Source organism: Streptomyces aureocirculatus (genome assembly GCF_000720475.1).
Classification (GTDB): domain Bacteria; phylum Actinomycetota; class Actinomycetes; order Streptomycetales; family Streptomycetaceae; genus Streptomyces; species Streptomyces aureocirculatus.
Map to the genome: position 1 here is coordinate 56641 of NZ_JOAP01000002.1, position 57671 is coordinate 114311.

The 57671-nt window shown below is 72.0% G+C and carries 52 protein-coding genes (2 of these 52 only partly in view); 32 read left to right on the forward strand and 20 right to left on the reverse strand.

Features of this window, described 5'->3' with window-relative positions:
- The 6 genes from IG78_RS0102225 to IG78_RS0102255 all read right to left on the reverse strand — a co-directional run.
- A protein-coding gene (locus tag IG78_RS0102225) for an amidohydrolase (RefSeq protein WP_030559307.1) crosses the window boundary here: on the reverse strand, window positions 1–536 show its 5' end (the start). It extends 1360 nt beyond the left edge of the window; 536 of the gene's 1896 nt are visible here — the first part of the coding sequence; it begins with the start codon at window positions 534–536; the stop codon falls past the left edge of the window.
- Window positions 533–1486 (reverse strand): alpha/beta hydrolase, encoded by a 954-nt coding sequence (locus IG78_RS0102230; RefSeq protein ID WP_030559308.1) that lies wholly within the window; start codon window positions 1484–1486, stop codon window positions 533–535. The genes IG78_RS0102225 and IG78_RS0102230 overlap by 4 nt, the downstream gene beginning before the upstream one ends.
- Before the next feature lie 196 nt (window positions 1487–1682).
- Entirely contained in the window at window positions 1683–2261 is a 579-nt protein-coding gene (locus IG78_RS0102240; RefSeq protein ID WP_030559309.1) for a Dps family protein, read from the reverse strand.
- Between the two features lie 116 nt (window positions 2262–2377).
- Window positions 2378–2884, reverse strand: coding sequence for a DoxX family protein (locus IG78_RS0102245; protein ID WP_030559310.1), 507 nt, complete (start codon window positions 2882–2884; stop codon window positions 2378–2380).
- A gap of 6 nt (window positions 2885–2890) precedes the next feature.
- A complete protein-coding gene (locus tag IG78_RS0102250; RefSeq protein ID WP_030559312.1) occupies window positions 2891–3553 on the reverse strand; it encodes a hydrolase in 663 nt (220 codons plus the stop codon).
- A gap of 248 nt (window positions 3554–3801) precedes the next feature.
- Complete coding sequence (locus tag IG78_RS0102255) at window positions 3802–4833, reverse strand: PAS domain-containing protein (RefSeq protein ID WP_225882071.1); 1032 nt, start codon at window positions 4831–4833, stop codon at window positions 3802–3804.
- Between the two features lie 403 nt (window positions 4834–5236).
- On the opposite strand from IG78_RS0102255, the gene IG78_RS0102260 reads away from it, so the two are divergent.
- The 3 genes from IG78_RS0102260 to IG78_RS0102270 are packed head-to-tail and all read left to right on the forward strand — an operon-like array spanning window position 5237 to window position 9899.
- Window positions 5237–6487, forward strand: a complete 1251-nt coding sequence (locus IG78_RS0102260) for an ATP-grasp domain-containing protein (protein ID WP_430738975.1) — start codon at window positions 5237–5239, stop codon at window positions 6485–6487.
- Entirely contained in the window at window positions 6484–8502 is a 2019-nt protein-coding gene (locus IG78_RS0102265; protein ID WP_030559317.1) for a PEP/pyruvate-binding domain-containing protein, read from the forward strand. The genes IG78_RS0102260 and IG78_RS0102265 overlap by 4 nt, the downstream gene beginning before the upstream one ends.
- Complete coding sequence (locus IG78_RS0102270) at window positions 8499–9899, forward strand: MFS transporter (protein ID WP_031128818.1); 1401 nt, start codon at window positions 8499–8501, stop codon at window positions 9897–9899. The genes IG78_RS0102265 and IG78_RS0102270 overlap by 4 nt, the downstream gene beginning before the upstream one ends.
- Here IG78_RS0102270 and IG78_RS45180 read toward each other — a convergent pair.
- Together IG78_RS45180 and IG78_RS0102280 are read right to left on the reverse strand one after the other, a co-directional pair.
- Window positions 9787–10419 carry an HAD family hydrolase gene (locus IG78_RS45180; RefSeq protein ID WP_037685483.1) on the reverse strand — a complete coding sequence of 211 codons (633 nt, stop codon included), beginning with the start codon at window positions 10417–10419 and terminating at the stop codon, window positions 9787–9789. The genes IG78_RS0102270 and IG78_RS45180 overlap by 113 nt on opposite strands.
- A gap of 124 nt (window positions 10420–10543) precedes the next feature.
- On the reverse strand, window positions 10544–11296 hold the full coding sequence (locus IG78_RS0102280; protein WP_030559321.1) for a dienelactone hydrolase family protein: 753 nt from the start codon (window positions 11294–11296) through the stop codon (window positions 10544–10546).
- A 496-nt stretch (window positions 11297–11792) separates the two neighbouring features.
- On the opposite strand from IG78_RS0102280, the gene IG78_RS0102285 reads away from it, so the two are divergent.
- From IG78_RS0102285 to IG78_RS0102295, 3 genes are all read left to right on the forward strand, one after another.
- Complete coding sequence (locus tag IG78_RS0102285; RefSeq protein ID WP_225882077.1) at window positions 11793–12884, forward strand: serine hydrolase domain-containing protein; 1092 nt, start codon at window positions 11793–11795, stop codon at window positions 12882–12884.
- A gap of 97 nt (window positions 12885–12981) precedes the next feature.
- Complete coding sequence (locus IG78_RS0102290; protein ID WP_030559324.1) at window positions 12982–13599, forward strand: TOPRIM nucleotidyl transferase/hydrolase domain-containing protein; 618 nt, start codon at window positions 12982–12984, stop codon at window positions 13597–13599.
- A 44-nt stretch (window positions 13600–13643) separates the two neighbouring features.
- A complete protein-coding gene (locus IG78_RS0102295; protein WP_030559325.1) occupies window positions 13644–14576 on the forward strand; it encodes a GNAT family N-acetyltransferase in 933 nt (310 codons plus the stop codon).
- A gap of 9 nt (window positions 14577–14585) precedes the next feature.
- On the opposite strand, the gene IG78_RS0102300 is transcribed toward IG78_RS0102295, so the two are convergent.
- Window positions 14586–15737: a hypothetical protein gene (locus tag IG78_RS0102300; protein ID WP_030559327.1), complete on the reverse strand. Its 1152-nt coding sequence runs from the start codon at window positions 15735–15737 to the stop codon at window positions 14586–14588.
- 195 nt (window positions 15738–15932) lie between these two features.
- Complete coding sequence (locus tag IG78_RS0102305) at window positions 15933–17228, reverse strand: PP2C family protein-serine/threonine phosphatase (protein ID WP_031128814.1); 1296 nt, start codon at window positions 17226–17228, stop codon at window positions 15933–15935.
- Window positions 17229–17516: 288 nt separating this feature from the next.
- On the opposite strand from IG78_RS0102305, the gene IG78_RS41605 reads away from it, so the two are divergent.
- Window positions 17517–18005 carry an ATP-binding protein gene (locus IG78_RS41605; RefSeq protein ID WP_225882070.1) on the forward strand — a complete coding sequence of 163 codons (489 nt, stop codon included), beginning with the start codon at window positions 17517–17519 and terminating at the stop codon, window positions 18003–18005.
- 79 nt (window positions 18006–18084) lie between these two features.
- On the opposite strand, the gene IG78_RS0102315 is transcribed toward IG78_RS41605, so the two are convergent.
- The 6 genes from IG78_RS0102315 to IG78_RS0102335 form a co-directional block, all read right to left on the reverse strand.
- On the reverse strand, window positions 18085–18390 hold the full coding sequence (locus IG78_RS0102315; RefSeq protein WP_030559330.1) for an ANTAR domain-containing protein: 306 nt from the start codon (window positions 18388–18390) through the stop codon (window positions 18085–18087).
- A 214-nt stretch (window positions 18391–18604) separates the two neighbouring features.
- The gene (locus IG78_RS0102320) at window positions 18605–19741 is read right to left on the reverse strand and encodes an FAD-dependent monooxygenase (protein ID WP_030559334.1); all 1137 of its coding nucleotides are present in this window, start codon (window positions 19739–19741) and stop codon (window positions 18605–18607) included.
- Entirely contained in the window at window positions 19738–20238 is a 501-nt protein-coding gene (locus tag IG78_RS43800) for an SRPBCC family protein (RefSeq protein ID WP_051852308.1), read from the reverse strand. The genes IG78_RS0102320 and IG78_RS43800 overlap by 4 nt, the downstream gene beginning before the upstream one ends.
- Before the next feature lie 60 nt (window positions 20239–20298).
- Window positions 20299–20637 (reverse strand): helix-turn-helix domain-containing protein, encoded by a 339-nt coding sequence (locus IG78_RS50975; protein ID WP_051852309.1) that lies wholly within the window; start codon window positions 20635–20637, stop codon window positions 20299–20301.
- Window positions 20586–20897: a hypothetical protein gene (locus IG78_RS50980; RefSeq protein ID WP_051852310.1), complete on the reverse strand. Its 312-nt coding sequence runs from the start codon at window positions 20895–20897 to the stop codon at window positions 20586–20588. Before IG78_RS50980 ends, IG78_RS50975 begins: the two co-directional genes overlap by 52 nt.
- A 77-nt stretch (window positions 20898–20974) precedes the next feature.
- The gene (locus IG78_RS0102335) at window positions 20975–21520 is read right to left on the reverse strand and encodes a cupin domain-containing protein (RefSeq protein WP_078965104.1); all 546 of its coding nucleotides are present in this window, start codon (window positions 21518–21520) and stop codon (window positions 20975–20977) included.
- A gap of 741 nt (window positions 21521–22261) precedes the next feature.
- Between IG78_RS0102335 and IG78_RS0102340 the strand changes: the two genes are divergently transcribed.
- The 21 genes from IG78_RS0102340 (at window position 22262) to IG78_RS0102440 (ending at window position 50104) form a co-directional block, all read left to right on the forward strand.
- Entirely contained in the window at window positions 22262–23740 is a 1479-nt protein-coding gene (locus IG78_RS0102340) for a sugar transferase (RefSeq protein ID WP_030559339.1), read from the forward strand.
- Between the two features lie 73 nt (window positions 23741–23813).
- Window positions 23814–25130 (forward strand): nucleotide sugar dehydrogenase, encoded by a 1317-nt coding sequence (locus IG78_RS0102345; protein WP_030559340.1) that lies wholly within the window; start codon window positions 23814–23816, stop codon window positions 25128–25130.
- Entirely contained in the window at window positions 25120–26385 is a 1266-nt protein-coding gene (locus IG78_RS0102350; protein WP_030559342.1) for a glycosyltransferase family 4 protein, read from the forward strand. Before IG78_RS0102345 ends, IG78_RS0102350 begins: the two co-directional genes overlap by 11 nt.
- On the forward strand, window positions 26382–27812 hold the full coding sequence (locus IG78_RS0102355; RefSeq protein ID WP_030559343.1) for a Wzz/FepE/Etk N-terminal domain-containing protein: 1431 nt from the start codon (window positions 26382–26384) through the stop codon (window positions 27810–27812). Before IG78_RS0102350 ends, IG78_RS0102355 begins: the two co-directional genes overlap by 4 nt.
- On the forward strand, window positions 27809–29338 hold the full coding sequence (locus IG78_RS0102360; RefSeq protein WP_030559344.1) for a Wzz/FepE/Etk N-terminal domain-containing protein: 1530 nt from the start codon (window positions 27809–27811) through the stop codon (window positions 29336–29338). The genes IG78_RS0102355 and IG78_RS0102360 overlap by 4 nt, the downstream gene beginning before the upstream one ends.
- Window positions 29339–29341: 3 nt before the next feature.
- The gene (asnB, locus tag IG78_RS0102365) at window positions 29342–31276 is read left to right on the forward strand and encodes an asparagine synthase (glutamine-hydrolyzing) (RefSeq protein WP_030559345.1); all 1935 of its coding nucleotides are present in this window, start codon (window positions 29342–29344) and stop codon (window positions 31274–31276) included.
- Window positions 31277–31292: 16 nt separating this feature from the next.
- Window positions 31293–33509 carry a bi-domain-containing oxidoreductase gene (locus IG78_RS0102370; RefSeq protein ID WP_030559346.1) on the forward strand — a complete coding sequence of 739 codons (2217 nt, stop codon included), beginning with the start codon at window positions 31293–31295 and terminating at the stop codon, window positions 33507–33509.
- On the forward strand, window positions 33506–35551 hold the full coding sequence (locus IG78_RS0102375) for an alginate lyase family protein (protein WP_030559348.1): 2046 nt from the start codon (window positions 33506–33508) through the stop codon (window positions 35549–35551). Before IG78_RS0102370 ends, IG78_RS0102375 begins: the two co-directional genes overlap by 4 nt.
- Entirely contained in the window at window positions 35548–37083 is a 1536-nt protein-coding gene (locus tag IG78_RS0102380) for a right-handed parallel beta-helix repeat-containing protein (protein WP_037685520.1), read from the forward strand. The genes IG78_RS0102375 and IG78_RS0102380 overlap by 4 nt, the downstream gene beginning before the upstream one ends.
- Window position 37084: 1 nt before the next feature.
- Window positions 37085–38395 (forward strand): membrane protein, encoded by a 1311-nt coding sequence (locus tag IG78_RS0102385; protein ID WP_030559350.1) that lies wholly within the window; start codon window positions 37085–37087, stop codon window positions 38393–38395.
- Between the two features lie 71 nt (window positions 38396–38466).
- The gene (locus IG78_RS0102390) at window positions 38467–39744 is read left to right on the forward strand and encodes a glycosyltransferase (RefSeq protein WP_030559351.1); all 1278 of its coding nucleotides are present in this window, start codon (window positions 38467–38469) and stop codon (window positions 39742–39744) included.
- A complete protein-coding gene (locus IG78_RS0102395) occupies window positions 39741–40976 on the forward strand; it encodes a class I SAM-dependent methyltransferase (protein WP_030559352.1) in 1236 nt (411 codons plus the stop codon). The genes IG78_RS0102390 and IG78_RS0102395 overlap by 4 nt, the downstream gene beginning before the upstream one ends.
- A gap of 13 nt (window positions 40977–40989) precedes the next feature.
- Window positions 40990–41784: a glycosyltransferase family protein gene (locus IG78_RS0102400; protein ID WP_030559354.1), complete on the forward strand. Its 795-nt coding sequence runs from the start codon at window positions 40990–40992 to the stop codon at window positions 41782–41784.
- The gene (locus IG78_RS0102405; RefSeq protein WP_030559355.1) at window positions 41781–42428 is read left to right on the forward strand and encodes a PIG-L deacetylase family protein; all 648 of its coding nucleotides are present in this window, start codon (window positions 41781–41783) and stop codon (window positions 42426–42428) included. Before IG78_RS0102400 ends, IG78_RS0102405 begins: the two co-directional genes overlap by 4 nt.
- A 3-nt stretch (window positions 42429–42431) precedes the next feature.
- Window positions 42432–43457 (forward strand): NAD-dependent epimerase/dehydratase family protein, encoded by a 1026-nt coding sequence (locus tag IG78_RS0102410; protein WP_030559356.1) that lies wholly within the window; start codon window positions 42432–42434, stop codon window positions 43455–43457.
- 47 nt (window positions 43458–43504) lie between these two features.
- On the forward strand, window positions 43505–44758 hold the full coding sequence (locus IG78_RS0102415; RefSeq protein ID WP_030559358.1) for a DUF4910 domain-containing protein: 1254 nt from the start codon (window positions 43505–43507) through the stop codon (window positions 44756–44758).
- A complete protein-coding gene (locus IG78_RS0102420; RefSeq protein ID WP_030559360.1) occupies window positions 44755–46074 on the forward strand; it encodes an MATE family efflux transporter in 1320 nt (439 codons plus the stop codon). Before IG78_RS0102415 ends, IG78_RS0102420 begins: the two co-directional genes overlap by 4 nt.
- Window positions 46071–47018: a glycosyltransferase family 2 protein gene (locus IG78_RS0102425; RefSeq protein WP_030559361.1), complete on the forward strand. Its 948-nt coding sequence runs from the start codon at window positions 46071–46073 to the stop codon at window positions 47016–47018. Before IG78_RS0102420 ends, IG78_RS0102425 begins: the two co-directional genes overlap by 4 nt.
- Window positions 47015–48214 carry a polysaccharide pyruvyl transferase family protein gene (locus IG78_RS0102430; RefSeq protein WP_030559362.1) on the forward strand — a complete coding sequence of 400 codons (1200 nt, stop codon included), beginning with the start codon at window positions 47015–47017 and terminating at the stop codon, window positions 48212–48214. The genes IG78_RS0102425 and IG78_RS0102430 overlap by 4 nt, the downstream gene beginning before the upstream one ends.
- A gap of 5 nt (window positions 48215–48219) precedes the next feature.
- Complete coding sequence (rfbC, locus tag IG78_RS0102435) at window positions 48220–48771, forward strand: dTDP-4-dehydrorhamnose 3,5-epimerase (RefSeq protein WP_030559364.1); 552 nt, start codon at window positions 48220–48222, stop codon at window positions 48769–48771.
- 7 nt (window positions 48772–48778) lie between these two features.
- A complete protein-coding gene (locus IG78_RS0102440) occupies window positions 48779–50104 on the forward strand; it encodes a glutamate-1-semialdehyde 2,1-aminomutase (protein ID WP_030559365.1) in 1326 nt (441 codons plus the stop codon).
- A gap of 36 nt (window positions 50105–50140) precedes the next feature.
- Here IG78_RS0102440 and IG78_RS0102445 read toward each other — a convergent pair whose 3' ends face one another.
- The 3 genes from IG78_RS0102445 to IG78_RS41615 form a co-directional block, all read right to left on the reverse strand.
- Window positions 50141–50821, reverse strand: coding sequence for a phosphatase PAP2 family protein (locus tag IG78_RS0102445; protein WP_037685479.1), 681 nt, complete (start codon window positions 50819–50821; stop codon window positions 50141–50143).
- Window positions 50822–51012: 191 nt separating this feature from the next.
- Window positions 51013–52122, reverse strand: a complete 1110-nt coding sequence (locus IG78_RS0102450; protein ID WP_030559368.1) for a WD40/YVTN/BNR-like repeat-containing protein — start codon at window positions 52120–52122, stop codon at window positions 51013–51015.
- Window positions 52119–53177: a hypothetical protein gene (locus IG78_RS41615; protein ID WP_225882069.1), complete on the reverse strand. Its 1059-nt coding sequence runs from the start codon at window positions 53175–53177 to the stop codon at window positions 52119–52121. Before IG78_RS41615 ends, IG78_RS0102450 begins: the two co-directional genes overlap by 4 nt.
- A gap of 169 nt (window positions 53178–53346) precedes the next feature.
- Here IG78_RS41615 and IG78_RS0102460 point away from each other — a divergent pair, with 169 nt between their 5' ends.
- On the forward strand, window positions 53347–54198 hold the full coding sequence (locus IG78_RS0102460; RefSeq protein WP_030559369.1) for a LysR family transcriptional regulator: 852 nt from the start codon (window positions 53347–53349) through the stop codon (window positions 54196–54198).
- Between the two features lie 258 nt (window positions 54199–54456).
- On the opposite strand, the gene IG78_RS0102465 is transcribed toward IG78_RS0102460, so the two are convergent.
- On the reverse strand, window positions 54457–55704 hold the full coding sequence (locus tag IG78_RS0102465) for an MFS transporter (RefSeq protein ID WP_051852311.1): 1248 nt from the start codon (window positions 55702–55704) through the stop codon (window positions 54457–54459).
- Between the two features lie 475 nt (window positions 55705–56179).
- Here IG78_RS0102465 and IG78_RS0102470 point away from each other — a divergent pair, with 475 nt between their 5' ends.
- The 3 genes from IG78_RS0102470 to IG78_RS0102480 all read left to right on the forward strand — a co-directional run.
- Entirely contained in the window at window positions 56180–56920 is a 741-nt protein-coding gene (locus IG78_RS0102470; protein WP_030559372.1) for a TauD/TfdA family dioxygenase, read from the forward strand.
- An 81-nt stretch (window positions 56921–57001) separates the two neighbouring features.
- Entirely contained in the window at window positions 57002–57451 is a 450-nt protein-coding gene (gene panD, locus IG78_RS0102475; RefSeq protein ID WP_030559373.1) for an aspartate 1-decarboxylase, read from the forward strand.
- Window positions 57451–57671, forward strand: partial view of a DUF6002 family protein gene (locus IG78_RS0102480; protein WP_030559375.1) — the 5' portion only. It continues 1150 nt past the right edge of the window; 221 of the gene's 1371 nt are visible here — the first part of the coding sequence; it begins with the start codon at window positions 57451–57453; its stop codon lies off the right edge, out of view. The genes panD and IG78_RS0102480 overlap by 1 nt, the downstream gene beginning before the upstream one ends.

Sequence of the window (57671 nt, forward strand, 5' to 3'; positions counted from 1 at the left end):
GCCCGCACCGCGGCCCTGTTCATCAACGCCGACTGGTACAGGTGAAGGACGAAGACCGGGGTGTCGGGGGCGGCGGCGTTCAGCTCCGCGACGGTCGGCATCCTGCGCTCGGCGAACTGTTCGGCGGTCCAGCCGCCCACGACTCGGATCCACTGCCCCTTGGGGGTGCGGCCTGCCTGCTCCCGCAGCATGGCGAGGGCGTGGCGGAGGCTGCGTACGCCGTCCCAGCGCAGTTCCAGGACGTAGTTCAGGCCGCCCCTGATGACGTGCAGGTGCGAGTCGTTGAGTCCGGGAATCACCCGGCGGCCGAGGGCGTCGACGACTTTCGTTCCCGGCCCGACGAAGTGGGCGAGGTCGTGGTCGTCGCCGAGGGCGGCGACCCGGCCGTCGCGGACCGCGACGGCGCGGGCCTCGGGGCGGTCGGGGTCGCCGGTGAACACCTTCGCGTTGCGGACGAGGAGGTCGGCGTGTGCGTGTCCCTGCCGAGGTGCGGGGGCAAGGCCCGCGACGGGCATGCTGATCGACGGCCCGGTCATGCGAGGGCCTTGCGCAGGGTGTCGATGGCGAGCCCGATGGCGAGTTCGGCGGCCTGCGTCTCGCGCAGCGGGTTCAGCATGACGAAGTCGTGGATGGCTCCCTGGACTCGAAGGGCGGTGACGGGGACTCCGGCGGCGCGGAGCTTCGCCGCGTACGCCTCGCCCTCGTCGCGCAGGACGTCGGCCTCCGCGGTGATGACCAGGGCGGGTGGCAGGCCGGTGAGCTGCTCGGTGGTGGCGCGCAGCGGCGATGCGGTGAGCTGCGCGCGCTCGGTCTCCTCGACGGTGTACTGATCCCAGAACCACCGCATGGCGTCGCGGCGCAGGAAGTAGCCCTCGGCGAAACGGTGGTACGACTCGGTGTCGAAGCTCGCGTCGGTGACCGGGTAGAAAAGGACTTGCTGGGCGAGGCGGACGTCGCCGCGCTGCTTGGCCATGAGGGTGAGGGCGGCGCTCATGTTGCCGCCGACCGAGTCGCCCGCGACGGCGATTCGCGTGCCGTCGAGGGCCTTGTGGTGGCCCTCGCGGGCGACCCACTGGGCGACGCTGTAGTTCTGCTCGATCGCGACGGGATAGCGGACCTCGGGCGAGAGGTCGTACTCGGGGAAGACGACGGCCGCCCGGGCGCCGACGGCCAGTTCGCGGACGAGCCGGTCGTGGGTGTGGGCATTGCCGAAGACCCAGCCGGCGCCGTGGATGTAGAGGATGACGGGGAGCTGTCCTGTGGCGCCGCGGGGGCGGACGATCCGGGCACGGACGTCACCGCCCCGGCCGCCGTGGACAGTGATCCATTCCTCGTCGACGTCGGGGAGCGCGACGCCTTCCCCGTTCTGGACGTCGTCCACGGCCTTGCGTCCGTCGGCCACGGGGATCTGGTGCAGGAACGGCGGCTGAGCGGTGGCTTCCGCGAAGGCTTGCGCGGCGGGTTCGAGGGTCGGCCGGTTCTTCAAGGGGCTCTCCTTTTTGAGGGTGTACGGGATGGGGTGCACGGGGTGGGGGGTGCACGGGGTGGGGCTGTACGGGATGGGCGTGTACGGGACAGGGAAGGTCAGGCTGAGCGGGGCGCGCGCACGGCGTCGAGGGTCACTGCAGTGACGACCTCGCCGCCCGGTCCGCCCCCCACCACGACGACGTCGTACGTGTCCATCAGCCACGCACCAGAGGGGTGTCCACTAGATGCTCGGCCAGGAACCACACCTGCGCCTCGCCGGTGCGGATGACGTCGGAGACGAGCAGGTCGGCGCTGCCCTCGTCACCCTCCTCGGAGAGCCGGGTGGCAGCGCCCCGGGCGTCGATCAGGATCCGTTCGTGCGCGTCCAGGAGCCGCGACAGCATGACGGGCACCGGCTCGACGCCGTTCGGCGGGCGGGGTATCGCCGTCAGCTCCGCGACGTGGCGCAGGTCCCCGACCGCGACGCCGCCGAGGCTCTGGACGCGCTCGGCCAGTGCGTCCACGATGGCCAGTTGGGCCTCCGCGTGCTTGTCCAGCATCAGGTGGAGCGAGTAGAAGGTCGCGCCGCGCATGAGCCAGTGGTGCTTCTTGTAGAGGGAGTACAGGATCTGTGTGTCGGCGAGCACGCGGTTCAGCCGCTGGCAGGCGTAACTGCGGGTGTCGTGGCCGAGGCCGATCGGCAACTGCTTGAGCGTGCCGTACGCCTGGGTCTCGGCACCCTTCTGGTGCAGCAGCGGCTGACCGCCGCCGTGCGGGGTCGTGAGGGTGTCCATCGGGTGTTCCTGTTCGGGAAAGTCAGGCAAGTCGGGAAAGAGGGCGGGAAGGCCCGGCCGCCCGGTCGGGGGTACGCGGGCGGCCGGACCCGGTCTGTGCGGTTCGCGCTCGGCGCTCAGCGTTCGGTGATCGGCGGGGCGGCGGGCCGGTGCAGGACCAGCCGGGTGAGGAGTCCACTGCCGAGACCGGCCACGAGCGCGAGGGGTGCCCACCACAGCGGGTACGGCGTGAGGCCGAGAGCCGAGTCGAGGGAGCGGGCGCCGGGGCCGGTGGCCGCCAGGGCCACGGCGGTGCCGATGAGGACGAGCGGGTACTCGTACCCGTCGTTCTGCACCCAGAGCCCGTTGTGCCATTTCACGGTGAGGGCGACCGTCATGACTCCGATGGCACCTGTCGCCGCGAGCGGGGTCAGAAGGCCTGCGGCGAGCAGGAGGCCCGATCCGATCTGACCACCGCCCGCCGCCAGGGCGGTGAGGGAGCCGCCGCGGAAACCGTCGGCGCGGAACTCCTCCGTGCCGCCCGCCAGACCCCTGCCGCCCAGGTGGAAGCTGATCTTCTGCACCCCGTGGCCGGCGACGAGCAGGCCCACCAGCAGACGCAGGATCAGAATGCCGGTGTCCACGAAGGGTCAGCCGGCCGCGTGCGCGCCGATGACGCTCTGCGCGTACACGACGCCCAAGCCGTAGGCGCCCGCGTGGGCCTTGACGATCTCCATGACGGCGCCGTACGTCTCCTGGCGCGCCCAGTCGCGCTGGAGCTCGAGGAGGACCTGCACCCAGGTCACCGGGACCGCACCGACAGCGATCATCCGCTGCAGCGCGTGCTCGTGGGCGGCCGGGCTGACGCCGCCGGAGGCATCGGTCACGACGTACACCTCGTAACCCTGCTCCAGCGCGGACAGCGCCGGCAGCACGAGGCAGACCTCGGTCCACAGACCCGACAGGATGATCTTCTTGCGCCCGGTCGCCCTGACCGCCGCGACGAGCGCCTCGTCCTCCCAGGCGTTCATGCTGGTGCGGTCGATGACCTCGTGCTCGGGGAACACCTCGGCGAGCTGCGGCAGCAGGGGGCCGGAGAACGAATCGGCGGCAACGGTGGTCAGGACGGCCGGTACGTCGAACGCCTGGGCCGCCTTGGCGAGACCCACGGTGCTGTTGATGATCGCGGCACGGTCGCCGCTGCCGGTGCCGAAGAACATCTGCGGCTGGTGGTCGACGAAGAGCATGACCGCGTTGTCGGGCGTGAGCAGGTCCGCGCTGGGGGCGGCCTGCACCTTGTTGATGTCGAACATGAGGGATCCTTTCGAGGCAATCGGCAGTGCGCCCGCCGCCTGTGCGGCTCGGCACTCCGTCAAGCTACGAGCGACCCGTCCGACCGCGTTGACCTCCTGCGCCCAGGACTTGGCACGACAGCGCACGGACCGCCTGCCCGCACACATGGCGCCGTCGGCCTACCTGCTCCCGGCGCGCTGCCGAACCCCCATCGGGCGGGCCCGCGCCACCCACCACGGCGACGGCCCCGCCCCGGTACCGCCCCCGGTCAGACGGTGCTGGACGGATGGGCCGCCGTGGCGGAGCGCGGCGGCCAGGCGCGGGGGGCCAGGATGCCGAGGACGTAGGCGCGGGCGACGAGGGCCGGGCGGGTCGCCGCGCCCAGGAGGTGCCGCAGGCGGCTGAGGTGGTAGTCGACCGTCTGCCGGGACAGGTGCAGCGAGGTGGCGATGTCGCCGTTGCTGCTGCCCTCCGCCAGGAGGGAGAGGATGCGGATCTGAGCGGCGGTGAGCGACGGATGGGCCTCGTGGGCGAGGCTCTGGTGGGTGACGACGGCCCAGACGTGCCGGGCCCGGGCGGTGGAGTGGCCGATCGTCGTCAGGTGGAGCTGTGCGCGGCGCTGCAGCCCCTGGGCGTCCACGAACACCGCGGATGTCTCAAGCCGCCTGGTGCGGCGGGCTATCAGGCCGTTCCAGCGGCGGTGCAGCAGGCCGAGGCCGGGTTCCGGGGCGAGCAGGGTGTGCGCGCGGCGGCCGACCAGGTCGTGCACGCTGAGCCGGAACAGGGTGGCGGCCGCCGCGCTCGCCTCGACCACGCGGCCGTTCGCCGAGAGCAGCGCGCAGGGCAGGCCGCTGTGGTCGCGCAGGGCCTGCAGGTTCTCCTCGGCCTCCTGCCGCCGCACCGTGGCGCGCAGTTGGTCCGTGACGTCCACGTAGATCCCGGCGACGCACGTCTGCCCGTTCTCCCGTACGGGGAAGCGGTGGCCCACCGCCCGGCCCGCGCCGCCGTCGTGGCGCCGGTAGCAGAGGGTGTGGCGTACCGGTGTGCCCCGGCTTATGACCTCCTGGTCGAGGGCGCGGAACTGGTCGGCGTCGGCAGGCGCGTCGAGGTCCTCGATGTACTTGCCGACGACCTCTTCGGGGACCGTGTCGTAGAGGTGCGCGTAGGCGTGGTTGGCCCACAGGTAGCGCCCTTCGCCGTCCCGTATGAAGGCGGCGGCCGGGGCGAGGTCGACCAGGTCCGCGAAGCTGTGGGCCCGGCTCTCGCTCGGGGGCGGCGCCTTGAGGCTTGCATCGTCCACAGCGGTCTCCATCCGTATATGGCTCTCTGACGCGCGGTCACTCAGGCATTTGCCTGAGTCGTGGGCGCCCATCGAGGCGTCACGGGCGTCTGGGGTTTGGTCCCCTTGAGTGAGCGGGTGAACACGCCCCGCCACGTGGACCGGCTGATTCCCACGGTCTTGTCCCGCGTCACGCACGGATACGGCGAACGCCGTCATCGCGCACGGGCAGGCGATCCGTGGCGACCCACACGAATGGAGACGAACTTCAGTGAGCAAGGTGCTGTTGGTGCATGCCAAGGGTGGTCCGCCGCTCGGTCACGTCCTCTCCCGGACGGCCGCGAGGGCGGAAGTGCACTTGCTGGCGCTCAGCGCTCTTCCTCCCGCCGTGGCAGGCTCAGCCCACAGACTGTGTGCCTCGGTCGTGACGCCCGACGACGCGCACCACCCCGATCTCGTGTCCCTGATCGTCTCGCGGGCCCACGCCGTGGGCGCGGACGCGGTGCTCACCTTCTCCGAGTACGCGGTCGTGGCCGTCGCCGAGGCCTGCGAGGCGCTCGGCCTCGCGGGGGCGGGCGACGCCGCCGCCCTCGCCCGCGACAAGCGCCTGATGCGGCACACCTGGCAGCAAAGCACCCTGCCGCAGCCCGAGTTCCGCCCCGTCGCCACCGAGGCCGACCTGCATGCGGCGGCTCGCTCCCTGCCGGGACCGCTGCTGCTCAAGGCGGCCTGGAGCGCCGGGTCCACCGCGCACCAGATCATCCGCTCCCCGTACGAGGTGTCGGCGGCCTGGGCCCGCTCCCGTACCGTGATGGCCGAATCGGCGCAGCTTGGCTACGCGGAGCTGCATGTGGCCGAGGCCGACGCGGACTTCGTGGTCGAGCAGATCGTGACCGGCACCGCGGCGGACTGGTTCGACGAGCCCAACTGGGGCGACTACGTCAGCGTCGAGGGCGTCGTGGCGGACGGCGCCTTCCACCCGGTCTGCGTCAGTGGCCGGATGCCGACGGTCGAGCCGTTCACCGAACGCGCGAGCATCACGCCCGCCCCGCTGGCCGAGGCCGCCCAGGGCCGGATCGTGGACCTGGCGCGGCGCGCGGTCGACGCCCTCGGCCTGCGGGACTGCGGGACCCACACCGAGATCAAGCTCGGCGCCGACGGCGGCATGTGGCTGATCGAGACGGCCGCCCGGTTCGGCGGCGCGATGACCGTGCCGCAGATCGAGGAGGTCTTCGGGCTGGACCTCGTCGGCATGCTCGTCGACCATCTCCTCGGTCGCCGGGTGGAATGGCCCGAGCGGGCCCTCGCCCCCGCGCAGGCGCGCGGCGCGGCGGGCTCCCTCGTCGTCCTCGCGGTCGACGGGCGCGGCCGTGCCTGGCCGGACCGCAAGATCTGGGATTTCCCCGCCGTCTCGGCAAAGACACCCCTCAGCCGGGGCAGCCGTCTGTCGGTGGTCGCGGAGAGCTCGCTCCCCGACGGGAGTGTCGTGCCGGTGTACGACCCGGCCGCCGGTGCCAACACCATGGCTGCCCTGTGCCTGCTGTCCGCCGCCGACGCCCGGACCGTGCTCGGCGACTTCGAGACCCTGGTGGACGCGCTGCCCCGGGTGCTGCCCGCCGCGCGGCCCTTTGTCGTGCGGCCCTCCGTCGCGCTGACCGAGGAGGTTCCGGCATGACCGCCCAGTTGCTCACCGGCTCCGCCGAACCGGCCACGGACCGCACGGTCGTCGGCGAGAACCTCTCCCTGCCGCTCTTCCGGACCCTCTCCGGGGTCCTGGCGGGACACCCGTACCTCAAGGTCGTCGTCGACCGCGCCGAGAACACCTGGCACCTGCTCGACACCGCCGCGCACCCCTTCCACGTCGACTACGTCGCCACCCGCGTACTCGGCATGGACCTCAGCGCGCTGGACGCGGATCTGGACGCGTTCAACGCCTCCGTCTACATGGACCCCGGGCGCCGCTTCCTGCTCGGTGTGCTCTCCCTGCACGCCGACGGGGAGGCCGACGGCCGTGAACGCTCCTTCCTCGTCCTGGAGACGACCGAGGCCGACACCATGCACGGGGAACTCCTCGAATTCTTCTACGACTTCGTGCGCACCCGGGTCGACGCCAGGCTGCCGCTCCTCCTCAAACCCGCCAACCACGGGCAGGAGGAGGAGCTTGCGGCGATCAGCGAACTGCGGGTGCCGCGCATCCTGAGCCATGAGCTCTTCGGCTCCAGGACCCGCACGCCGCTGAACCCCGGCGAGGCCACCGGGCGGCTGCGGTACTTCCGTACGCACGACGAGTACACGGCGTACCTGGCGGCGGAGTCCGGGCTCGGCTGGGCGGACATCGTGGCCATGCCGTGCCTGCCGGACGACGTGCCGCGGGTGGCCGGGTTCGTCAACACCGCGCCGATCACGCCGCTCTCCCACACCAATGTCCTCGCCTCCGGCTGGGGCATACCCAACGCGATCGTGCGGGACCTGGAACAGCTCGTCGAGAAGGACGGCCTGGACGGCGCGTGGGTACGCTACCGGGTCCGCGAGGAAGAGATATCCCTGGAGCGCCTCGACCACGAACCCGCCCTGCGCGCTCCGGCCTGGCACCAGCAGCGCATCCGCCTGGAACCGCCGCTGCTCGCGGACGCCCCCGTGCTCTCCCTGCACCGGCTGCGCAGCGCCGACCGTGACCGCTACGGCACCAAGGCCGCCAACCTCGGTGAGCTGCACCACGTGCTCGACAGCCGCACGGCCGACCTGACCGCGTACTACGGTCGCCCACGGCCCCCGCGTGAGGACCTGTACGGGCACCTCGCCGCCCGCCTCGGCCTCGGCTCGCCGTCGTCGGCCGAACTCCGCTCCGGAGCAGCCGACTTCGTGGCCCGGACGGTCGGCGCCCCTGTCGGTGTCGCGCTGCCCTTCGCGCTCCAGCAGCACTTCCTGGCCTCGTCCCCCGCCCTGCAACAGGGCATCGGCAAGCTCAAGATGGCACTCGAACTCGACGCCACCGACGTCCTGGACTCACTCTGCCTGCAACTCCAGCACCTGATCCGGCACTCACCCGTCCCCGAGTCGGTCACCCGGCAGATCAACCAGGCCTTCTCCGCGCCCGCCGGCCCGCACGGCCGCCTGGTGGTGCGCTCCTCGTCCAACGCCGAGGACCTGCCGGGGTTCTCCGCGGCGGGCGTGTACGACTCCGTCACCACCGTCCACGGCACCGGTGAACTCCTGGAGGCCGTACGGCAGGTGTGGGCGTCGCTGCTCTCTCCCCGCAGCGTGCGCCTGCGCCACCAGGTCGGCATCTCCCTGGACGACACCTACATGGGCGTCATCATCCAGGAGTACGTACCCGCCGACCTCGGCGGCGTCCTGGTGACCTGCGACCCGACCCGCCGCGAGGACTTCCGCAACGTCTACCTCAACTGTTCCCCCGGCTCCCCGGAACAGGTGGTCGACGGCTCGGTCCTGCCGCAGCAGTACCTGTACAACACCGTCGAGGGCGGCGGCCGCACCGTCGCGCTCGGCTCGTGGGGCGCCGGGCTCGCCGCCGCCACCCGCGCCCGGCTCGCCGACCTGGCCCTGACGGGGCGTCTGCTGCAATCCCACTTCAGCGCGCCCGACGTGGACAGGCCGCTGGACATCGAGTGGCTGATGACCGACCGGGGTGACTTCCGGCTCGTCCAGATCCGCCCGTACGCGCTGTGAGGGCGCCCTCCGGCAAGGCGGCGCCAACCGGTCTGACGGACACGGCCCGCCGCATCATCCACCTCAACTACGGCTTCCAGTTGCTGTTCAACCTGCTGTGGTGGATGCCGGTGTTCTACGCCTACCAGAAGGCGGCCGGGCTCTCGGACGGACAGATCTTCGGCATCCAGAGCATCTACTACGTGGCGTTCTGCCTGTTCGAGATCCCGACCGGTCTCATCGCCGACCGGATCGGCACCCGCAACTGCCTGCGCGCGGGAGCGGTGGTCATGACGGCGGCGAATCTGGCGCCGGTGGTCAGCGCCTCCTACACCGGCTTCCTCGTCCACTTCCTCGCCATCGCCGCGGGCCGTTCACTCACCTCGGGAGCGGCCAGCGCCTATCTGTACGACGGTCTGCGCGCCGAGAAGTGCGACGAGCACTATCTGAAGGCGGAGGGCACCGCGCGGGCCCTCGGGCTCGTGGCGAAGGTCGTGTGCTGGCCGCTGGTCGGGCCCCTGATGGCGGTGGCCCACCCGACTCCGTACGTGCTCAGCGCCGCCAGCGCCGCGGGCTCCCTCCTCTGCGCCGTGGCGCTGCCCCGCCTCGCGGGGGTGGACGGCGGTACGGGGGCCGGCGGTGCGGCGGACAACGGCACCGCGGACGGCCGTGCGGGGAAGCCGGACGGCGGGCGCGGCAGGGGCGGGGGCGGTGCGTTCCTGCGGGACGCGGGCGTCGCACTGCGCTGTGTCGCCTCCTCGCGATGGCTGGCCCTGGTGATGGTGCAGGGCGTGGCGATCTTCACGCTCTCCCGGATCTGCCAGGTCAACCTCTTCCAGCCGATCCTCCTGGACCACGGCATCGCGGAGGCCTCGCACGGCGGTGTGATGGCGGCGATGACGGTGGCGGAGGCGGTGGCGTCGGCCCGTCCGCAGTGGCTGAGCCGCCGCCTGCCGCCGGTCGCCTGGGTCTCGGTCCTCAGCCTCGCCCTCGCGGGCAGCCTCGCGGCCATGACGCTCGGCGGGCCGTGGGCCGTGGTCGCGCTGCTCTGCCTGTTCGCCGCCGCGACCGGCTTCGCGTACCCCGTGCAGCGCAAGCTGGTGAACGACGCCGTGCCCGCGCACGCCCCGCGCGCCACGCTGCTCTCGGTCGAGAGCATCGTGGACCGCGCGGTGTGCGCACTGGCCGCGATCGCCGCGGGCGCCTATCTCGCCGCCGGGCGCCTGGACGCCCTGCTGTGGCACAGCGCACTCGCCACGGCGGTGCTGCTCGGCGTGTTCCAACTGCTCCTGCGCAGCGGGGTGGTCAAGCGGGAGGACGCCGGTCGAGAAGTTCGACAAGACGGACCGGCAGAAACGCGGGCAGGTGCGGCCGGCCGACCTGGTACGGCACGAAGCCGAGCGCGGAAGCCGCTCTGACCTCCTCGGCCGTCTCCGCCTGATGGACGACCCGGCAGCGGCCCGAACCGGCCTTGGCCCGCTGCCAGAGGGCGGGGGCCGGTTTGCGTTCCGCCTCGGTGCGCGGGGTGAGGACGCGCTCTGCGAAGTCCTTCCAGGGGAAGGGCGTGGGTCCCCGCCAGGTCGCGTCGACCTCCTGCCGCAGCCTGGCGGCGCGCTCGGCGTCGGTCGCGCCCCAGGAGGACGGCACATTGGTGATCAGGCCGACCGGGATGTGGCGTTCACGCAGGGCGCGCAGGTACGAGGCCGCGCCGGGCTGATAGCCGGTGCTGCCGTCGCCCGCGGTGTGCACCAGGGTCTCGCCCAGGTCGAAGTACACGATGGGGCAGGCACGCGCACGCGCGGCGGCCGCCGCTCCCGTGCCTTCGCCCACGGCGTCGGGCACCGCCGCGCTCGCCGTGGCGCAGAGCACGGCCGACACCAGGGCAGCGCCAAGCGCGAGGCCTGCCCGCGCGGAGCCCTTGGAGACGGAGCTGTCCATACGTCGTCGCCCTTCCCTCACGCACACCGGTCCCTCGCGCTCTACCCCCGCGCACCGGGTGTCACTCGGGTTCCCCCCGGCCTTCCTCGGGTGATGCTCGGGGGCACGTGAGGCTCGGGGGCGCTCAGTCGTCGTCGGACAGGGTGCGGTGCAGGAGAGGAAGCAAGCGGTCCCAGTGGCGCTGGAGTCCGGTGGGGCTGAAGGCGTCGGTGTCGGGCATGGTGAAGCCGTGGACGGTGTCGGGGTAGACCTCCGTGGTGGAGTCGACACCTGCGGCGTCCAGCGCCTTGTTGAACGCGCTGAGGGCCTCGTCCGTCATGTCGCCCACGGCGAGGCCGAGGTGGACTTCGGCGGTGAGCTCGGGGACGAGGAGGTGCGGGCTGTCGGGCGCGTCGGAGACCAACTGCCCGGGGTGGAACCCGGCGACGGCGGCCACCCGGTCCGGGTGGGCCGTCGCGGTGCGCATCGCGAGGACGGCACCGATGCAGTAGCCGACCGTGCCCACCGCTCCGGCGCCGACCTCGGGCTGGGCGCAGAGGAACCGGAGGTAGGCGTCGGCGTCGCTCAGGACGCGCTCGGTGGTGTGCTCCTTGATCAGGGGCATCAGTTGGGCGAAGAGCCCGGGGCGGGCCTCCGCGTCGATGTGCTCGGGGAGCTCGATGACCGGCGCCGGGCCGTGCCGGTAGAGGAAGTTGGGGACGAGGACGTAGTACCCGTGCCCGGCCAGTTCGCGGGCCCTCTCCTCAAGGACGGGCCGCACGCCGAAGGCGTCCGGGTACAGCAGCACTCCGGGGTGCCGCCCGCCGCCGTCGGGGAACGCGGCGAACGTGTCGGCCTGTCCGTCCGGAGTGGGGATCTGGAGTGTCTTGGTGGGCATGGTGCATCTTCCTTCGCGGGGCTCGTACGTGGGCTCGTGCGTGGGACTCGTACCAGTTCACAGTTTCGGTCAGCCCCCGCCGGGTGCTGCCGGACTCTGCCAGGGGCAGACAAGTAATGATCAACTCGGCTGGTCCGAGGCTACTCGACAGCCGCGAAGAAGCGTCCGGTCCCTCCCCGCGGCTCCCGACGCCCCCTCCCGGAACAGTCGGTGACGCGCGCACGAACCCTGTTCCGGGGGCTGGCCCCACCCCGGATCGGGCGGTCAGCAGGATCGTCCCGGGTGATCACGTCCGGAAATGTGGAGCCCGGCACATACCGCCGGTCTTTCAAGTCTCCGTGGGTCACGTTTCCGTAGGTCACGTTTCCGCGGGACACCTTTCCGTAGGAGTCAGCACGTGCGTGAGCAGGCAAGGCAGAAGTGTGGTTCTTCCGTTCGGCAGCGAGGTGGTCGGCGCGGTGTCGCCGCGGCCGTGGCCGCGGTGGCCGCGGGCGTCATGACGGCGGGCGCCCTGGCGGCGCCCACCGCTTCGGCCGCCACCAGGCCGGACTCCTCCCCCACCAGGCCGGACTACGTCCAGCGGGGCCTGGACGGGCTGGTGCGCGCCGACGGGGTGCCGGCCGCGCTGGCAAGCGTCAGGGAGCGCGCGGGCCACACCCGTACCTATACGGCGGGCGTCGGCGATCTGGCCACCGGATCGAAGGTGCCGAGGGACGGTCAGGTGCGGATCGGCAGCAACACCAAGGCGTTCACCGCGGTGGTCGTGCTGCAACTGGTCGGGGAAGGGAAGATCGGCCTCGACACCTCGATCGAGACCTATCTGCCGGACCTCGTACGCGGGGACGGCATCGACGGGAACCGCATCACCGTCCGCCATCTCCTCCAGCACACCAGCGGACTCCCCAACTACGTCAAGTACCTCAGCGACGACGTCCGCCCCTACGCGCCCCGAGACCTTCTCGACATCGCCCTCCAGCACAAGGCCGTCTTCGAACCGGGCAAGGACTGGGAGTACAGCAACACCAACTACGTGCTGGCCGGGATGCTCATCGAGAAGGTCACACGCCACCCGCTCGCCGAGGAGCTGGACCGGCGCGTCATCGAACGCGTCGGTCTTCGCCACACCTACTTCCCCGCACCCGGTGACGTGAAGATCCGGGAACCCCACCCCAAGGGCTACTACCAGGAGGCCCCGGGCTCCCCCCTGCGCGACGGCACGGAGCTCGACCCCTCCTGGGCCTGGGCGGCAGGTCAGATGATCTCCACCAACTCCGACCTCAACCGGTTCTACACGGCGCTGCTGTCCGGCGATCTCCTCCCCGGGGCCCAACTCCGTCAGATGCGCACCACCGTTCCCGCCGAGTACTTCGGACCCGGCGCCCGTTACGGCCTCGGCATCGTGAGCAGGCCGCTGTCGTGCGGCGGCCGCTACTGGGGTCACGGCGGCAGCACCACGGGCTACGAGACCCGGGGCGGCGTCAGGGGCGACCTGCGCGCAGCCGCCAACATCGCGGTGACCACCCAGCCGAGCGACAAGGGCGTCATGGAGCGCGTGGACGGCCTCGTGGACGCGGCGCTGTGCCGCTGAGCCACGCCTGCCGGGGTGGCCGACGCTGAGCGCCGGTGATCGACGCACCGGCGGAAATTCCCTACCGCGGTGACCGCAAAGGGCGGAGACTCCTCTCATGGCTGACATGAGATCGTTCCGCGACGCGGTCACCGCGTGGGCGGCCGGTGGCCCCGGCGACCCGGCGCGCGAGTGGGCCGTGCGGCTGCGCGTGCGGACGGTCGTCCTCCTTGAGGGGCCGAGCGATGTCGCGGCGGTCGATACGCTCGCCGCCCGCCGCGGCCGGGACCTGGCGGCCGAAGGGGTCTGCGTCCTGTCGATGGGCGGCGCCATGAGCGTCGCCCGCTTCGCCAGGATCCTCGGGCCGCCGGGCCTCGGTCTGCGCCTCACGGGCCTGTGCGACGAAGCCGAGCGCGGCTACTACGCCCGCGGCCTGGAGCGGGCCGGTGCGGCGGAGCAGGAGTTCTTCGTCTGCGCGGCGGATCTGGAGGACGAGCTCATCCGCGCGCTCGGCGTGGCACGCGTGGAGGAGTTGGTCGGGGCGGAGGGCGACCTGCGCGCCCTTATGACCTTCCAGCGCCAGCCCGCCCAGCAGGGCCGCGCCCCGCACCAGCAGTTGCGGCGCTTCCTCGGCACCAAGAAGGGGCGCAAGATCAGCTACGGCCGCGTCCTCGTCGAAGCCCTCGACCCTGACCGCGTACCCGCCCCGCTCGACGATCTGCTCGCCGCCGTCTGACACGCCAGGCACCACGTGACACCCCTACGCTGCGAAGGCCCGCCATGACGCTGATAAGACCCGCCCGCCCCCACGAACTCCCCGCCCTCGTCGAACATCCCTGCGACGCCGAGCGCAACGCGGCGACCAGCGCGTACCTCCTCCAGTTGTTCGACACGCGGTGCAGCAGGCCCGAGTGGTGCCTGGTCGCCGAGGACAGTGGGGGACGCCTGGTGGGCAGCGTGGTCCTGTGGGCCATGCCGGGGCAGGACGTCCCCGACTCCTTCGTCCTGTTCGAGCCGCCGGCGGACCCGGCCGACGCGGGGCCCGCCCTCCTGGACGCGGCGGTCGCCAAGGCGCGTGCTCTCGGAGCGGAGGAACTGGGGCACGTCGTCGACTCCCCGGCGCAGCCGCCCCAGTTCCAGCGCGACCCGGAGCGGCGGAGCGAGTTGCTGCGGCGAGCGGGCTTCCGGGTCCTGCGGGACGGGCGGAGATTCAGCCTGCGGGTGCCCGCCGAACTGCCGGACGACGACCCCCGGCTGACCTTCCGCAGCCTGGCCGACCTCGGCCCGTGCCCGTTCATCGACCTCCTGGCGAATCTGCTCACGCGGACCGCGGACGCCCGTCTGAGCGCCGACGTCGAGCGGTACGGGGCACGGGGGGCGGCCGAGCAGCTCTTCGCGCACATGGGCCAGTTCCGGTACGACCCGCGGTGGTGGGAGATCGGCTACGCCGCCGACGGCTCACCGGCGGTGATCAGCCTGCCCGCGGAGAACCCGACCGTGCCCGTGCTCGGCTTCGTCGGGGTCGCACCGGCCCACCGCGGCAAGGGCTACGCGACCTCGGTCGCGGTCCGCGGCACGCGCGTCCTCGCGGCGAACGGCGCCACGGAGATCCGCGGGGACTGCGACGCCGCGAACACCGCCATGGCGAAGGCGTTCGTCAGGGCCGGTTACGACAACTTCGCCGATCGGCTGGAATTCGGCCGCAGCCTGTGACGACGCGCCCTACTTGTTGCCGGGGTCCCGGAACCGTCCGAACGCCTTTGTGAAGGCCTTCAGCGGGGAGCTCTCCGCCTTGGCGGTCCCCGGAGCCGCCGACCCGGGCGTGCCGCCGCCGGTCACCTCGGCGAGCGCGGCCTGGGCCGCCTCGGCCGCCTCCCGGTACAGGTCACGGGATGTCGTCATGGCGTCGAGCGCCTCGGCGTACTTGGCGACCATGCCCTGGGCGTGGGCAAGCTCCTCGTCCGGGGTGAGCAGGTGCCAGCCCTGGCGCAGCCGCGCCAGGGCCCGCTCGGCCTCCTCGGGCAGGGGCCACGGCCGGGCCGCGAACTCCTTGATCCGCTCCAGGAGTTCGGTGGGTTCCGAGCCGTCGAGGAACACACTGCGTACGGTGAAGCGCTCCGCGTCGTAGTCGGGGTCCTGGGGCGCCCTCGGCAGGACGACGGCGCCGCCGCGCGGCATCCGCACGCTCAGCTCGCGCTTCATCGCGAAGTCGGCGATCTGGGCCTGCTCCGGCGTGCCCCGGTGCTCGATCACCAGGTGCCGCAGACTCGGCGGCAGGAACGTCGAGACCGGCTGCTGCCCCGCCGCGTCCGGCGTCATCGCCTCGTGCACCACGACGTGCACGAACCAGCTCTGCCGGGTGCAGTCCCGCAGCAGGCGGCGCAGCTCGTCGTCGTCCTTGGGCAGATGGTTCGCCGTCCGCAGGCGCACGCCGGGCACCGTGTCGTTGTCCCAGGCGACCCGGTCGCTGTCGGGCCAGAACATGGTGGCGGGCGAGGGCCAGTCCGGCTCCCAGGCCCGGTCCGCCTCCGCGGCGAGGACCCAGGTGACGCCCTCGCCCTCCTTGCGGCGGGATTCCGGGTCGTACGTGGTCAACTGGGCACGCACCGTGACATCGTCGTCGGCGCGCCAGCGGGCCTCGAAGAGGCGGCGGGCCGACGGGCCGGGGTCGGCGGACTCGTCCCGCGGGTGCAGGACGGTGGGGCGGGCCGCCTCGACGGGGTCGAGGTCCAGGAAGTCGTCGAGCACCCCGGCCGCCTTGAGGGCGATCAGGTTGCGCCGGACGTCCTGCTCGGGCTCGGGCCCGAGATGGCGCCCGCGCCCCAGCCACGCGGTGTCGGGGGCGGCGTTCGGTGAGGTGCTGTTCTTGGCCATGGAGTCGTTCTGTGGGTGATCGGGACGCGACCAGTATGGTCCGTCGGCCTGTCAATGGAAGCAGTACCACGGCCATGGCCGCATCAAGGCCGGTCGGGCAGTGCCGCCTGTCTCACCGGATACCGGCTGAAATCGGCCATCTGCTCAGGGCGTGAACAGTGCCCGTCCCTCGTTGACCGACCGGCCCGCGCTCGGTCACCGACCGTCTTTCGCTCCCGCGCGGCGGTGCACGTTCAGGGCCAGGACGGCGGTGTCGTCGTCCACACCGGCTCCGAAGGTGTGGAGCAGGTCCCGGATCGCCGCCACCGCGCCGGTCGCGGTGGTGGGGGCGAGCGCCTCCGCGAACTCCAGGAGTGCTTCGTCGCCGTAGCGGCCGCCGTTGCCTGCCGAGTGGGCCTCGGTGAGGCCGTCGGTGTACAGGAGCAGGGTGTCGCCCCCGTCGAGGCGGACGGTGGTGGTGACGATGTGGGCGTCGGGCAGGGCGCCGATGAGCTGGCCGCCGGGGGTGGGGAGGTAGTCCGCGTGGCCGTCGGCGCGCAGCAGCAGCGCGGGCGGGTGGCCGCCGCTCGCCAGCGTGACGCGGAATCCTCCGTCGTCGCCGTCGGGCGTGAGCAGGCCGAAGACGACGGTGCAGAACCGCGGGTCGTCGCCGTTGTACTCATGGTTCAGCACCGTGTTGAGGTTGGCGAGGACGGCGGCCGGATCCGGGTCGTAGACGGCGGCGGCGCGCAGCGTGTAGCGGGCCAGCGAGGTGACGGCTGCCGCCGCCGCGCCCTTGCCGCACACGTCTCCCAGGAAGATCCCCCAGGTGCCCGCGGTCAGCGGGAACAGATCGTAGAAGTCGCCGCCGACCTCGTCGGTGGAGGCGATGTGGTAATGCGCGGCGACGTCGAGGCCTGGCACGTTCGCCAGGGTGGGCGGAAGGAGGGTGCTCTGGAGCGTGGCGTTCAGGCGCTTGAGGCGTTCGCGTTCCCGCTCCGACGCCTGCCGGGCGCGCAGCAGCTCGTCCTCGTAGGCGCGGCGGTCGCGGGCGTCGAAGACGGTGGTGCGGATCAGGAGCGGCTGTCCGTCGTCACCCGTACGGACGGCGGAGGTCACAAGGACCGGCAGTCGGCTGCCGTCGGCGGTCTTCATTTCCAGCGCGATGCTGCTGACCTCGCCCTGCATGCGCAGCAGGGGGCCGAAGTGCGTCTCGTGGTAGAGCCGCCCGCCGACGGTGAGCAGCTCGGGGAACGTCCTGCGGCCCACCAGGTCGTCGCGCTCGTAGCCGAGCCAGTCGAGCAGAGTGGTGTTGATCTTCGCGATGGTGCCGTCGAGGAGGGTGGAGAGGTGCCCGCACGGCGCATGCTCGTACAGATCCTCCGGGCTGTCCTCAAGCAGGGCAGCGAACTGTGGCTGCTCGTCGCGCGGCCGCCCGCCCCGGGGCACGCCGTCGCCGCCGGCAGCACCGTCACCGTTGCTGCCGGAGTCACCGGAGTCGTCGTCGCGCATCTTCGATCCACCTTGACGTAACGGTCGCCCGATTCCCACCCCGGACATCCATACGGCCCATCCTCGCAGAACAGCGCGGTGCCGGAACTCCACGAAACAGCGATCCTGGGGGGTGCCCCCGACAGCGGCGACCGCGCCGGCGCCGCGGACCGGGCCGGGCCCTGTGAAGGTGGGTCTGTCACCATGTTCCCTGCCGTGCGCGCCGGGAAAAGTCGTGGGAAAAAGAACAGCATGATACGGGCCGAGCGGGGTAGCCGGGCGGACAACGGGAGCGAGGGTGATCAACGCGTGGAGTCAGCAGGGAGGGACGACGCAGGGGCGCCGGGCGCCGCTGTCGCAGCCACGGCGGTGGCGCTGAGCGGCGATGACGCCTGCATCGCCACCGCGCGTCACCTCGCGGCCGACTTCCTCAGTTGCGCCCGCGCCGACAAGGACGTGGCGGTCTCCGCGCGCGCCATGGATCTGACGCAGCTCGTGGTCAGCGAGCTGGTCACCAACGCCTGCAAGTACGCCCCCGGGCCCCTGCGCATGGAGCTGTGCATCACGGGCGGCACCGTCCAGGTGACCGTGCAGGACAGCGCCCGCGCCGGTCCTTCCGCCCGCGCCGTCGACCCGCACCGGATCGGGCAGCACGGCCTGGAGATCGTCACGGCCGTCGCCCGGCACTTCCAGGTCTGCCCCCTGCCTGACGGCAAGCGCGTCACCGCCCACATCGCCCTCACCGACGAGGCCGCGGACAGCGTTCACCGCGCCGGTCCCCCACCCGGCCCACGCTGACCCGCCGCCGCCCCGCGGCCGGGGGCATGCTCCCGGTACGGCGAAGCCCCTCCCGCACGGAGGCGGGAGGGAGCCGGTCTCAGGAAGCCGCCCCGTCCGCGGCATCGGGACCGGAGCGCCGGTCGATGCTCGATTCAAGCTGGGACCGCACCTCCGAGGGCAGCTCGCCGGTACGCCCCCACGTCACGACCAGCTCCGCGATGTGACGGAGCTTGATGTTGGTGTGCTGGGAGACTTCCCTCAGCACGTCCCATCCGTGCGCGGGCGTGAGCTGTCCCACGGCGACGATCACTCCGATCGCCTGGTCGACCCTGGCGTGTGAGGTCACGGCCTGTCTGAGGTGATCGACCTCCGCTTCGAGACGGACAAGTTGCTCCCGCGGCACCTGCGCGGGCTCCTCGGCTCGAGTGTCTTGCGCGTCACACACTGTCCTCTCCGGTTCAGGGTCTGGGATCCGGAAACAACGACCTCTGGGAGAAATGTACGAGGTGCCGGTTCGAGCAGCACATTCCCCCCGGACGCGGCGTCACACAACTACCTGCGCGGAACAAGCACATGGCGACCGGAACCGGTTCCGCCGCCCCCGGCGCCGGGCCGCCCTACGGAAGGGCGTGCAGGGGGGCGTGGTTGGACTTGAAGAGGCGTTCACCGGCCCGGCGGAAGGTGAAGTTGCGCAGCGGCGTGGGCAGGTTCCGGGCCTTGTCCCTGCGGTGGTTCTGCGCGACCACCCAGGCGACCCGGCCCGCGCGCCGGGCCTGGTAGGCGGCGAGGGCCGCGGGGACGTCGGGCTCGGCGCGGAGCGTGTCGGCGAGCACCAGGGCGTCCTCGAGGGCCATCGCCCCGCCCTGGGCCATGCTGGGCGAGAACGCGTGGGCGGCGTCCCCGACGAGGACCGTACGCGCACGAGTCCACACGGTGCTCCGGCTCTCGTGCAGGGCGGCGAAGTACGCCTGCGCCCCCTGTTCGAGGAGTTGCGGGACCGGGCCGCCGAAGTCGGCGAAGAGGGTGCGCCAGTCGCCGGCCGGCGGAGTGGGGGCCGGGCTGTTGATGTCGGCGTAGCAGTAGACGCGACCGCCGCCGAGCTGCACGGTCAGGAACGTCCGGCCCCTGTCCCCCACCCGTGCGGTCCAGTCGGTGATGCCGGGCACCGCCGTGTCGTCGGCGATGAACCGCCAGCACAACTGGCCGAGGAAGCGCGGTTCCGGGCCGCCGAACACGGTACGCCTGACCGTCGAGTTGATGCCGTCGGCGCCCACCACCAGGTCGTACGCGCCGGTGGTGCCGTCGGCGAAGGTCACGGCCCCCTCGTCGGTCACCTCGGTCACTTCGGTGCCGGGCCGGACGGCGGTGCCCGGGCCTCCGCCGACGCCGGGGGCCCGGCCTTCGTGGACGGCCCTACGCAGCACTTCGTGCAGTTCGCCCCGGGTCATCGCCCGGCAGGGGCCGACCTCGCCCCATACCCGGTCCACCTCGAACTCGGTGAGCGGACGCCCGTGGTGGTCGTGGATCCGCTGCCGTGTCACGGGCTCCGCCCGCTCGGCCACCTCCTCCCCCACGCCGAGGTCCCGGAGCGCCCTGACGGCGTTGGCGGGGAGGTAGAGTCCGGTGCCGATGGCCCCGCCGCCGTCGGCGCGGCGCTCGACGACGTCCACCTCAAGGCCGCGGTCCCTCAGGGCCTTGGCCAGAGCGAGACCGGAGATTCCGGCACCGACGATCAACGTACGGGGTCTGTTCACGGAGAGTTCCTTACCGGGAGCGGGCAACCGGCAACCATTGTGCGGCGCCCCCCGGACAGCCCGCGTCCCAGGACCGGCCTCGGCGCGAACGACGGGCACCGGCGCCGGGACCGCTCAGGAAGCCGTGTCCTGGTCCGCCGCCGCTCCGGCGTACGCGGCCAGACCGTGTCCGCCCTCCACGTGATGTCGGTGCCGCCCCGCGGTGCCTCGGAGAGTTCGACGGTGCCGTGGTAGGAGCGGAAGGGCTTGCCGGGGTTCTCGTAGTGGAACTTCCGGTCGGGTACGAGCCCGGTGATGTGCTCCCGGGCCGCGTTCCCGCCGATACGGAAGATGCGTACGTCACCGACCTCCTGCCGGTCGCCCGGGTCGCCGTCGCCCTCGACCTCGGCGGCTTCGATCGGTGACCACGACGGCCAGGTCCCGGGACGCAGGAGCGCGTCGAAAACGGCGGCGGGACTCGCCTGGGAATGTGCGGTGACGGTGTAGGTGTACGACATCCGGCCACGCTGGGCGTGCCGCTGGCGGGGCGGGAATGCGCTCGATTGCCGTCCTGGCGGTCACATCTTGCGGTAGGCGGACGGCCGGACGCCGACGTGCGTGAGGAAGGCCGTGGACAGGCTGCCTGGCCCTGAGAAGCCGCAGCGTTCGGCGATCTGTCCGAGGGTGAGGCCGGTGCCGGTGAGCAGTCGCCGCGCCTCCTCGATCCGCAGTCGGGTCAGGAACCGGTGCGGTGTCTCACCGGTGGCCTCGCGGAAGACGCGGATGAAGTGGTAGACGCTCAGCCGCACTTCGGCGGCGAGGTCGGCGAGCGTCAGCGGTTCCGCGAGCCGCTCCCGCATGACCGTCACGGCCTTGCGGACCGCGGTGTGCTCGGGCCCGAGCAGAGGTCGGTCCACCCCCCGGCCCCGGTTCCGCCCCGGTCCGCCCTGCCCCCGCTGCGTGTCCGCATGTCCGCGTCCCCCCTCGTACAGAGCACGAGGTGCAGGTCGGACACGCCGGGCAGTGGCAGCTCCGCCGCCTCGTCCGCGTGCGTGAAGCACTGCACGAGCAGCGACCGCCAGCCCGCGTCGTGCCAACTGCAGTAGGTGCGCCGCACGGACTTCTCCGTGTCGACGTCCGCGTACGGTGCCAGGTCGAAGTCGGGCGAGTCGAACACGCCGCCACCCTACGCCCGCGGTGACCGTGACGGCCTGCCGTCACAGCCAGGTGCCGCCAGCCACGTGCCGCCGGCCCTCAGCGGGAGTCGGTGGCGGGTTCGGTGGCGTAACGGCTCATCGCGTCGACGTGCGCCCTCGGGGTGAGTGCCTGCTCGTCTGCGGCCATGTCTTGCAGGTCCCGGAAGTACTGCACGTACAGATCCGGTGTGAACGTGCTGAGCATGACGGCCTGTTGCCCGGTCGCGTTGGCGAACGTGTGCGGGGCTCCGCGCGGGACCATCACGAGGGTGCCCGCGGTCGCGTCGTGGGTGTCTTGCCCGACGGTGAACCGCACCGTTCCGGAGATGACGTAGAAGCCCTCGTCGTGCCGCGCGTGGCGGTGTTGCGGCGGCCCGGGCGTGTGCGGCGCGAGAACGGACTCGGTGATGCCGATGCGGTGCCCGGTGTTGCTGCCGTCTTCTAGCACCCGCATGCGGGTGCTGCCCAGAAGAAGCGTCTCGCCCTCCTCCGGGCCGACCACCGACACGGCCGGGGCGCCGGGTTCGGCTGGGCCTACGGGGTGGGTGGGGCCGTCGGGGTGGCCGGGGATGGTCGACTCACTGGTCTGCGTCGTGTCGGTCATGAGGTGATTTCACGGCAGGGGCGCTGTGGCTGTCCAAGACCTGTTCGGTGGGCTCGATGCCGTACGGGTATCGGCGGAGGAAACCAGGGCGTCGAGCGGGCCTCCCGAAGACATCAACAACGCCTGCGCGACGCCTGGTTGCCAGCTTGTGACCACCCCGGGACCGCAGGACTCGGCGACCCGGAGAACCCCCCTTCGTCGCAGGTCACCCCGCGCATCACCGCACTCGGGGCACCTGCGGGCAGGCGCCGGTCGGTGTATCCGCTCTCAAAGCTTGAGCACAAATTGCACACACCCCCTCTACACACTGGCCTCGATGGTCTAAATTGACCGTGCTTCAGCTATGCGGACACGAAGCGACAAATGATGATCTATAGGTTCGGCGCCAAGGACAGCCAGGATCCACGTCCCCGGCGCCGGACGTGGGGGTGATCAACTCTCGGGGCCCTGGAGGGGGGCCGGGTGCGGGGAGCACCCGGGGTTTCGACGGGTTCCCGCGCGGCTCGCGGGTCCGGCATGAACTGCGAAGTCCCATGCCGCGAGGGCGAGTTGCGCACTCAGCGCTGAATCCAGCCGGGACGTACCGCGTGGAGGGCGTGGGCTTCCCGAGGGGAGGAGCAGCGCGGCGCGGGAGGCGGGGGCCTCCCGAGGGGGAGGAACAGGGCGATACAGGGGGCGGGGGCCTCCTGATGAACAGGGTTGGGCGAAAACGCCGAACCACTGGCGACCTGGGGGGGTTCTGTGCAGCAGGGGGAATTAGCCAGCCCGTTTCCGTCGGCGCGCGGGCGTCTGGCGAACGGGACGATCAGCCAACCTGCAAGCGACTGGGAGCAGCGCTATCGCCGTACCGTGATCACCAGCGACACCGTGGCCACCGCCCTGGTGGTGGCGTCGATCGGCTCCTTCTTCGGGGCCAGGGACGCGGCCAACTGGCACGAGAAGTGGGGCATTCTCGCCTTCGGCACCGAACTGCTCGTACTGGGAGCACTCGCGGTGAGCAGGTCGTGGGCTCCGGCCGTGCTCGGCCAGGGCGCCGAGGAGTTCCGCCGGCTCGGTCGCTCACTGTTCATGGCGGCAGTCGTCCTGGCGCTCGGAGGGATCGCCCTCACCTCGCGCAACATCAAGCTCTGGATCTTCGTCGCGATCCCCGCGATCGCCATCGTCACCATGACGGCCCGGTATCTGCTGCGGCTGCGGCTGCACAGACACCGCAAGGAAGGACGGTGTCTGAGACCGGTGCTCGCTGCCGGGAGCCCGGCCACCGTGAGCGACCTGATCACCCGGGTGCGCAAGTTCCCGCACCTCGGCTGGCGGGTGGACGCGGTGTGCACGACGGACGGTCTCGGGCTCGACGGTGCCCAACTGGACGGTGTGCCCGTCGTCGGCCAACTGACGGATGTCGCCCTCCACGTCCGCCGCGACGGCTACCGTGTCGTCGCGGTCACACCGGACCCGCACTGGTCACCGGGCCGGCTACAGCGCCTGGCCTGGAACCTTGAGGGCTGCGATACCGAGATGGTCGTGGCCCCCGTCCTGATGGAGGTGGCGGGACCGCGGCTGCATGTCGACGCGGTGCTCGGGATACCGCTCCTGCGGGTCAGCATGCCGACCTTCACCGGGGGCCGCAGGGCGGTCAAGGGGATCGTCGACCGGATGGGCGCCGCGCTCCTGCTGATCCTGTTCGCGCCGCTGATGGCGCTCGTCGGGCTGCTCGTCCTTGTGGACAGCAGGGGCGGGGCGTTCTACCGCCAGCGCAGGGTCGGCAAGGACGGCTGCGAGTTCACCATCTACAAGTTCCGCACCATGGTCACCGGGGCGCACGCGGTACGTGCCGAACTGGCCGACCTCGATGAGGGTGCGGGGTTGCTGTTCAAGCTCCGCCGGGATCCGCGGGTGACCCGGGTGGGAGCGGTTCTTCGCCGGTACTCGCTCGACGAGCTCCCGCAGCTCTTCAACGTACTCACCGGATCGATGTCGCTCGTCGGCCCGCGGCCGCCGCTGCCGGAGGAGTCCGCGGCGTACGGCCCGGACATCCGGCGGCGGCTCCTGGTCAAGCCCGGACTCACCGGCCTGTGGCAGATCAGCGGGCGCAGCGACCTGCCGTGGGAGGAGGCGGTCCGCCTCGACCTGCGGTACGTGGAGGACTGGTCGCTCGCCCTGGACACAGTGATCTTGTGGAAGACGCTGCGTGCGGTGATCCATGGTCAGGGGGCCTACTGATGGGCGCGATTGGTCGTACGGGCGGCACACGGACCGCGGGCCCGGAGGGCCTGCCTGGGGGGAGGGACGGGTCATGAGGGTCAGCGTTTTCGGGCTCGGCTACGTGGGCTGTGTGTCGGCCGCGTGCCTGGCGAGCATGGGGCACGAGGTCATCGGGGTGGATGTCAACCAGGTGAAGGTCGACCTGGTCAACGACGGCAAGGCCCCGGTGGTCGAGGAGCGGATCGGCGAGCTCACCGCGGAGGTCGTGCGGAGCGGAGCGTTACGCGCCACCCTTGACGTCCGCGAGGCGATCATGGGGAGCGAGGTGTCGCTGATCTGCGTGGGCACCCCGTCGGAGCCCAACGGCAGCCTGTGCACGACGTACTTGGAGCGGGTCACCGAGCAGATCGGCGTGGCGCTCGCCGAGCGGGGCGGCCGGCAGACCGTCGTGTTCCGCAGCACCATGCTCCCTGGCACCTGTCTGAACCTCCTCGTGCCGATCCTGGAGAAGAACGTCGGCGGCACGGCGGGGGTGGACTTCGGGGTCGCGGTCAACCCGGAGTTCCTGCGCGAGGGCACGAGCGTGCGGGACTTCTTCGACCCGCCCAAGACAGTCGTCGGCGAGCTCGGCCCGGCGAGTGGCGACGCGGTCCTCGCGCTGTACGACGGCTTGCCCGGCGAGGTGTTCCGGGTGCCGGTGCCGACGGCCGAGGCGGTCAAGTACGCAGACAACGCGTTCCACGGCCTCAAGATCGGCTTCGCGAACGAGCTGGGCGCGGTGTGCCAGGCACTCGGCGTCGACTCGCACCAGGTGATGGACGTGTTCCTGGCCGACCGCAAGCTGAACATCAGCTCCGCCTATCTGCGGCCGGGCTTCGCCTTCGGCGGCTCCTGCCTGCCCAAGGACCTGCGCAGCCTGGTCCACGCGGCGCGGCGCGCGGACATCTCGGTGCCCATCCTCTCCCATGTGCTGCCCTCCAACTCCGACCATCTGCAGCGCGCGGTGGAGCTGGTCGAGCGCACCGGCAAGCGCCGGGTTGGCCTTTTCGGTCTCTCCTTCAAACCCGGCACCGACGACCTCCGCGAGAGCCCGCTGGTCGAGCTGGCGGAGCGGCTCTTCGGCAAGGGCTACGACCTGAAGATCCACGACGCCAACGTCAGTCTCTCCCGGCTGATGGGTGCGAACCGCGAGTACATCGAGACCCGCCTTCCGCATCTCGCGGAACTGCTCGCGGACTCCGTCGACGAGGTCCTCGAACACGCCGAGGTGTGCCTGGTCGGCACCAGGGACCCGGCCGTCGTAGCGGCGCTGCCCCACGGCGACGGACCGGTGATCGTCGATCTCATCCGCCTACCCGACGCCGAGAAGCGCCGGACCGAACCGGGGTACATGGGCCTTGCTTGGTGACGCGAGAAGCAACGACGAGCCGGACCGGCGCGCGCTGATCCTGGTGGAGAACCTGTCGGTGCCCTTCGACCGGCGGGTGTGGCAGGAGTGCACGACGCTGCGCGACGCGGGCTGGACGGTGCACGTCATCTGCCCCCGGGGGAGCAAGCGGGACACGGAGCCGGAGGCGGAGATCGACGGGGTGCGGATCCACCGCTACCCGTTGCGCGCGGCCACCGGAGGTCCGGCCGGCTATCTGCGGGAGTACGGCTCGGCCCTGTGGCACACCTACCGCCTCGCCCGCGGGGTCGGCCCGGTGCACGTGGTCCACGCCTGCAATCCGCCGGACCTGCTGTTCCTGCCCGCACGGTGGCTGACGCGGCGCGGCGCACGGTTCGTCTTCGACCAGCACGACCTGGTGCCGGAGCTGTACCTGTCCCGGTTCGACCGGGGCAAGGATCTGCTCTACCGGGGGGTGTGCGCCCTCGAACGGCTGACCTACCGAGCCGCGGACATCGTGATCGCCACGAACGAGAGCTACCGGGACGTCGCGGTGAGCCGTGGCGGCAAGAGGCCGGAGGACGTCTTCGTGGTGCGCAGCGCGCCCGCGACCGACCGGTTCCAACCGGTGCCGCCCGAGCCGGAGTTGAAGCACGGCAAGCCTCATCTGCTGTGCTACCTCGGCGTCATGGGACCGCAGGACGGCGTCGACTACGCGTTGCGGGCCCTGGCGAAGCTGCGGGACGAGTTCGGGCGTACCGACTGGCACGCGGTGTTCGTCGGCTCCGGCGACGCCTTCGACACGATGGTGGAGCTGTCCCGGCAGCTCGGGCTCGCCGAGCAAGTGCAGTTCACCGGCCGCGTCCCTGACGCCGACCTGGTGCGCTACCTGTCCACCGCGGACGTGTGCCTCTCCCCCGACCCGCGCAACCCGCTCAACGACGTGTCGACCATGAACAAGGTCCTTGAGTACATGGCGATGGGCCGTCCGATCGTCTCGTTCGACCTGCGGGAGGCGCGTGTCTCCGCCGGTGACGCCGCCGTGTACGCGCCCGCCGACGACGAGGCCGAGTTCGCCAGGCTCATCACGGTGCTCCTCGACGACCCGGAGGAGCGCGCCCGGATGGGCAAGATCGGCCAGGAGCGGATCAGCGGGCCGCTCTCCTGGCGGAACTCGCAGAAGTCGCTGCTCGCCGCCTACGCCGCTGCCTGCCGCGGCCGCACTCCGGTGCCGCCGGGCGGCACGGTCCGCACAGGGTGGAGGCAGCGCGGTTGAGCGAGGACACGATACGCCTGGTCACGATCGGGCGGATTCTCAGCCGGCGCCGGCGGCTTCTCGCCGTCGTCGCCGTCCTCGGCGCACTCCTCGGGTACGGCGCCTCGGTGCTGTTCCCGCCGCGTTACACGGCGTCGGCATCGGTCCTGCTGCCGGGGCAGTGGGAGGAACGCGAGCTGCTGACCCAGGCGGAGATCGCGACCAGTTCGTCGGTGGTCGACCGCGCGGCCGCCACGCTCCGCTGGAAAGGCGTCAGCGGCAGTGAGCTGCGGGACCGCGTGAGCGCCAAGGCCACCGAAGGGAACATCCTCAAGATCTCCGGTACGGCCGGGACCCCGGAGCGCGCGCAGCAGCTCTCCGACGGCCTCGCCAAGGAATTCGTCACCTTCGCCGCGCGGATCGCGGGCGAGAGCGCCGACCCCGGAGCGGCTACGGGCCCCGAGGCGCTGCGGCAGAAGGTCGAGGAGACCAACCGCCGCATCACCGACCTCGCGGAGGCGGCCGATCCGGGGCAGACCGTGGAGAGCGTGCAGGCCCGCACCGCGCTCGAGAAGCTGCGCACCGATCTTGCGGAGGCCATGAAGAAGCTGGACGAGGCCGACCCGGCGTCCGACAAGGCCGGCATGGTCGTCATGGGGCCAGCGGCCCGGCCCACCGGTGAGGCGCCGCCGACGAGGACGCAGCTCGTCGTCGGCGGGGCGCTGCTGTCCTTCCTGCTCGCTGTCATCGGGCATCTCGCAGCCGCCCGGGTGAACCGCAGGCCGCGCACCGAACCGGAGATCGCCGCGGCCCTCGGCTCGGCGCTCATCGGCACCGTCGACGTGCCCGGTGAACGGGCGGCGCACCGGCCGAAAGGCGGTGGCCCGGGGGTCTGGACCCGATGGTTCCTCGGCCTTGACACCCGGTGGGACCTACCGGCCCCCCGGACGTCCGGCGACGAGGCCGGCAGACGGATCCGCTACCGGCGGGTGTGCGCCCGCCTCCGCGACCGCCTTCCGGCCCCCCGGCGTCTCCTGGTCGTCGTACCGGACGGTGACGAGATCGCCCGCAGGGCCGCCGGGCGGCTCGTCGCCGAGTCCAGGAGTGACCCTGTCCCGCCCTCTTCACCCTCGGCCCCGTCGTCCCCCTCTTTCGCGGGGTACCCCGTGCTGCGGGTGGTGGACGTGTCGGTGTCCCAGCCGATGGTGCCCGACCGCGACACCGAGTCCGGTGCCGTGGTCGTGATCAGCGCGGGCAGTTGGACCGCGGGGGAGCTCGCCGCCATCGCCGGGGCGTGTGCGGACGGCGGGCACGAGGTCGTCGGCATCGTCGTCGCCGACCCGGTCAGGACCCGTTCCACCCGTCCCGCCCGCTCCGCCGGCCGTCCGCCGGAGAACGCCACGCCGGCGCTCGCGGTCCGCGGTTCTGCGACGGGAGGTTCCGCGTGACGACGAGCACGGCCCCGGAGTCGTCGGCAGCCGCTCCGCTCGTGGACCTGCGGGCGCTGGTGGTGGCGGTGCGCAGACGCCGCCGCCTGTGGTGCTCCCTGGCGCTGGTCGGGCTGCTCGCCGGCGCGGCGCTCGCGGTCCTGCGGCCGCCGCCGCCGACCGCGGTGACCAAGATCCTCGTCGCGCACAAGGAGGACCAGCCGAACGACACCGGAACGCTGATCCGCACCGACGTCGAGCTGCTCCGGACCACCCGGATCGCCGGCAAGGCCCTTGAGTCCCTCAGGTCCACGGAGAAACCGGAGGACTTCATGCGGAACTACCGGGGCACCGGCCTGACCAACAACCTGTTGCAGATCCAGGTGACAGCCGACACCGACGGGCAGGCCCGGGCCCGGGCCGAGGCGCTGGCCGACGCGTTCGTCGCGGACCATGTGAGGCGGATGCGGGACTCCGCGAAGGCCGAGGCCAAGGCCCTGCTCGACCAGCGCGACCGTATGCGGGACGAACTCGTCCGGGTCAACGAGTCGATCGGAAACCGGTCCCCCGAGAGCGACCCGAAGGCGTCGGCGAGCATTGAGTCGCTCTTCTCACGCCGGGCCGAACTCACGTCGCGGATCGCCGACTTCGACCAGCGCGCCGAGGAGGCGCGCGTCGGCACGCCCCAGCTCATCGCCGGCACGCAGATCGTGGACGCCCCGCGCGCGGTGCGGCACTCCCTGCCGAGGGCCGCCGCTACCAACTCCGCGATCGGGCTCGTCCTCGGGCTGGTCCTCGGCCTTGCCCTCGCCGCCGTCGGCACGGTCGTGGCGGACCGGCCCGTGCTGCGCCGGGAGATCGCCGTGAACCTGGGCGCCTCGGTCATCGGGGAGCTGCGCCGCGTGTCCCGCCGGCCTGCCTGGCCCTGGCGGCGCCGAAGGACCCGGGCGGCACGGACGCGGCTCACCGCGACGCTGGCCCGTGCCGTGCGCGACTCCGCGGAACCGGTGTCGCTGCTCGAACTGGGCTGTGCGCACTCCACGAGCGAGATCGCCCTGGACCTCGCGAGGGCACTGGCGGCGGAGGGGCCGGTGGAGATCGTCGACGGCCTGCCGGGACCGCAGCTCGCGAACCGCCGCGCGGAGCCGGGCGACCCGGCCGTGGTCAGCGGTGAGCGTGCCGAAGCCCTGCCGCGGCAAGGGCGCAGGCTCGGCGTCGGCTCGGTCGCGCCCGGCACGGCGTGGACCGACCTCCGGTTCCTCGGCACCCGGACCGTGCTCGTCGTGCGTGCCGGACACGGCAGCGCCGCCTGGCTGCACACCGTGGCGCGGCAACTCGCGGACCTGGGCGTCCCGGTGATCGGCGTTGTGCTCATCGACCCCGATCCGCGGGACAGGACCGACGGCACCCTGTGGGACGGGCCGCACACCGCGCTGCGCGGCCCTTTGAAGCGGCCGGCCCGGCAGAACGGGACGGGGCAGCCGCGTACGGAGCGACCCTCGGTGCCTGCCGCACGGGTCCCGAACAGCGACCAGGAGGCGCGGTAGACCATGTGTGGCATCGCAGGCACCTACCGATGGCCGGAGGGAAAGTCGGTGACCGACCGGCTCACCGACGTCCTCGCCCACCGCGGCCCGGACGGGGCGGGCCGGTACAGTCACCCCGCCGGTGACGGCGAAGTGCACCTCGGGCACCGCAGGTTGGCCATCATCGACCTGTCGGGGACCGGCGCCCAGCCGATGGTCTCGGGCGGCCTCGCCCTCACGTACAACGGCGAGCTGTACAACGCGCCCGAGCTGCGGGCCGAGCTGGCAGCGGCCGGAGCGCGCTTCCGCGGCACCTCCGACACCGAGGTGCTTCTGGAGGCCTGGCGGCGCTGGGGCACGGACTGTCTGCCCCGGCTGCGCGGCATGTTCGCGTTCGCGGTCTTCGACGAGCGCACCGGTGACCTGGTGCTCGCCCGCGACCAACTGGGGGTCAAGCCGCTGTTCCTGCTCCGGCGCGGCGAGGGCCTGGTGTTCGCCTCCGAGCTCAAGGCGCTCGCCGCCGTGACCGGCGGGTCCCTCGAGGTGGACCATGCGGCCCTGGTGGCCTCGCTCCTCTACTACTGGGTGCCGGACTCGCGGTGCGCGTTCCGCGAGGCGGAGAAGCTGCCGCCGGGGAGCTGGCTGCGGGTGCGGCCCGACGGCCGGGTGGAGCGCGGCCGGTACTGGCATCTGAAGGACGTCGCCGCCGAGGGCCAGGAGCGGGCCCGCAGCGGCGAGCTGCCGGACCTTGCCGCCGTCGTCGAGGAGTCGACCCGGCAGCACATGCTCTCCGACGTACCCGTGGCGACCTTCCTCTCCGGCGGTCTCGACTCCAGCTATCTGACCGCCCTCGCGGCCCGCCACCAGCCGGGGATCTCCGCCTACACGATCGGGTTCCGCGCCGAGGACGCCAAGTTCGAGGCGATGCCGGACGACCTGCGCTACGCCCGGCAGGTCGCCGAGCGGTTCGGCGTCGACCTGCATGAGATCGAGATCGCCCCGAACGTGCTCGACCTGCTGCCGGAGATGACGTACCACCTGGACGAGCCGATCGGCGACCCCGCCGCGATCAACACGTTCCTGATCTGCTCGGCCGCCCGCGATGCCGGGGTCAAGGTGATGCTCTCGGGGATGGGCGCCGACGAGCTGTTCGCCGGATACCGCAAGCACCTGGCCAACCTGCTCGCGCTGCGCTACCAGCGGGTCCCGCGGCCCCTGCGGCGCGGTCTGGCCGCGACCGTGGACCAACTGCCGGTCGCCACGGCCCGCCGCGGATACCGGTCGGTGCGCTTCGCGAAGCGGTTCCTGTCCTTCGCCGAGCTGCCGGAGGAGACCGCGTTCCGGCGCAGCTACACCATGTACGACCAGGACGAGCTGCTCGCCCTCGTCGATCCGGACCTGGCCGGGACGGTCGAGGACGTACTGACCGAGCACGCGGACGTCTACCGGGACAACGACCTCGACGACTTCGTGAACCGCATGTGCCTCGGCGACGCCCGGATGTTCCTGCCGGGCCTGAACCTCGCCTATACCGACCGGTCGAGCATGGCCGCGTCGACCGAGGTGCGGGTGCCGTACGTGGACGTCGAGGTGGTCAGGGCGGCGTTCGCCGTGCCCGGCGACCGCAAGATCGTCGGCAGGCAGGGCAAGGCCGTCCTGAAGGAGGCGGCCGCCTCGGTTCTGCCCCGGGAGATCGTGTACCGGCCCAAGGGTCTGTTCAGCGCCCCGCTGCGGGCCTGGATGAGCCGGGATCTGGCGCCGCTGGTGCGCGAGGTGGTGCACGACGGTGTGCTCGTCAACTCCGGGCTCCTGCGCCGCGACGCCCTCGCGCGCATGGTCGCCGAGGACGCCGCGGGGCAGCGGGACTTCTCCAAGCATCTGTGGCATGTGCTGACCCTCGAGTACTGGTATCGCGGCGCGACCTCCGGGTCCGGCGAGAACGCTCGCTTGACGGCGTAGAAACAAGGGGACTTCGGTGAAACAGGTTGTGCAGAACTACAAGAGCGGCGAACTCGCGGTGCTCGACGTGCCGGTGCCGGGATGCAAGCCGGGCGGTGTCCTCGTCAGGACCGCCTACTCGCTGATCTCCACCGGGACCGAGCTCATGAAGGTGTCCGAGGCCGGCATGTCGATGCTCGGCAAGGCCCGCTCCCGCCCGGACCAGGTGGCCAAGGTCATGCAGAGCGTGGCCACCAACGGCATGCCCGCCACCTACCGCAAGGTGATGGGCAAACTGGACTCCTACACGCCGCTCGGCTACTCGCTGTGCGGGGTGGTCGAACAGGTCGGCGCCGGGATCGACGAGGTGAAGGCCGGCGACCTCGTGGCGTGCGCGGGCAACGAGCACGCGCTGCACGCCGAGCTGAACTGGGTGCCGAAGAACCTGTTCGCCCCGGTGCCGGACGGCCTCGCGCCACGCCACGCGGCCTTCGGCACCGTCGGGTCGATCGCGATGCAGGGCGTCCGCCGCGGCGAGCCGCAACTCGGCGACGTGGCCCTTGTCATCGGCCTCGGCCTGATCGGGCAGTTGGTGGCGCAGCTCCTCACCGCATCGGGCGTCCGTGTCGTCGGGGTCGACCCCGACCCGGTGCGCTGCGGGCTCGCCGAGCGCCTGGGCGCCGCGGCCTGCGGCGATCCCGCGTCGGCGGCCGTGGAGACCACCGTCGCCGAACTCACCGACGGCCACGGCGTGGACCAGGTGTACCTGGCCGCGGGCGGCACCGGCAATCAGCCCGTGGAGCTGGCCGCCCGGCTCTGCCGGGACCGGGGCCGGGTCGTCGACATCGGCAAGTGCCGCCTGGACCTGCCCTGGAACGCGTACTACGAGAAGGAGCTGGACGTCCGCTTCTCCCGCAGTTACGGCCCCGGGCGCTACGACCCCGAGTACGAGCTTCAGGGGCGCGACTACCCGATCGGCTATGTGCGCTGGACCGAGCGCCGCAACCTGGCGTGCTTCCTCGATCTCATGGCCCGCGGCCGCGTCGACGTGGAGCCGTTGGTCTCCCACATCGCCGACTTCGACGACGCCGTCGAGACGTACCGGAGCCTGAAGGACGGCGACCTGAAGGCCGTGGCCGTGCTGTTCCGCTACCCCGAACCCGCGCAGGAGAAGCAGAAGAAGGGGGAAGCGGCGCCCCCCGCGGTGGCCGTGCCCGCGGTGAAGCGACGCGGCGGCCAGGTACGCACCCCCAGCGGGGCCGCCAGGTCGCCGGTGCGCCTCGCGTTCGTCGGCGCGGGCAACTACGCCACGTCGATGCTCCTTCCGCACCTGGCGCAGCGCGAAGGCGTCGAACTGTCGACCGTCGTCACCACGACGGCGTTGTCCGCGGCCAACGCGAAGCGGAAGTTCGGCTTCACCGGGGCGACCACCGATCTCGACGCCGTGCTCGGTGACACCTCCGTCGACGCGGTGTTCGTGGTCACCCGGCACAGCTCGCACGCCGAACTGACGAAGAGGGCACTGCGGGCAGGCAAGGCGGTGTTCGTGGAGAAGCCCCTCGCTCTCAGCGAGGACGAGCTGGCCGGTGTCCTCGACACCGTGGAGGAGTCCGGCAACGACCGGCTCCAGGTGGGATTCAACCGCCGGTTCGCGCCGATGCTGGGGGAGGCCAGGAAGCGGTTCGGCGCCAGGACGGGACCGGCCAGCCTCCGCTACCTGGTCAACGCGGGCAGGCTGCGGCACGGTAGCTGGTACCTCCAGCAGGGCACCGAGGGCTCGCGGTTCGCCGGTGAGGGCGGGCACTTCATCGACACGGCCGGCTGGCTGCTCCAGGCCGACCCGGTCTCGGTGTACGCGGTCGCCACCGCCGGCAACGAGGACCTCCAGGTCGTGCTGCGCTACCCGGACGGGTCGACCGCCACCATCAGTTACGTCACCACGGGACCGGCGGGCTTTCCCAAGGAGACCCTCGACCTGGTCGCGGACGGCCGTGCGCTGCGGCTCGACGACTTCGTCCGTGCCTCGGTGTTCGCGGACGGGGGAGCCGGGCGTAAGCGGTGGGTGAGTTCGAGGCTCCCCAAGGCCAGGGACAAGGGCCAGGAAGCCGAACTGGCCGCGTTCGTCAGGGCCGTGCGGAGCGGCGGGCCGATGCCGGTACCCCTTGAGTCCCTCGTCGCCACCACGACGGCCACCCTCGCCGTACGGGCCAGTCTGGTCGGCGGCGCGCCCGTGACGCTGACGGCGGCGCGATGACCGCGCGCTCGGGCAGTCCGGGCTGGTACCTGCGACGCCTTTCCCGGATGCGGCCGCGGGAGGTCGGCGGCCGGGTGGGCGACGCGGTGCGCAGGCGGCGGTGGCGGTCGGCACGCCCCGCCCTGCCGCGCGTGACCGGCGCCCGGTTCACCGCGGTACTGCCCGCCGGGGCGATCGCCGCGGTGCCCCCGGACGCCGCGAAGCGTCTCGTCGCGGAGGCGGACCGCCTGCTTGCCGGGCACGTCACGTACTTCGGCGTGGTCCGCGACGACCTGGCGGACCCGGACTGGGGTTACGACCCGAAGACCGGGCGCCGGGCGCCGTGGGGCTACGCCTTCGACGTGCCGTACCGCAACGAGGACGCGGTCGGCGACATCAAGCAGATCTGGGAGCTGTCCCGGCACCAGTACCTCACCGTGCTCGCCGCGGCCTACGCGATCACCGGGGACGAGCGGTACGCCGAGCGCGTGGCCGAGCACCTGCGGTCCTGGTGGGCGGCCAACCCGCCGCTGCGCGGCGTGCACTGGGTGAGCGGCATCGAGCTGGGCATCCGGCTGCTCTCGTGGGTGTGGATCCGCCGGCTGCTCGACAGTTGGCCGGGCGCGGCCGGTCTCTTCGAGGACAACCCGGTGGCGCTGAAACAGATCTGGCACCACCAGCGCTGGCTCGCCGCCTTCCCCAGCCGGGGGTCTTCGGCGAACAACCACATCATCGCCGAAGCCGCCGGGCAGTCCGCCGCGGCCTGCGCGTTCGGGTGGTTCCCCGACTCGGCGCGCTGGCGGGCGGACGCGCTGCGCACTCTCGCACGGGAGCTGCGGAGCAACACCTTCGGCTCTGGCCTCAACCGCGAGCTGGCCACCGAGTACCACGGACTCGTCCTCGAACTCGGCCTTGCGGCGGTCGCCGAGGCGGACGCCGCGGGGGTGCCGGTCCCCGCGTCCGCCCGCCGGGTGCTGCTGCGCATGACCGACGCGCTCGCCGCCGTGGTCGACAACCGGCTGCGGCCGCCGCGCCAGGGGGACGCGGACGACGGGCACGGTCTGGTCGTGGACGGGGCGGGCACCGACCGCTGGGCCTCGCTCCTCGCCACCGGGGACGCCGTGTTCGGGCGGCTCCCCTGGTGGCCGCCGGTGACCGCCACCGATGTGCGTACCCCGCTGCTCGCCGCGCTGATCCGGCCGTACGCGGAGAAGCAGTACGCGGAGAAGCAGTACGCGGAGAAGCAGTACGCGGAGAAGGGAACCGCACCGGGCGTGTCCCGCCCGGCAAGCCGGCCGGCTCATTTCGCGGACGCGGGCATGACCGTCCTGCGCGGCCCCGAGGAGATCTGGTGCCGCTGCGACGGCGGCCCGCACGGCTTCCTGTCCATCGCCGCGCACGCCCACGCGGACGCGCTGTCGGTGGAGGTCCGGCACGACGGGGTCGACGTGCTCGCCGACCCCGGGACGTTCTGCTACCACGGGCAGCCCCGGTGGCGGCAGTACTTCCGGTCGACCCTCGGCCACAACACCCTGGAGCTGGACGGCGCCGACCAGTCCGTCTCCGGCGGCCCCTTCCTGTGGACCCGGCACGCCCGCAGCCGCGTCCTGGTCGCGGACACGTCCGGCCCCCTCGACGGGGGGACGGCCTGCTGGCGTGCCGAGCACGACGGCTACCAGGGCTCCGTGCACCGCCGCCAGGTGGAGCTGACCGCCGCGAGCCGGGAGCTGCGCGTCGTCGACGAGGTGCGGGGCCCGCGCCGGGACGTGCGCCTGGCGTTCCACCTCGGCCCGGCGATCACCGCGGACCTGGTGGGGAGCCGGGCGGCGCTCACCTGGAACCGGGACGGCGAGGAGCGGTCCGCGGTGCTCGTCCTGCCGGAGGAGCTGAGCTGGCGGGCGCACCGCGGCGAGAGCGACCCGCCGCTCGGCTGGTACTCCCCCGGCTTCGGGCGCAAAGAACCCACCACGACGCTGATCGGCACCGGATGCGCCGACGGCGGGCGGGGGTTCACCACCGTACTCAGGTTCCGCGGCTGGTCGGCCGGGGGGAAAGCGTGGTGATCAAGAGGCGGCACCGGGCGTCGCCGACGGCTCCGCTGGTGCTGCTCCTGCTGGCGGCGACCGGCTGTACGAGCACGCCGGACGCCCCGGCGGAGCCGACCGGTGCGCCGTCCACGTCCGGGGCGCCCGCCACACCCGTGGCCCGGGTGTGCGCGAGGCCCGCCGCCGGTCCCGCGAAGGCACCGGCGGGCGCGGTGACGGTCGACCCCGCGGTGGTCGGCGACCTGGCCGCGAAGACCAGGAGCAGCCCCCCGAACACCACGTTCTGGCTGCGACCCGGCAAACACAGGCTCGACCCCGAGCCCTACGCCCAGGTCATGCCCAAGAAGGGGAACCGCTACCTCGGCGCGCCCGGCGCGGTGCTCGACGGCCAAAAGACCAACAAGTACGCGTTCAGCGGCACCGCCCGCGACGTCACCGTGCGCCATCTGACCGTGCAGCGGTTCGTCGCGCCGCACAACGAGGGCGTGGTCAACCACGACATGGCCGACGGGTGGCTGATCGAGCACGCGAAGATCCAGTACAACTCCGGCGCCGGTCTTATGGCCGGTGCCCGCCAGCGGGTGCGCGCCAGTTGTCTGCGCGGCAACGGGCAGTACGGAATGAACGCGTACAAGACCGGGGACTCCATCAGGGGCCTGGTGGTCGAGCGCAACGAGATCGTGGGCAACAACACCGACAACTGGGAGCGGCGCAGGCCCGGGTGCGGCTGCACCGGAGGCATCAAGTTCTGGGCCGTCGACGGCGCCGAGATCCGCGGCAACTGGGTGCACGACAACCGCGGGACCGGGTTGTGGGCGGACAACAACAACAACGACTTCCGCATCGAGAACAACGTCCTCGAAGCCAACGACGGTGCCGCGCTGATGTACGAGACCAGCTACAACGCGGTCATCCGGAACAACACGATCCGGCGCAACAACTGGGTCGATGGCAAAAGGAGCGCCGACCGCGGCGACGACTTCCCGCACGCGACCGTCTATGTGTCCGAAGCGGGCGGCGAACCACGCGTCCGAGCCCGCACGAACAAGATCGAGATCTACCGGAACGTCCTGGAGAACAACTGGAACGGGATCACCCTGTGGGAGAACGCCGACCGGTTCTGCAACAGCCCGGCCAACACCTCGACCGGTTACTGCACGCTCCTGGTGAAGGACACCGACCGCTGCAAGCGCCCCGCGATCACCACCGCACCGCTCTACGCCGACTGCCGGTGGAAGACCCAGCGGGTGGACATCCACGACAACCGCTTCGTCCTCGACACCTCCGTCGTCAAGTGCGCGGAGAAGTGCGGCCGCATGGCGGTCCTCGCCAACTACGGCACCTATCCGGACTGGTCGCCGTACAAGGGCGAGCGGGTGGCCGAGGCCATCACCCACAAGCAGCACAACCGCTGGCACGACAACGTCTACCGCGGACCGTGGAACTTCGTCGCGGGCGACATGAGCCGCGAGCTCGACTCCGGACAGTGGCAGAGCACGCCGTACCAGCAGGACGCGGACAGCACCTTCGACCCGCGGGCCGGTGGTTGAGATGAGCGGGGACCCGCGGGGCGGTGGGCCGCCGGGCATACCGGAGGCGGCGGGTGCGCAGCCCAGTGCGGGCACACAGTCCGGTGCCGGACCGCGCGCTGCCGGTACGCCGAAGGCCGTCGGAGTCGCCTGGGCCCTGCTCGGTCTCAACACGCTGGGCTCCGCGGGGGCCAAGACCGTCGTCCCGCTGCCCCGCTCCCTCATCCAGATGGCCACCATGGGGGCGCTTCTCACCGCGTTCGCGCTGGCGCTCGCGCTCAATCTGCAATTGCGCATCCGGCCCAGCGCCTACGTGTTCCTGCTCACCCTGCTGCTCGTGCCGAGCGTGATCTCCAGCGCGAACCTGGAGGTCGGGTACGGCGCGCTGTTCCGCTGCGCCCGCCTCGCCCTCTTCGTCGGCACGCTGTGGCTGCTCAGCCGCTGGTGGGACGGCGGCCTGACGTTCGTCCGGTACCACATCCGGATGTACTTCGCGGTGCTCGTCCTGGTGGCCGCCGGTCTGGTCGTCGCACCGGGCACGGCCATGCCCGAGTACTACGGCGGGCGCCTGGTGGGCGCGTTGTGGCCGCTCACCCCACCGCAGATCGGACAGTACGCCGCGGTGATCATCGGGCTCACCGTGCTGCTCCTGCTCGGCCGCCGGACCACCGGGCGCAGCGCGGCGGTGGTCATCGTGCCCGCGCTCGTCCTGCTCGCGCTCACACACACCCGTACGGCCACGGTCGGCCTGCTCGTCGGGTTGACGCTGGCCATCGGCTCGCTCGTCCTGACCAGCGCCGCCGCCCGCCGGTTCTTCGCCTGGACGGTGCTGTGCGCCACGGTGGCCGCGGTGGTGTTCGCCTCCGCGGTCCAGGCGTGGTTCCTGCGCGGGCAGGACCAGGAGAGCCTCTCCAACCTCACCGGCCGGGCCAAGGTCTGGGACGCCCTGCTCGCCGCGCCCCGGTCGGCCGGGGAGAAGGTGTTCGGGGTGGGTCTGAGCGACAAGTCGTTCGGCGGGCTGCCGATCGACAACAGTTGGCTGGCCGTCTACCACGAGCAGGGTCTGACCGGCGTCACCGTCGTGGCGCTGATCATGGTCGCTCTCGGCGGTGTCGCGCTGCTGCGGCCGCCGTCGCTGCCGCGGGCCTGCGCGATCTTCCTGATCAGTTACTGCGCGATCTCGTCGTACACCGAGGCCGGTCTCGGCGACGCCTCGCCGTATCTGCTGCACCTGGCACTGGCCGCCGCTCTCCTCGCGGTACCTGCCGCGGCCACGCCCCTGACGGCGGCCGCGGCCCCTGGACGACGTATCCCGCGATGGGCCCGGAGGTGACCTCAAGCATGCACGGCACACACGACCCGCAGGACCCGCAGGACCCGCGCAGCCTCAGCGACCCGCACAACCTGCACGTTCTCGTGGTGCACAACCGCTACTCCTCCGCGCAGCCGAGCGGCGAGAACGTGGTCGTCGACGAGGAGGTGGCGCTGCTGCGCGCGGCAGGACACCGGGTCGATGTGTTCGAGCGGCGCAGCGACGACATCGCCGCCCGGTCCCTCCTCGGCAAGGCCGCGGTGCCGCTGCTCGTGCCGTGGAACCCCGCGGTCCGCACGGAGCTCGCCGCCCGGCTCCGCGCCGATCGGCCGGACGTGGTGCACATCCACAACGTCTTCCCGCTCCTGTCGCCCGCGGTCCTCGCCGCCTGCGCCGACGCGGGCGTGCCCGCGGTCGCCACGCTGCACAACTACACCCAGGTCTGCCCGCCGGGCACGCTGCACCGGGACGGCCGGGAGTGCACCGAGTGCGTCGGGTCGCGGGCGTCGCTGCCCGCCGTCCGGCACGGCTGCTACCGGAACTCACGCCTCGCGACGGTGCCGCTCGCGGTCAGCCTGTCGGTCAACCGGCGGCGGTGGTGGTCCGGTGTGGAGCGGTTCTTCTGTATCTCCGCGGCGCAGCGCGACGTCCTGGTGCGGTCCGGCATGCCGGCCGAGCGCCTCGCGGTGAAGCACAACTTCGTGCCCGACCCGGGCGCGCGCCGCGAGGGCGCGGGCGAGCATCTGCTCTTCCTCGGCCGGCTCGCGGAGGCCAAGGGCGTGCAACTGCTCATGGCGGCGTGGGACGAGCTCGCCGCGAGCGGCGGTGTCGGCGTGCCGCTCGTGTTCGCGGGGGCGGGGCCGCTCGAAGGTGAGGTGACCGCCTGGGCCGCGGGCCGTGCCGACGTGCGGTACGTCGGCCTGTACGACGCGGCCCGGTGCCGCCGGGCCGTCGCGCGTTCGGTCGCCGTGGTGGCTCCCTCGATGGCCAGGGAGACGTTCGGCCTGGTGGTCGCGGAGGGGATGGCGGCCGGGGTGCCGGCCGTCGCCGCCGCTCACGGCGCCTTCGTGGAACTCGTCGAGGACGGCGTGACCGGGCTTCTGCACCGGCCGGGCGACGCGGCCGCGCTCGCGTCCAGCCTGCGCGCGATCGCGGCCGACCCGGTCCGCAACCGGGAGCTCGGCGAGGCGGCCCGGCGCCGTTACGAGAAGGGTTTCAGCCCGGCCGTCGGCCTTGAGCGTCTGGTGGACGGGTACCGCACCGCGATCGCGGGTCGGTCCGGCGGCGGGGACGTCCCGCCGCCGGCAGGGGACACAAGCACTGGCTCGCGGTGGGGGCACCGTGCGAGCAGAAATGGGGGAAGCAGATGACACGATGCCGACTCTGCGGCTCGGCGGCGCTGGAGAGCGTCGTCGACCTGGGGGCGACCCCGCCGTGCGAGAGCTTTCTCGCCGCGGACCAACTGGACGAGCCGGAGCCGACGTACCCGCTGCACCTGCGGGTCTGCACCGACTGCTGGCTGGCGCAGATCCCGCCGCTGATCACGCCGGAGGAGACGTTCAGCGAGTACGCGTACTTCTCCTCCTTCTCGACCTCCTGGGTGGAGCACGCGCGTACGTTCGTCGACGACGCCGTACGGCGGGTGGGGCTCGGCCCCGACGCCTTCGTGGCCGAGGTCGCGAGCAACGACGGGTATCTGCTGAAGCACGTGGTGGACCGCGGGATCCGCTGCCTCGGCATCGAGCCGTCGGTGAACGTCGGCGCCGCGGCGCGGGACGCGGGTGTGCCCACACTCACCGAGTTCCTGGACCCGGACACCGGCTCGGCCGTCCGCGCCGAGCACGGCCCGGCGGACCTGGTCGTGGCCAACAACGTGTACGCGCACATCCCCGACGTGGCCGGGTTCACGAAGGGGCTGCGCGCCCTGGTCGCCGACGACGGCTGGGTCTCCATCGAGGTGCAGCATCTGCTGACCCTGATCCAGGAGAACCAGTACGACACGATCTACCACGAGCACTTCCAGTACTACACGGTCGCGTCCGCGATCCGGGCCCTCGCGAGCGGCGGACTCACCCTCGTGGACGTCGAGTTGCTGCCCACGCACGGCGGCTCCATCCGGCTGTGGGCCCGTCCTGCCGAGGTGGCGGGCGAGCCGTCCCGGCAGGTGACCGACGTGCTGGCCCGTGAGAAGGCCGCCGGGTTGCAGGAGCTATCGGGGTACACCGAGTTCTCCGCCCGGGTGGCCAAGGTGCGCAGGGACCTCCTGAAGTTCCTCGTGGAGGCGGCCGAACGCGGCGAGACCGTCGTCGGCTACGGCGCCCCCGGCAAGGGCAACACCCTGCTCAACCACTGCGGCATCCGGCCCGACCTGCTCCCGTACACGGTCGACCGCAACCCCTACAAGCACGGCAGATTCACCCCGGGCACCCGCGTCCCGATCCTGTCGCCCGAGCGGATGGCCGCCGACAGGCCGGACTACGTGCTCGTCCTTCCGTGGAACCTCAGGGCCGAGCTGACCGAGCAACTGTCCTTCGTGCACGAGTGGGGTGGCCGCCTGGTCTTTCCCATCCCGGAACTGAGCATCGTCGAGGTCACGCCGTGAAGGAGATCGCAGCATGAAGGTCGTACTGTTCTGCGGCGGTTACGGGCTGCGTATGCGCAGCGGCGCGTCCGACGACATACCCAAGCCGATGGCGATGGTCGGCCCGCGGCCGCTGATCTGGCACGTCATGCGCTACTACGCGCACTACGGGCACACGGAGTTCATCCTGTGCCTCGGATACGGGGCTCACCACATCAAGGACTTCTTCCTCACCTACGAGGAGACCACGTCCAACGACTTCGTGCTGCGCGGCGGGCGGACGGAGCTGCTCTCCACCGACATCGCCGACTGGACGATCACGTTCGCCCAGACCGGCATCGAGTCACCGATCGGGGAACGCCTGCGCCGGGTGCGCCACCACCTGGACGGCGACGAGATGTTCCTCGCCAACTACGCCGACGTGCTCACCGACGCCCCGCTGCCGGAGATGATCCAGCGGTTCTCCCGGCGCGACGCCGGTGCGTCGATGACGGTGGTGCCGCCGCAGTCCTCGTTCCACTGCGTGGACCTGGGCGAGGACGGCCTGGTGGGAGGCATCACCGCGGTGAGCGAACTGCCGCTGTGGGAGAACGGCGGCTACTTCGTGCTCCGCCAGGAAGTCTTCGACCACATCCCGGAGAACGGGGACCTGGTCGCCGACGGCTGCGCCCAACTGGCCAAGCGCGGCCGCCTGGTGGCGTACCGGCACCGCGGCTTCTGGAAGCCGACCGACACCGTCAAGGAGCGGGCCGCGCTCGACTCCGCCTACGCGATGGGCGAGCGCCCGTGGGCCGTGTGGGAGCGGGACACCGCGGGAGCGCGCGCGTGATCCGGCTCGGGTCCGGCCGCCTGGACCGGATCGTCGCGGTGGGCGCGCACTGCGACGACATCGCCATCGGCGCGGGCGGCACATTGCTCGCGCTGTGCCGCGCGCGGCCCGGTATCCGCGTCGACGCCCTTGTGCTCTCCGGTGGCGGCAGCGAGCGCGAGCAGGAGGAGCAGGCCGCGCTGACCGCCTTCTGCCCGGGCGCCGATCTGCGCCTGACCGTGCTCAAGCTGCCGGACGGCCGGATGCCCGCGCACTGGGACGAGGCCAAGGCCGCGGTGGAGGAACTGCGGGAGCGGACCGATCCCGGCCTGGTCCTCGCCCCGCGTACCGAGGACGCGCACCAGGACCACCGCGGCCTGGCGAAGCTGATGTCCACCGCGTTCCGTGACCACCTCGTGCTCGGCTACGAGATCGTCAAGTGGGACGGCGACCTGGGCCGCATGACGGCGTACCAGCCGCTGTCGCCGGAGATCGCCGAGCAGAAGGTGCGGCTGCTTCAGGAGCACTACCCGTCGCAACGGCACCGGCCCTGGTACGACCGGGAGGCCTTCCTCGGCCTCGCGCGGATCCGCGGCATCGAGTGCCACGAGCGTTACGCCGAGGCGTTCGCGACCACCAAATTCATGATCGACCTGGGGGGTTGAACCTTGCGCGTACTACTGACCGGACACCAGGGCTACTTGGGCACCGTGATGGCCCCGGTCCTCACGGCCGCCGGGCACGAAGTCGTCGGCCTCGACTCCGGCCTGTTCGCCCACTGCGTCCTCGGCCCTGCGCCCGCCGACCCGTCCGGACACCGCGTCGACCTGCGTGACGTCACCGCCGAGCACGTGGCAGGGGTGGACGCCGTGGTCCACCTGGCCGCGCTGTCCAACGACCCGCTGGGCGCGCTTGCGCCGGACCTCACCTACGACATCAACCACCACGCCTCCGTACGCCTCGCCCGCCTCGCCCGTGAGGCCGGGGTGCGGCGCTTCCTGTACGCGTCGACCTGCTCCGTGTACGGCGCCGCGGGCGGTGGTGACCTGGTGGCCGAGGATGCCCCGCTGCGCCCGGTGACGCCGTACGCGGAGTCCAAGGTGCGGGTGGAGGACGACCTGCGCGCCCTGTCCGACGGCGACTTCACCCCCGTGTACATGCGCAACGCCACCGCCTTCGGCTTCTCGCCCCGGCTGCGCGCCGACATCGTCCTGAACAACCTGGTGGGCCACGCGCTGCTCTCCGGCGAGGTCCTCGTGCTCTCCGACGGCACGCCCTGGCGGCCGCTGGTGCACGCCGCCGATATCGCGCGGGCCTTCGCGGCCGCGCTGACCGCGCCGCGCGACGCGGTGCACGACCGGGCGTTCAACATCGGCAGCGAGGTCAACAACGTCACGGTCGCCGAGATCGCCGCACAGGTCGCGGAGGCGGTGTCCGGCGCCGAGGTGGTGATCACCGGGGAGACCGGCGCCGACCCGCGGTCGTACCGGGTGGACTTCTCCCGGTTCCGCGCGGCGATCCCCGGCTTCGACTGCGAGTGGACGGTCAAGCAGGGAGCGCTCGAACTCGCCGACGCCTACCGGAAGCACGGGCTGACGCGGGAGGACTTCGAGCAGCGCTTCACCCGCCTCGCCGTGCTGCGCGCGGCGTCCGACGCCGGTGCCGTCGACGACACCCTGCGGTGGCGCCGGTGACCGCGGTGGGCGGGGACGCGGTCGGCGGGGACGCGGTCGGCGAGGAGATGCACGCCCTGGTGGAGCGGCTGTACCCGCTGTGCCGGAGCATCACGGGCGACGGGGTGCGCGCCACCCTGGACATCGTCGGTGAGTACGTTCCGCTGCGGGTGCACGAGGTGCCGACCGGGACGCAGGTGCTCGACTGGACGGTGCCGCAGGAGTGGAACATCCGGGACGCCTACATCGCCGACAGCGCGGGCAACCGGGTCGTCGACTTCGCCGCGTCCAGCCTGCACGTGCTCGGCTACAGCGTGCCGGTGTCGCGGACCATGCCGCTCGCCGAGCTGCGGGACCATCTGCACACCCTGCCGGAGCACCCGGGCTGGGTGCCGTACCGCACCAGCTACTACCGGCCGGAGTGGGGGTTCTGCCTGGCCCAGGAGACCTTGGACGCGCTGCCCGACGGCGCGTACGAGGTGTGCGTCGACTCCACCCTCGCGGACGGCCACCTCACCTACGCCGAGCACGTGGTCCCGGGGCGGGTCCCCGACGAGGTGATCGTCTCCTGTCATGTCTGCCACCCGTCGCTGGCCAACGACAACCTGGCCGGTATCGCGGTGGCGACGTTCCTGGCCCGGGCCCTCGCGCGGGAAACGCCTTACTACACCTACCGGTTCATCTACGCGCCCGGCACCATCGGGGCGATCACCTGGCTGGCCCGCAACGCGGAGCGGATCGACCAGGTCAAGCACGGCCTGGTGCTCGCCTGCGCCGGTGACCCGGGGCAACTGACGTACAAGCGCAGCAGACGCGGCGACGCGGAGATCGACCGGGTGCTGCACCACGTCCTCACCGCCTCCGGGCGCCCGCACCGCATCACCGAGTTCACCCCGTACGGCTACGACGAGCGGCAGTACTGCTCCCCCGGGTTCGACCTCGGCGTGGGTTCCCTCAGCCGCACCCCCTACGCCGGCTACCCCGAGTACCACACATCGGCGGACAACCCGGACTTCGTCTCCCCGGAGGCGATGGCGGACACGCTCGCCGTCTGCCGCGAGGCATGCGCCGTGCTCGACCGCAACCGGCGGTACGTCAACCTCAGCCCCTACGGCGAACCACAGCTCGGCCGACGCGGGTTGTACGACTCGCTCGGCGGCCGCAGCGACGCGAAGCAGGCGCAGTTGGCCATGCTCTGGGTGCTCAGCCTCTCCGACGGCGAGCACGCCCTGCTCGACGTCGCCGAGCGGTCCGGGCTGCCGTTCGCCACCGTCGCCGCCGCGGCTGACGCCCTGCGCACCGCCGGGCTGATCAAGGAATGACCACGGTGCCCACCGAGGGAGGGAAGCCGACGACACCGGCGGACGGGTCCGGAGAGTCCCCGCGGACCGGCAAGCGGGCCATGGTCGGCCGGCTTTCCTGGGGTCTCGCCGACCAGGCGGCCTCCAGCATGACCAACTTCGCGGTGGGCATCTACGTGGCGCGCTCGCTCGGGCTTACCGCGTTCGGCGTGTTCAGCCTGGCCTGGCTGACCTACGGTGTGGTGCTCAACGTCGCCCGCGGCCTTGCCACCGATCCGCTCGTGGTGCGCTTCAGCGGCGTCACGGACGCGTCCTGGCGCACGGCGGCGGCCCGCTCGTCGGGTGCCGCGCTCGGCGTCGGCACCGCCGTCGGCGCGGTGTGCCTGCTGGTCGGCCTCGGCGTCGGCGGCCGCGTGGGGCCCGCGTTCGCCTGCCTCGGCGTCGTCCTGCCCGCGCTGCTCCTCCAGGACGCCTGGCGGTTCGCGTTCTTCGCCGCGGGGCAGGGGCGCAAGGCCTTCGTCAACGACCTCGCGTGGGGCGTCGCGCTCGTCCCCGCCATGGTGGTGGCGGCCCACGTGGGCAGCGTGGGCGCTTTCGTGCTCGCCTGGGGCGCGTCCGCCGCGGTGGCCGCGGTGTACGGCTGCTTCCAGTCCGGCATCCGGCCCCGGGTGACGCGGGCGCGCGGATGGCTGCGCGAGCAGCGTGACCTCGGCTACCGGTACCTGGTCGAGAACGTCAGCCTCAGCGGCGCGAGCCAGGTGCGGGCGTACGGGCTCGGCGCGATCGTCGGCGTCGGCGCGGTGGGCGCGGTACGGGGCGCGGAGCTCCTGCTCGGCCCGTTCCTCGCTCTGCTGATGGGGCTTTCGCTCGTCACCGTCGCGGAGGCGGCACGCGTGCTGCGGCGGGCACCGGAGCGCCTCGGCACGTTCTGTCTGTTCCTCGGCGGCGGGCAGGCCGCCGCCGCGCTGTTGTGGGGCGCGGCGCTGTTCCTTGTGCCGGACGGGGCCGGTGAGCTGGTGCTCGGCGGCGTCTGGACTTCCGCGTCGGAGCTCATCGTGCCGGCCACGCTCGGCGTCGCGGGCGCGGGGCTCGGCAGCGGCGCCGCGGCGGGCCTGCGCGCGCTCGCTGCGGCCCGGCGCAGCCTGCGCTGCCAACTGTTCGCCTCCGCCTGCTATGTCGGCGGCGGGCTCGGCGGTGCGGCCGTGGGCGGCACGGTCGGCTCGGCCTGGGGCGTCGCCGCCGCGACCGTCTGCGGTTCGGCCGTGTGGTGGCTGCAACTGCGGTCCGCCCTGCGCGAGCGCCACCGCCATCCCATCCCCGAAGTGAGGACCTCATGAACGCCCATCCCCGGCTGAGCATCGGCCTGCCCGTGTACAACGGCGAGGAGTACCTCGCCGAGGCGTTCGACGCGCTGCTCGGCCAGACCTACGAGGACTTCGAGCTGGTCGTCTCCGACAACGCCTCGACCGACGGGACCCAGGACATCTGCCGCGGGTACGCCGCGAAGGACTCCCGCATCCGCTACCTCCGGCTGCCCCGGAACGTCGGCGCCGCTCCGAACCACAACTACGTGTTCACCCAGTGCCGCGGCGAGCTGTTCAAGTGGGCTTCGCACGACGACCTGTACGCCCGGGACCTGCTGCGCCGCTGCGTGGACGCCCTCGACGAGCGTCCCGACGTGATCCTCGCGCACGCCGACCAGGCGGTCATCGACGGCGACGGCAAGGTGAGGGTCCCCTACGAGTACACGCTCGCCACCGCCTCGCCGCGCGCGCCCGAGCGCTTCCGCAGCATGCTGTTCGAGCCCGGCGGCGACGACTTCTACGGGGTGATGCGCGCCGACGTGCTGCGCCGGGTGAAGCCGCACGACAGCTACCACCACGCGGACCGCACGTTCGTCGCGGAGATCGGCCTGCACGGGCCCTTCCACCAGGTTCCGGAGCTGCTCTACTTCCGCCGCGACCACCCCACCCGCGCCGAGCGGGCGAACCCCTCCAAGCGCTCCCGGTGCGTCAACCTGGACCCGCGCAGGGCGGGCCCGCTGCACCCGACGCCCCGGCTGCTCGCCGAGTACGTGTGGGGCTTCGTCGCGGCGATCCGGCGGGCGCCGTTGTCCGCGGCCGACCGGCGCGCCTGCTACCGCCACCTGGCCGCGTGGATGGCCAGCCGGGCCCGGCCGGGCGCGGGCGAGCGGGTCGAGGACCGGGCCCCCGTGGACCCGGACAAGCTCGCCGTCTCCGTCGACGCCCTGGTCGCGGGGCGTGCGGGGCGGCGGGCATGACGTCCCCCGCACGGGTGGGGGTCTTCGGCCTGCTCGGCTCCGGCAACCTCGGCAACGACGGGTCGCTGGAGGCCGTACTCGGCTACCTCCGCGCCGCGCACCCGGAGGCCGTCGTGGACGCGCTGTGCGGTGGGCCGGAGGTCGTCGCGGCCCGGTACGGCATCCCCGCGACGCAACTGCACTGGTACCGCGGGGAGTACCGGACCGCCTCGCGTGCGGGCTCGATCGCGGGGAAGGGTCTCGGCAAACTCGTCGACGTCTTCCGCACCGCCGCCTGGGTGCGCAGGCACGACGTGGTGATCGTGCCGGGCATGGGCGTCCTGGAGGCCACGCTGCCGCTGCGGCCCTGGGGCTTCCCGTACTCACTGTTCCTGCTCTGCGCGAGCGGCCGCCTGACGCGCACCCCGGTGGCGCTGGTCGGCGTGGGGGCCGCCGCGATCCGTGACCGGCCGACCCGGGCCCTGGTGCGCTGGTCGGCGCGGCTCGCCGCGTACCGCTCGTACCGTGACACCCTGTCCCGCGACGCGATGCGGGAGATGGGCGTGGACACCGGACGCGACGAGGTCTACCCGGACCTCGCGTTCGCCCTGCCCGCGCCCTCGCCCGCCACGCCGTCGGGCACGGTCTGTGTCGGCGTCATGGACTTCCACGGCGGCAACGACGACCGCGCCCGCGCCGAGGAGATCCACCGGCGCTACCTCGAAGGGACGACCCGCTTCGTCCGCGCCCTTGTGGAGGACGGCCGACCGGTCCGGCTGCTCACCGGCGACGCCTGCGACACGCCGGTGGTCGACGCGATCCTCGACGCGGTGAACTCACCGCTGGTCACCGCCGCCGAAGCGGGCTCCCTCGCCGACCTGATGAAGGAGACGGCGGCCGCCGACACCGTGGTGGCGACCCGCTACCACAACCTCGTCTGCGCCCTGAGGGCCGGCACGCCGACGCTCGCCATCGGCTACGCGGCGAAGAGCGACGCGCTCATGGACCGGATGGGGCTCGGCGCGTACTGCCACCCGGCCCGCGAGATCGACGCCGACCGCCTCCTCGAACAGTTCCGGTCCCTGGAGAAACACGCGGCGGAGGCACGCCGGACCCTCACCGAACACAACGAGGCCGCGGCCCGGCAACTGGCGCGCCAATTCGCCGACTTGACCACGGCACTGTTCCCGTCGTCCGCCCCGCAGGAGACCCGATGAACCCGATGAGAGCGACCGAAGTCCCTACGATCGACGGCGCGTACCTGTTCGAGCCGACGCCGTACGCCGACGAGCGCGGCTTCTTCTGCCGCACCTTCGACGCCGACGTCGTCCGCTCGGTGGGCCTCGACCCGGGCGCCTTCATCCAGGACAGCGTGTCCCGGTCGGCCCGGGGTGTGCTGCGCGGTCTGCACCTGCGCTCCGGCGCCGGTGAGGCCAAGCTGGTGCGGTGCTCGTACGGGAAGATCTTCGACGTCGTCGTGGACCTGCGGCCGGACTCACCGACGTACCTGGACCGTGCCTTCTTCGACCTCTCCGACGACACACAGGCGACCCTGTACATCCCCGCGGGGTGCGCACACGGCTTCCAGGCGCTGACGGAGACCGCCGACACCTCCTACCGCATCGACCGCCCGCACGATCCGGCCGAGGACGTGACGATCGCCTTCGACGACCCGGAACTCGCCATTCCGTGGCCGCTGCCGGTCACCTCGATGTCACCACGGGACCGGGAGGCGCCGAACCTCGCCGAAGCCCTGAAGCAGGAAGGGAGCTGAAGTCCGCGTGGACACCGACGAGTTCCTCCTGCCCCGGTCGCACCTGGCGAACGAGCGGCTGCACGCCATGGTCCCCGGCGGCGCCCACACCTACGCCAAGGGCGACGACCAGTACCCCGAGAACCTGGCCCCGGTCATCAGCCACGGCCTCGGCTCCCATGTGTGGGACGTCGACGGCAACCGCTACATCGAGTACGGGTCGGGGCTGCGCTCGGTCAGCCTCGGCCACGTCCACCCCCGTGTGATCGAGGCGGTGCGGCGGGAAATCGACCGCGGCAGCAACTTCGTCCGGCCCTCCATCGTGGAGGTCGAGGCCGCGGAGCGCTTCCTGGCCACCGTGCCGACCGCCGAGATGGTGAAGTTCGCGAAGAACGGCTCCGACGCCACCACCGCCGCGGTGCGCCTCGCCCGTGCCGTCACCGGGCGCCCGCGAGTGGCCCTCTGCGGCGACCATCCGTTCTTCTCCGTCGACGACTGGTTCATCGGCACCACACCGATGTCCGTCGGCGTGCCGGACGCGACCACCGAGCTCACCGTGGCGTTCCCGTACGGGGACCTGGCCGCCACGGAGGAACTGCTCACCCGGTACCGGGACGAGGTCGCCTGCCTGATCCTCGAACCCGCCACCCACACCGAGCCCCCGCCCGGCTATCTCGCGGGGCTGCGCGACCTTGCCGACCGGCACAACTGCGTCCTGGTCTTCGACGAGATGATCACCGGCCTGCGCTGGTCCGAGGCGGGGGCCCAGGGCCTGTACGGCGTCGTCCCCGACCTCTCCACGTTCGGCAAGGCGCTGGGCAACGGGTTCGCCGTCTCCGCCCTCGCCGGGCGCCGCGACCTCATGGAGCGGGGCGGGCTTCGTCACTCCGGTGAGCGGGTGTTCCTGCTGTCCACCACACACGGTGCGGAAACACACTCCCTGGCAGCCGCCATGGCCGTGCTCACCACGTACGTGGAGGAGGGCATCACCGCACAACTGCACGCCCTCGGTGAGCGGTTGGCCGCCGGTGTCCGCGACGCCGCCGCCACCATGGGCGTCGGTGACCACGTCGTCGTCCGGGGCCGGGCCAGCAACCTGGTCTTCGCCACTCTCGACGAGAACCGGCAGCCGTCGCAGGAGTACCGCACCCTGTTCCTGCGGCAGCTCCTCTCGGGCGGGGTGCTCGCCCCGTCGTTCGTGGTGAGCAGCGCACTCGACGACGCCGACATCGATCACACCGTCGACGTGGTGGCCCGGGCGTGTGCGGTGTACCGGAAGGCACTGGACGCCGGTGACCCCACCCCCTGGCTGGCCGGGCGGCCGGTGAAGCCCGTGTTCCGCCGCTCGGCGTGACGGGAGTGACGTGACCCGAAGTGACCTGACGTTACGTCAGCGGGGCTTGAGCGGGCGGGTGTCGGCCACCCGGTCGACGAGCCACGCGGTCGCCGGTACCACCGCGAGGGCGGTGCACCAGCCGCCGAGGACGTCGGTCGGGTAGTGGGCGCTCAGGGCGACCTGGGCCCAGCCCATGGCGGCGCCTGCCACCAGCGCCACGGCGAGCACGAGCACCGTGCCCGCCGCCCTGCCGAGGCCGAGGAGGCCGGTCGCGAGCAGCGCGAGGACGAGGGCGAGCGCGGTGGCGAAACCGGTGTGCCCGCTCGGGTAGGACAGGTTGTCGGCGCCATGGATGGTGCGTCCCACCACGTGCTTGAGCAGCGTCGTCGTCGCCACCGTCGTACCTGCGCCGACCACGACGAGCACGGCCGCGCGGGGCCGCCGCAGCAGCAGGCAGCCCGTCACGGCGGCCACGACCAGGAGTGCCGCTCCGGCGGGTTCCCCCCAGAAGTCCGTGGCCAGCGCGACACTCCGCCACGGCGGCCGCACGCTGTCTGCCGTCGGCCGGACGAACCACCTGTCCACCGTGCCGGACTCGCTGTGGCCGGCGTACGAGGCTCCGAGCACGACGACCACGAGCGCGGCGAGGGCCGCGATCGGCGCGAGGGTCGCGCACAGCGACGAGGGCAGCACCGCGGGCGGCGGCCGTTCGGTCGTACGCCGGTTGTTGACCACTCGCCCACCCTAACCACCCTCCGGTCGCGGCAGACCGCCGTCGCACCGGGGCGGCGGTCCTGCCGGACGAGGCGGGCGGCTTCGACTTCGACCAGGAGCAGCCGGACCGGCGGCACCGGCAGGGCCGCGGGGCTCGCCGCGTGAGGTCACCGGTGCCCCGAGCGGCTCGCCCCGGCGAGGTCCTCGTCCTCTCAGCCGTATCGCAGGATGCGCGGGGCGAAGGCGCCCTCGGGGCCGCCCGCGCGGCCGACCGACCACACCGTCGAGGTACCCGGCACCGGCGTGAGGTCCAGCACCCAGGAGTCGCCCTCCCCCGCCACCGCCGGTTCGCTGTGCTCGGTGAACGATCGGCCGTTCCAGGCGAGGAAGTCGGGGCCGGGGACGAAGGGCGGATAGCTGCCCGGTGGGCCCCACTTCTGCGAGCGGGCCACCGAGACCCAGCCGAGCGCCCCGGACGAGGTGGGCGCCAGTGAGTTGATGAAACCGAAGTCGGTGGGCAGGGTCACCCGGCTCCACTCCTTTCCGTCGAAACGGACCAGGAGGGGTGGGATCGGCCGGCCCGGCGGGCCGCCGACGAACCCGGCCGTGCCGCCCGCCCACACCTCCGTGGGCGACACCGCGAGCACGCTGCTCACGCCCGACCGCGGGAATCCGTCCACGACGGTCTGCTGCCAGGTCTGCCCGTCCCAGTGCGACACGGCCGCACCGGAGTGGGTGGCGCCCGCGGCCCAGACGTCGTCGGGCGCGAGGATGTGCAGGCCGAACACGGATCCCGGCGGCACCGGCACGTCCCGCCAGTCGCGCCCGTCCCTGCGCAGCAACACCTGCGCGCCGTCCCGGGAACCGATCAGCCAGGTCTCACCGCCGCCGGTGACGACCTTGGTCAGCGCGACACCGCGCGGCGGAGGGCTCTCGCGCCAGGCGTTGCCGTCGTGGCGGAGCAGGCGGGCGCCGCCCGCCGAGTCGCGGCCGACCGCCCAGACAGCGGTCGGCGAGGTCGCGGCGACGGACAGCAGCTCGCCCTGCCAGTTGACCCCGGGCAGCTTCTGCCGCTGCCAGGCCTTTCCGTCCCAGCGCAGCACCAGCGGGAAGCCCGGCGCCTCGCGGCCGACGGCGTCGGCGCCCACGGCCCACGCCCGGTCGGGGCCGAACGCCACGGCCTCGTTCAGAGTGGCCTGCGGGCGTACCTGGGCCGGGACAGGGACGTGCTGCCAGGAGGTGGTTCCCGCGACGGCCGAGGTCATGAGGGCCACGACGGTCAGGGCGGCGGCGAGGGCGGCGGCGAGGAGTCGGCGTGTCATGGTCGGCCTCCGAGGCGCTCGCTCATCACGTTCGGTTTCGAGCCGTAGATCTCGGCGGTTCCGAAGGACAGCAGGGAGGACCCGGCCCTCGTCAGTGCACGCGGTTTGACGTCGATCGCGTTCGTGCGCCTCGGGCCGTAGGAGAAGGTGGTGCGATTGCCGTCCACCCGTGCGTACTTCGACTGGAACGCGCGGTCGCTGCGCACCGGCAGCCACAGCGCGCCGCCCGGGCCGCGCACCATCGCCTCGGTGTAGGTGTCATTCAGCGGCGGGTAGGTGGTGCGCCAGGTGTGCCCGTCCCAGGTCATCAGGTAGGTGCGGGGCACGCCGTCGGTGTACTGGCTGCCGCCGATCGTGGCCCGTCCCGACGGTTCGAGCAGGATCGTGTGTACGTTGCTGTTCGGTGGCAGCGGCACCTTCGCGTCCCGCCACGCCGTGCCGTCCCAGCGCAGGACGGCGGTGCCGGTGCTGGTGTCCGCCCAGGCCCAGGCGTCCTCGGCGGTACGCGCGGTGATCCCCAATAGGAAGAGCACCCCGTCCGGGGTGGGCTGCGCGGTCCAGTTGGAGCCGTCGTAGCGCAGCACCTTCAGGCCGGTGTCGTCCTCACCGATCACCCACGCGGCACCCGGCACCGCGGTGAAGTCCTGGTGGATCCAGAGGGGTTGCGGCAGCGGGACGGCGCTCCACCCTCCCCCGGCCGACCGGCGCAGGATCTCGCCCTGACCCGCGCGGTTGTGGAAAATCCACACCTCCTTGCCGACGAACTGCACCTTGCCGAGCCAGCCCGACTCGGCGGCGCCGGGAAGGTGGTGTCCCGGCTCCAGGCCCGGCCGTCCCAGCGGTACAGCATCGGCCGCACCCAGTCGGCGGTGTGCTCGTACCCGGTCGCCCACGCCTCGCCAGGACCGCGGGCGGCGAGATCGGACACGGTCACCGGCGGGGCCGCCGCCGGAACCGGCAGCGCCGACCAGCCCGGCGCCACGGCTGCGGACGGTGCCACAGCCGCGGTCGCGGGCGGCGACGCCGACGCGGGCGGTGAGCCGATCGCGGCACACGTGATCACAAGGCAGACGACAACCGCACGGAGACCGTTCACTGGACCCCCCAGAGCGCGAAGGTCGCACAGGCTATGACGTCCACCCACCCGTGAACAGGTGGCATTCGGCCGAACGTTCGGGGGCCTGGGGTGCGTTTCCAGCACACGTGTACGAGTACCGTCGCGGCATGGAGCTACGCACGCTGCGCTATTTCGTGGCGGTCGCCGAGGAACTTCACTTCGGCCGGGCCGCGGCCCAACTGCACATGAGCCAGCCGCCGCTGAGCCGGGCCGTCAAGCGGCTGGAGACGGAGCTCGGCGCCGTGCTGTTCGACCGGACATCGGCCGGTGTCGCGCTCACCGAGGTGGGCACGGTGCTGCTCGGCGAGGCACGCGCCCTGCTCGACCGGGCCGACCGCGTACGGGTACGCGTGGCCGCGGCGGCCGGTGCCTCTTCCGTCACCGTCGGCTTCCTCGGGGACAGCACCGACGCGGGCGCGGTCCGCCTCGCCGACGCCTACCGCCGGCGGCACCCGCACGTCGAGGTCCGTATCCGTGAGACCGACCTGACCGACCCCACCTGCGGGCTGCACGCCGGTTCGGTCGACATCGCGCTGACGCGCGGGCCGTTCGACACGACCGGCCTGACCGTCCACCCGCTGCGCGCCGACCCGGTGGGGGCACTGCTGCGCGCCGACGATCCGCTGGCAGGACGCGAGAGCCTGCGGACGGCCGACCTGGCCGACCGGCGCTGGTTCCGCTTCCCGGAGGGCACCGACTCCGCCTGGCAGTCGTACTGGCACGGCGGGGAACCCCGCGAAGGGCCCGTGGTGCGCGCCGTCGTGGAATGCCGGCAGGCGGTGCTCTGGAACGGCACGGTCGGTATGACTCCCCTGAACCACGAACCCGCCCGGGGGCTCACCGCGGTGCCGCTGACCGACATGCCGCAGAGCCGCGTGGTGGTGGCGTGGCACGTGGGTGACACCAATCCCCTGATCCGCTCGTTCGCCGAGATCGCGATCGCCGCGTACGGGAACTGAGCGCGCCCCACCGCCGGTTGCCGGGGGCGTTCACCACGGTTCGGCACCGACACCGGCACCGGTGCCGCGGCCCCGGCACCGGCACCGCACGGAGAATGACCGCCCGGCGCCGGGGGGGCGAACGCCGGGCGGTCCACCAATCGCGGGGAGGGGCGGCGATTGGCCGCCCTCACCGTAGACCCGTTTGACCTCATGTGCCCCCGTCAGGAACCATCCTATTTTGGTTCACGAACTGACATTTGCTCGGACCACACAGTCTCACGCCGCCGATCGCTCCCGTGCGCCCGCCGGATCGGCCGCGCGCCGTAGCGCCGGACGGCACAGTCGTGCCACCGGCAGGGCGCAGACGAGGAAGACCAGGGCGAGGACGCCCCAGCCCGTGGTGCCGGCGCCGGTGACCAGGGTGGTGACCAGGGCGGGGCCGACGGCGACGACCCCTCCTTCCGTACTGGCGGCGACCGCCTGGTACTGGCCCTGGGCCCCGGGGGCCATGAGGGTCAGGGAGAGGCCCCAGCGGGCGGCGACGTAGTACAGCTCGCCCACCACGTGCAGGACCAGGCCGCCCAGGACCAACAGGCAGGCGATCAGCGGGCTCGCGGGCCAGGCCGCCGCGGCGAAGACCAGGCAGCAGCCCGCGAGGGCGAGACCGGCCCGCCGCGACGAGCGCACCGCGCCCACGAGGCGCTGCCCGCTGCGGGTGACCCGGATCTGGAACAGGGCGATCAGCAGGGAGCTGACGAGGACCGCGAGCGGTGCGATCCACACCGGGGCGACGGTGTCCTCCTTGAGCCACAGCGGCAGCCCGCTGGAGAGCAGCGCCCAGCACAGGGCGAGCAGGGCGGTGCTGCTCATGATGGCGACGAAGGGCAGGTTGCGGAGCGCCACCGTCCCGGCGGGCCTGCGCGCGGCGGGCACGGGCGGGACGTGCGGCAGCCGCATAAGGACGGCCGCCGACGCCAAGAACGTCAGGCTGTTGACGACGACGGCGCCGTGGTACGGACCGGCGTCCGAGCGGGAGAGCACCCAGGCCGCCGCGCCCGCACCGGCCGCGTACAGCAGATGCTGCACCACCCGGGCCCGGGCGAGGACCGGCATGCACGCGCCTTCCGGCATCAGCAGGTACACGAACGCGACCTTGGTGCCCTTGGCCGCGGTCTCCATCGAGGTGAACAGGGCCGCGGCCACGAGCAGCGGCCAGAAGCTGTGCAGGAACAGGTAAGTGAGGGAGAAGGCCGCGCGCAGGACCGTGACGGCGAGGAGCACCTCGCGGGCCCCGAGGCGGTCGGTGAGCGTGCCGATCGGCAGCGCGGCAAGGAGGCCGATGCCGCCGCCGATGCCCATGGCAAGACCCATGGAGGCCGCGGGCAGGCCCTGGATCGCCGTCAGATAGACCGCCCACATGCTGAACCAGAGGCCGTCCCCGAACGCGGTCACGCCTTCGCTGAGCAGGAGGCGGCGGACGGTCGGCCGGTCGCCCGTGACCTCCTGAGCGGGTTTTTGGCTCAATGAAAGCGCCCTTTCTCCATCGTCCGCGCATGGCGATACAGCCGACACCGCGATGTCGGTCGTAACCCCAGGAGCATGGGGTCATTTTCACGCCTTCCCGGTCGCACTGTTACGTCCGACGAGAAGACGCCATCGCATGCACGGCCACAAATAACGGAGCGCGGGTACCCCGCGCCTCCGGCAGCAAACAGGACTACTTTCCGTTTCCATTCCGAACCTTCAAGATATCGTCAAGTATCTCCCTGACCAGCAAATTCTACGGAATTAGAGATTCCGAAATGACTGCACGCATACGCCCGGTGAGAATGCGGGCGCAGCTTGACAGGAGCGCGTTAAATCCCGCTATCGTGGCGACGCAGCACAGAATTGACAGGAAATGATCAGGCGCTCAGCAGCCGGTCATCCGGCCTGACAATCCCCCACCCTCCGCTGCGTGCCATGCAGTGCGCAGCCCTGCGCTTTCACCGGAGCAGAAATGGCACACTCTCCGATCAGCATTCTTTCCCAGGTCGATTTCAATGGTGAGCCGCTCACGGACGAGCTGCTCATGAAGACGTTCCACCAGCTCATGGACGAGCACGGCTATGTCCTGATGTGCAACGTCCCCGAGGAGTTCGACCCGGTGCGCTTCTGCCGCCGGCTCGGCAGGTTCGTACCCAACTACACCGGCGCCGTCGTCGGCGACGTGCGCCCCGAACCCGGCATGGACGACGTCTACCACGCGGGCAACACACGGCCGCTGACCCCGCATTCGGAAGGGTACGACTTCGCCGTCGTCCCGCCGCGCTACATCGCCCTGTGGTGTGTCACCCCGGCCGAGGGTCCCGGCGGGGAGACGACGCTCGCCGACACCAGGCCCTGGGTCGAGTCCCTGACGCCCGCGGAGCGCGAGCGCATGACGGCACAGACCTACGACTGGAAGACCACCGAGGGCGTACAGCGGCTCGGTCTCGACCTCAAGACCCGCCACCCCCTGCTGGAGGAGAACGAGCGCGGGCTCATCGTGCGCTTCAGTTGCAACAACCTGATCCGCGACGACGACGATCCGGCCGTGGAGCTGCAGCAGCGGTGGCACGCGGCCTTCGACCGCGAGCACGTGGCCGTCGACTACACCGAGCGCGACATGCTCGTGTGGGACAACTGGCGCCTGCTGCACGCGCGCAACGCGTTCAGCGACCGCAGCCGTCATCTGCGCCGCATCCAGATCGCCGCCTGACGCGTCCCCGCAGCACCCCCTCCCCCAGTTGACTCCCGCACCCGGCTCACCCCCAACTGTCTCCCTCTCAAGGAGAACCACGTGTACCGCACCATGCTGCACAGCAAGGTCCACCGGGCCACCGTGACCCAGGCCGACCTGCACTACGTCGGCTCCCTCACCCTCGACCGCGATCTGATGGACGCCGCCGATCTGCTGCCGGGCGAGAAGCTGGACGTCGTCGACATCAACAACGGCAACCGGCTCAGCACGTACGTCATCGAGGGCGAGCGCGGCACCGGTGTCGTCGGCGTCAACGGCGCGGCGGCCCGGCTGATATCGCCCGGCGACCTGGTCATCCTCATCGCCTACAAGACCGTCCCCGAGGAGACGGCGCGGCGGTTACGGCCGCACATCGTCTTCGTCGACGAGAACAACCGCCCCCTGGACATCGGCGCCGACCCGGCCCACGTACCCGACACCCCGGCCGCGTCCCCGCTGCTCCGCGGCGACGCTCTCGCCCAGGAGGCCGTCGCACAGGAGGCCGTCTGATGACGACCACCTACTCCCGGTCCGACGCCGCCGCCCCCCGGGCCGCGGCGGAGAACCTCAGCCGCGTCCTCGTCCGGTACTACGACGAGCTCTCCCGCACCCTCGACGCCACCGGCCTGCGCAGTGGGACCGACGCCTTCAGCCCCGGCTGGCGACTGCCGCCCCTGACACCCGCGTTGGAGGCCTTCTTCGCCCCGGGAGTGATCAGCGCCCAGGACCT

What these genes read in the sequence shown, in the direction of transcription:
- rfbC (WP_030559364.1), top strand. Translation starts at nt 48,220, where the DNA reads ATGAGAGCGACCGAAGTCCCTACGATCGACGGCGCGTACCTGTTCGAG.
- IG78_RS0102250 (WP_030559312.1), bottom strand. Translation starts at nt 3,553, where the DNA reads ATGTTCGACATCAACAAGGTGCAGGCCGCCCCCAGCGCGGACCTGCTC.
- IG78_RS0102265 (WP_030559317.1), top strand. Translation starts at nt 6,484, where the DNA reads ATGACCGCCCAGTTGCTCACCGGCTCCGCCGAACCGGCCACGGACCGC.
- IG78_RS45180 (WP_037685483.1), bottom strand. Translation starts at nt 10,419, where the DNA reads ATGGACAGCTCCGTCTCCAAGGGCTCCGCGCGGGCAGGCCTCGCGCTT.
- IG78_RS0102280 (WP_030559321.1), bottom strand. Translation starts at nt 11,296, where the DNA reads ATGCCCACCAAGACACTCCAGATCCCCACTCCGGACGGACAGGCCGAC.
- IG78_RS0102345 (WP_030559340.1), top strand. Translation starts at nt 23,814, where the DNA reads ATGAGGGTCAGCGTTTTCGGGCTCGGCTACGTGGGCTGTGTGTCGGCC.
- IG78_RS0102415 (WP_030559358.1), top strand. Translation starts at nt 43,505, where the DNA reads ATGCACGCCCTGGTGGAGCGGCTGTACCCGCTGTGCCGGAGCATCACG.
- IG78_RS0102395 (WP_030559352.1), top strand. Translation starts at nt 39,741, where the DNA reads ATGACACGATGCCGACTCTGCGGCTCGGCGGCGCTGGAGAGCGTCGTC.
- IG78_RS0102420 (WP_030559360.1), top strand. Translation starts at nt 44,755, where the DNA reads ATGACCACGGTGCCCACCGAGGGAGGGAAGCCGACGACACCGGCGGAC.
- IG78_RS0102385 (WP_030559350.1), top strand. Translation starts at nt 37,085, where the DNA reads ATGAGCGGGGACCCGCGGGGCGGTGGGCCGCCGGGCATACCGGAGGCG.
- IG78_RS0102285 (WP_225882077.1), top strand. Translation starts at nt 11,793, where the DNA reads ATGACGGCGGGCGCCCTGGCGGCGCCCACCGCTTCGGCCGCCACCAGG.
- IG78_RS0102400 (WP_030559354.1), top strand. Translation starts at nt 40,990, where the DNA reads ATGAAGGTCGTACTGTTCTGCGGCGGTTACGGGCTGCGTATGCGCAGC.
- IG78_RS0102290 (WP_030559324.1), top strand. Translation starts at nt 12,982, where the DNA reads ATGGCTGACATGAGATCGTTCCGCGACGCGGTCACCGCGTGGGCGGCC.
- IG78_RS0102295 (WP_030559325.1), top strand. Translation starts at nt 13,644, where the DNA reads ATGACGCTGATAAGACCCGCCCGCCCCCACGAACTCCCCGCCCTCGTC.
- IG78_RS0102335 (WP_078965104.1), bottom strand. Translation starts at nt 21,520, where the DNA reads ATGACCGACACGACGCAGACCAGTGAGTCGACCATCCCCGGCCACCCC.
- IG78_RS0102425 (WP_030559361.1), top strand. Translation starts at nt 46,071, where the DNA reads ATGAACGCCCATCCCCGGCTGAGCATCGGCCTGCCCGTGTACAACGGC.
- IG78_RS43800 (WP_051852308.1), bottom strand. Translation starts at nt 20,238, where the DNA reads ATGTCGTACACCTACACCGTCACCGCACATTCCCAGGCGAGTCCCGCC.
- IG78_RS0102460 (WP_030559369.1), top strand. Translation starts at nt 53,347, where the DNA reads ATGGAGCTACGCACGCTGCGCTATTTCGTGGCGGTCGCCGAGGAACTT.
- IG78_RS0102470 (WP_030559372.1), top strand. Translation starts at nt 56,180, where the DNA reads ATGGCACACTCTCCGATCAGCATTCTTTCCCAGGTCGATTTCAATGGT.
- IG78_RS0102300 (WP_030559327.1), bottom strand. Translation starts at nt 15,737, where the DNA reads ATGGCCAAGAACAGCACCTCACCGAACGCCGCCCCCGACACCGCGTGG.
- IG78_RS0102305 (WP_031128814.1), bottom strand. Translation starts at nt 17,228, where the DNA reads ATGCGCGACGACGACTCCGGTGACTCCGGCAGCAACGGTGACGGTGCT.
- IG78_RS0102375 (WP_030559348.1), top strand. Translation starts at nt 33,506, where the DNA reads ATGACCGCGCGCTCGGGCAGTCCGGGCTGGTACCTGCGACGCCTTTCC.
- asnB (WP_030559345.1), top strand. Translation starts at nt 29,342, where the DNA reads ATGTGTGGCATCGCAGGCACCTACCGATGGCCGGAGGGAAAGTCGGTG.
- IG78_RS0102450 (WP_030559368.1), bottom strand. Translation starts at nt 52,122, where the DNA reads ATGACACGCCGACTCCTCGCCGCCGCCCTCGCCGCCGCCCTGACCGTC.
- IG78_RS0102240 (WP_030559309.1), bottom strand. Translation starts at nt 2,261, where the DNA reads ATGGACACCCTCACGACCCCGCACGGCGGCGGTCAGCCGCTGCTGCAC.
- IG78_RS0102430 (WP_030559362.1), top strand. Translation starts at nt 47,015, where the DNA reads ATGACGTCCCCCGCACGGGTGGGGGTCTTCGGCCTGCTCGGCTCCGGC.